This window comes from Gracilibacillus sp. HCP3S3_G5_2, from assembly GCF_052063305.1.
In the GTDB taxonomy this organism is placed as follows: domain Bacteria; phylum Bacillota; class Bacilli; order Bacillales; family Amphibacillaceae; genus Gracilibacillus.
In genome coordinates this window covers 1-57671 of sequence record NZ_JBQHXU010000012.1, presented here as the reverse complement: position 1 = coordinate 57671, position 57671 = coordinate 1, and the positions used below count along the sequence as shown (strand labels likewise).

Sequence of the window (57671 nt, the reverse complement as noted above, 5' to 3'; positions counted from 1 at the left end):
TCCTCACAACCAAAAGTCGAGGATATCTTGAATGGTATATTAGCTGGTTTAGTCTCCGTAACTGCGGGAGTTGCGGTCTTCACTCCACTTATGGCACTCTTATCAGGAGCAATTGGGGGCATTATTGTTGTATTTTCTCTTGTCTTTTTCGAAAGGATTTGTAAATTAGACGACGCTATTGGTGCAATTTCGGTCCATGGTGTCTGTGGTGCATGGGGGACACTTGCTGTAGGTTTATTTGGAACCATATCATTACTCCCAGCAGATACACGCCTAGAACAAATTTTTTCGCAAATGATTGGAATAGTCGTCGCTTTTGTCTGGGGATTCGTACTTGGATATCTTGTTTATAAAGGTATTGGATTTTTTATGAATCTTCGTCCAACGAAAGAAGAAGAACTTGCTGGCCTCAATGTTACGGAACATGGAGCAAGTATTGCGATGGTAGATACGATTCAATCTATGAAAGAAATTGCAAATTCAGCCGGTGATTTAACCCATACAATAAAAGTGGAGCCTGGTGAAGATACGTATGAGTTAAATGTCGCCTTTAACCAAGTAATAAAAAAACTAGATCGATTAGTCAAGCAAGTGAAAGATGCTTCTCTCTATGTAGAACATTCGGCAGAAGATTTACTCAAAGTAACAGAACGGTTACGGGAAGATAGTAAAGAACAAGTAAATACGATTGAAGCTACTCATCAAGTTTTTACCAAATCAGATCAACAGCTGGAATTAGAACTGGAACGAGAAAATGAAGTAATTGCTACGATTCAACAATTCTTCTCATCTATTGAACAAGTTAGTGAACATGTAACGGTACTAACAGAGGAAATGGTATCAGTACAATCGACTGTGAGTGATATTACAGGCATGAATAAAGAGGTAAACAACACAATGCAAAGGTATCAACAACAAAATCAACACGTACAACAGTTTTCTGATCAAAGTACCTCTGTTATGGGTGTAATTAAAGAAATTGCCGATCAAATCAATTTATTAGCATTAAATGCCGAAATTGAGGCTGCTCATGCTGGAGAATATGGGAAAGGATTTGCAGTTGTAGCAGAAGAAATTAGGAAACTGGCAGAGCAATCAAAACAAGCCACAATTGAAATTCAATCGATTATTACAGGTACAGTTAATACTATCCAACAAGGGCAACATGAATTTACTAGTTTTTCTAAAAAGCTACATCATTTATTAGAAGAATTAGCTTATATGCCAGAGAAATTCAATCGAATTAATAATGAGGTCAATGAAATTTATCAAGTCATGGATTATTTTACTAACAATCTAGAAGTAATGAGCAAAGAGACTTCTAAAATGCTGGAAAGTAAGCAAGAACAAAAGGTTAGCTTTCAGGAGATGCGAGATAAATTAGCAATTATTAATGTACAAATGAAAGAAAGTGATGCATCTATTGGTGATATTGCCAAGCGGATTGCTACGATGAAAAACCAAAGCTTGTCACTATCGAATACTGTTAAAAAATTTAAAACAAGCTAAATCATCAAAAGTGGCGGTGTACAACCCGCCACTTCTTTCAAATCAACCAATTTCTTTTAATAAGTTTGCCATCTCGATTGCCGAAATGGCAGCTTCTGCTCCTTTGTTTCCAGCTTTTGTACCTGCACGCTCTATCGCCTGTTCAATAGTGTCCGTTGTTAGGACACCAAAAATAACAGGAATCCCGGCATCCATCGATACACTCGCTACTCCTTTAGAAACCTCATTACTCACATAATCAAAGTGTGGTGTGGATCCACGGATAACCGTCCCTAACGTGATAACCGCATGATATTTACCTGATTCAGCCATTTTTTTCGCAACTAAAGGAATTTCAAAAGCTCCCGGTACCCACGCCACATCTATGTCTTCTTCGTTTACACCGTGACGACGAAGTGCATCCTCCGCACCACTCAACAGTTTACTTGTGATAAATTCATTAAATCTCCCTACAACCATTCCTACTTTTAAATCTGTACCTACCAAGTTTCCTTCAAATGTTTGTGCCATATTAAATTCCTCCTCCATCTTGTTGACTTTCTACATGTAATAAATGATCTAGTTTTTCTACTTTTGTTTGTAAATATTTCTCATTATTTTTATTTGCCGGAATTTCAATTGCTTTTCTTCCTACTAATTCCAGCCCATACTCCTCCACACTGGAAAGCTTACGTGGATTATTAGTTAGCAGATGCAGCTTTCCAACACCCAAATCTCTTAAGATCTGGACACTAATCGCATAATCTCGTAAATCATCTGGGAATCCCAATTGGTGATTGGCTTCAACCGTGTCATAGCCTTCCTCTTGGAGTTTGTAGGCTTTCATCTTATTTATTAAACCGATCCCGCGTCCTTCCTGCCGCATATAGACAAGCACTCCCCGACCAGCTTGTTGGATTTCCTCTAGTGCTTTTTCTAATTGCGGTCCACAATCACAACGCTCTGAACCAAATACATCACCTGTTAAACATTCGGAATGGACACGGACCAATGTAGGTTCATTTGGATTTAATTTACCTTTATATAAAGCAATATGCTCTTGGCCAGTATATTTTTCTGTATAGGCAACCAATTTAAATTCACCATATGCCGTCGGTAAATTGATTTCTGTCTCTTTTTCAATTAATTGGTCATAACGTTTGCGATATTGAATTAATTCTTGGATGGTAATCATCGGCATTTTATGTTTTTCTGCCAACTTTTCTAAATCAGGTTGACGTGCCATTGTACCGTCTTCATTCATAATTTCACAGATTACAGCTACTGGCTTCGAGCCCGCAAGACGAGCTAAATCAATTGCTGCTTCCGTATGACCGGTTCGTTCAAGTACTCCAGCAGTTCTTCCGATTAATGGAAAAACATGACCAGGGCGATTAAAATCCTCTGCTGTCGTCGTATCATCGACTAACTTCTGAATCGTTAATGCCCGCTCTTGCGCACTAATTCCAGTGTGAGTCGTATGATAATCGATACTCACTGTAAAATTAGTACCATAATCATCGGTATTTCTTGTAACCATTTCTCCTAACTGAAAACGGTCAGCATAATGTTTCGTCATCGGTGCACAAATTAACCCACGCCCCTCCGTAGCCATAAAATTGATTACTTCCGGTGTGGTGTGTTCTGCTAAGGCAATAAAATCCCCTTCATTTTCACGGTCTTCGTCATCTACAACGATAACGATTTCTCCTTTTTGTAGTGCTTTTATAGCTACTTCTACAGACTGCTTCATACTTGCACCTCCTTAAAAACCATATTGCTGTAATTGCTCTTCTGTAATGCCTGTTGTTTGATTGGATGCCTGAAGGAGACGTTCCATGTACTTTGCTAGCATATCAAATTCCACATTCACGATGTCACCCTGATTTTTTGCTCCTAGAACCGTTGCTGATTGCGTTTCTGGTATTAATGAAATAGTGAATCCTTTGTCATCCACTCCAAAAACAGTCAGCGATGTACCATCTACCGAGACTGAGCCTTTCAACGTAAGATATCGTGTATCAGATACGGAAATGTAATAATACTTCGCGTTATCTTCCTGCCAAGTTCGTTCAATCGTTCCTACTGCATCCACATGACCAGAGACAAAATGGCCACCAAACCTGCCATTTGCATGCATGGCACGTTCTAAGTTCACGACAGACTGGGCGGATAATTTGGATAATGAGGAGCCTCGGAATGTTTCTGGAATTACGTCGACTGTAAACCAGTCAGCAGCAAAATTAGTTACGGTGAGACAAACACCATTGACGGAAATACTATCACCTATCGAAACATCTTCTGTTACCTTTTTTCCTTGAATCTTTACTTGTAAAGCTTGATTATGTTGTGTAATAGAGATGATTTTTCCCTTTTCCTCTACAATACCAGTAAACATTAAGATTCCTCCTTTGGTTTCGCGCTAAGCTTAATATCCGGGCCAATTTGTGTAAGTTCGATAATTTCTAGTTGCTGGGCCTCCTTCATAGATAAAGGGGATTCGCCACCGATTACCGATCGTGCGTCCTGTCCGCCTAAAAGTTTAGGTGCTATATACCAATGACATTCATCATAAAGTCCTTCCGTTAAGAAAGCTTGATGAATGGTTGCACCACCTTCTACATAAAGGGATTGCACCTTTTCCTCTGCTAAGACTTCCATCAGATCGTTCAAATCAATTTTTTCTGTGGGCAATTGGATCACTTTGATATGTGGATTTTTTTTTGTAAAGCATTCCTTATTTGCTTGCTTACCACATATCATCCAGGTTGGTGAATCAGGCTTCCATATTTGAAAATCACCTTGTAGCGATAAATGAGTATCTAAAATAATACGAATAGGACTTTTTCCACCTTGGGGTAGACGTGTCGTTAAGCTGGGATTATCTTTTTCTACTGTATGTCGTCCTACTAGAATTGCATCATGTTTATGTCGTTCTTTATGGACATCTTCTCTGGCTGCTGTTGATGTAATCCATTTACTGTCACCTGTAGCTGTCGCGGTTTTACCATCCAGGGTGGTCGCTGCTTTCAGGGTGATAAAAGGGCGCTTTTTTTCTATATAGTGAAAAAAATGTTGATTAATTCGTAGAGCACGCTGTTCTTGAATGCCAACTTCTACTTCTATACCAGCATTTTTTAAGATGTCGATACCCTTTCCTGCTACTTTAGGATTGGGATCAAGGCAGGCAATATATACTTTTTTGACCTCACTTTTTACTAAAAGTTCTGCACATGGCGGTGTTTTTCCGTAATGGGCACAAGGCTCGAGCGTAACATAAACATCTGCTCCTTTTGCCTTCTCTCCTGCTTGTGCAATTGCATGAACCTCAGCATGTGCTTCACCCGCTTTTAAATGAGTGCCGACACCAAGTAATTGTCCATCTTTTACAACAACAGCTCCTACAGCAGGGTTGGGACTTGTTTGACCTATGGTTCCTTCAGCCAGGTTGAGGGCAAGATCCATCCATTCTTCATTCGTTTTCACTTGATCATCACCTTTACATGTAAAATCAAAAAACCCTAGGTAATACATACCTAGGGTTAGTGGTTTAATTCATAGTAAAGAGCTTGGTTTTGTGGTCACAATACTATGGGAAGAGGAAAGGAAAGCCAGTTTGCACTTTCTTTCTGGATACTTTTTGTCAACACAAAAAGAACTGCTTTTCCCATAGAAAAGCTACTACGTCACCAATTCCTTTTCCCATCCAGACTATCACTGTCGGCTTTGGATTCTCACCAAATCCACCTTCACATGTTTCCATGATCCAGGTCACGGACTGAAAAAGCATCATTGCTTTTATCACCGTCGGTCGGGAATTACACCCTGCCCCAAAGGAATGTACTTCGTATTATTTTATTATGTAAACAGTATAAAGAATTTTTATCTTGATTGCAAAAAATACGTTTTGTTAGTTGCTGGAAGTATGTGTTAGTATAAGGGTGATCACTTAAAAAAGGAGGATAGCACATGATTACAAAGGTAGAAAAATCGGTAACGGACTGCTCTCTACATGGTGTATGTGGCGGTATTGCCAAGCACTTTGGAATTTCCTCATTCATTGTCCGCCTAATTTTTGTACTTTTTCTTCCTGCAGGACTTATTGCTTATATAGTTCTAGCAAATCTTTCCAGCCCAACCTAAATCTTTGTAGTATAAGGAGAGGTCCAATGATAATAAAAGTGTTGAAAAAACCTTATGAACTGGAAGTCTTTGACGCATTGGATTCAAGAATTACTTTTACCCAAAAGGAAATGGTCTACTATCATAATCTTAAACAAGGATATGAAGGTGAGAAAAACTTCGAACAACTGTTAAGAGACACATTGGTTGGTTCCTTTTTGGTTATAAGTGACATTCGGATGGAGATAGGTACTACTTTTTTCCAAATTGACTCAATTCTATTAACAGGAGACACCCTTTACCTTTTTGATGTGAAAAATTATCCGGGTGATTATATGCATGCCGAAAAAAGATGGTACAAGCTCCCAAAGAAAGAAATCAATAATCCACTTTTGCAATTAAAGCGTAATGAAACATTGATGCGGCAGGTTTTACAAGAACTACAAGTAAATGTGCAAATGGAATGCTATGATGTTTTTATTAATTCCGAGTTCACCCTCTATCAAGCCCCAATCAATAAGCAACTTATTTTCCCGAGCCAAATAGCTAAATTTATAAAAGATCTTCGGTCACAAACTCCTGTAACATCTTCACAACACAAATTAGCGAAACAATTAATAGCTCGAGATACCGGAAACTATCCTTATCCCAGAATTCCTACATATGAATATCAACAATTGAAGAAAGGCTTGCGCTGCGTTAATTGTAATTCAATATCCGTAAATTTAAGAGGTAGAAATTGTTTCTGTTCTACCTGTGGGCACGTCGATGCTATTCACAAAGCTTTTTTGCGAAACATTGATGAATTACGATTACTTTTTTCGGATCAGAAGTTAACTACTAACCTTGTATATGATTGGTGTGGCAAAGAGTATTCTAAGAAAAGTATTCAACGGTTATTAGAGAGGAATTTTCAAAAGAATGGTGTCCGTCAATGGACTTACTATGGCTAAGTATCCTTTAATAAAACATTGCCCATGGATTTAATTTTCTCATGGGCAATGTTTTACTTACTATTGTTGGTTTATGATGGACAATTTTCTTGGATTTCCCGTCCTTTTGTCCTTCATTCCACTTATGATGGACAATTTTCTTGGATTCCCCATTCTTTTGTCCTTCATTCCGCTTATGATGGACACTTTTCTTGGATTCCCCATTCTTTTGTCCTTCATTCCACTTATGATGGACACTTTTCTTGGATTCCCCATTCTTTTGTCCTTCATTCCACTTATGATGGACACTTTTCGGACTTTACTCATTCTATTGTCCTTCATATCTCATCTATGAAAAACCCACTTCAGTCTTCTCCCAATATCCTTACTTCTCGCTCTAATTCCACACCAAATTTTGCTTTGACTTCATGTTGCACCATTTCTATGACAGAAATGTAATCAGTGGCAGTGGCATTGTTTTTGTTGACGATAAATCCAGCGTGTTTGGTGGATACTTCTGCTCCGCCTATGCCTTTTCCTTGCAAGTCGCTATCTTGAATCAGTTTTCCAGCAAAGTAGCCCGGTGGTCGCTTGAATACACTGCCACATGAAGGGTATTCCAAGGGTTGCTTTGACTCTCGCTTATAGGTTAAATCGTCCATTACTGCTTTGATTTCATGATAGTCTCCTTTTTCTAAGTGGAAGGTGGCTTCTAATACGATATAACCTTTTTCGGCGATATTACTTGTACGGTATGCAAGGTCAAAAGCTTCAGCCGGCATGCGATGTACCTCCCCGGCAGCATCAACGACAAGGGCACTTTCCAGGCAGTCTTTCACCTCTCCACCATAGGCACCTGCATTCATGTACAATGCACCTCCTACTGTTCCAGGGATACCACAGGCAAACTCGAGACCTGTTAAATGTTCACTCAAGGCAAAACGAGAGGCATCAATTATCCGAGCACCACTCTCTGCAATCACCTTGTCCCCGTCTCTTCGAATACCTAGAAACTTTTTCAAACTTAAAACTATCCCGCGAATCCCTCCATCTCTAACGATTACATTTGAACCATTTCCTAACAAGGTAAAAGGGACAGCTGTTTTATTGGCAAAACGGATGATTTCCTGCACTTCTTCTATAGTTGATGGTGTCACGAAGAAGTCAGCTTTTCCTCCTAATTTTGTATAAGTATGATTTTTTAGTTCCTCATCTATCAAAATATGTTCTGGATCAATAATTTGTTGTAATTCTTTTAAGATACTCATGTTAGATCAATCCTTTAATTTACTATTGTGTGATTCCACACAATTAATCTTTATTATAGCAATAACAAAATATGAACTGCAACATGAAAAAAAGCTAGACCTCTTAAAAAGAGATCTAGCCCATCAATGCTACCATTAATGCTTTCTGTGCATGTAATCTGTTTTCTGCTTCTTGGAAAACAACTGATTGTGGTCCATCAATAATGTCTGCTGTTACTTCTTCTCCTCTGTGGGCTGGCAAGCAATGCATGAAAATAGCATCTTGCTTGGCATAGGAGAACAGCTCTTGATTCACTTGATAATGTGCAAAAGCTTTTTCCCGTTCTTTTTGTTCCGCTTCTTGCCCCATACTTGCCCACACATCGGAATAAATTACATCTGCATTCCGCACTGCTGCCGTTGCATCTTCCGTTACTAACACCTCATTATCACCCGCAAAAGCCTGCGCTTCCTTCACTATCTCCGCATTAGGCTGATAATCCTTTGGTGCCGCAACCGCAACATCCAATCCCATTTTGGCACAGCCGATCATCAAGGAGTGAGCCATATTATTTCCATCCCCAATATAGGCTAGTTTTAACCCTTCCAGTCCTCCCTTTACCTCTTTAATCGTTTGGAGGTCGGCTAATACTTGGCAAGGGTGATAATCATCGGTTAAGCCGTTAATTACTGGAATAGAAGCATTCTCTGCTAAATCCTCTACATCCTGTTGGGAGAAGGTACGGATCATTATTCCGTCTAGATATCCTGACAAAACTTTTGCGGTATCAGAAATCGGCTCGCCTCTACCTAATTGAATATCATTGGAGCTTAAAAAAAGTCCCATTCCACCTAGCTGATAAATCCCTGTTTCAAAAGAGACACGAGTTCGAGTAGATGACTTTTCAAAGATCATTCCTAATGTTTTTCCTTTTAATGGCTGATATAGCTCACCATTTTTCTGTTTCTGTTTTATCTTTATCGCCAACTCTAAAATATAAGCTATTTCGGCTTTCGAGTATTCTGCAAGTGTAAGGAGGTCTTTCCCCTTTAATTGTTCCTTGATACTCATGGCATTGCACGCTCCTTTTTGTTTAAATCAGGCTTATTGTTTCGATAATTCTGGATAGGTTCAGGTGATTCTAGTTCTACCTGAGTTACTTCGATATAAGCAGATAACGTGTCATTTGCTGTAAAATGCAATGTATCGGAACGTAATGCTGCCTCACGTAATGACATATGCTGATCTCTTTCACCAGTGCGGTGTGTGTCGGCTATAAAGGCATACTTCTCGTCTATACATTTTTGTTCTGCTTCTTCTAAGCTCACGATCGAATTAACCTGGATACCGTGAGCTGATAATACTCCTGCTGTTTTTGGATCTGCTTCAATAGCTACTGTAAGTGACTGTAATTGTTTTTCAAGCTCGCTATCTATTTTAATAAGCGATAAGAAAATGGTATCTTGTTCGACTAATGGTTTCAGGTTATCCTCTTTCCAGCCGAATGCTTTTGCCATCGCCTGTTCTACCGTTGTACCGAGTCCAATCGCTTCACCTGTTGATTTCATTTCCGGGCCAAGAATCGGATCGACTCCTGGTAACTTATTAGTCGAGAAAACAGGCATTTTTACTGCATAATAAGGCACTTCTTCATGGAGACCGAGCTTCCATTCCTGATTGGTTAATGATTCACCCATTTGTACCCTTGTCGCCAGATCGACCATTGGCACACCAGTAACCTTGCTTGCAATTGGCACGGTCCGTGATGCTCGTGGATTTACTTCCAGCACATAAATCGTTTTTCGGTCCTCACTTAGAACAAATTGGATATTCATAATTCCTTTAACATTTAGTTCTTGAGAGATTTTTTGGGCGTATAATTCTATGGTTCTCTTATGTTCTTCCGCTAGCGTAGGAGCTGGAAAGATTGCAACACTATCACCGGAATGAACGCCCGCTTTTTCCACATGTTCAAATATACCAGGAATTAATACGTCTGCCCCATCACATATCGCATCAATTTCCATCTCATATCCTTCAATATAACGGTCAATTAATAAAGGAAATATTCGATTATCATGTGCTTTCGCTTGTAAGTTTACTAAATAGTCAACAAGCTGGTTTTCATTATGCAAAATAACCATTCCTTGACCACCAATAACATAAGACGGGCGTATTAAAATCGGGTAGCCGATTTTGTTTGCAACTGCTTTCGCATCCTCCACAGCCATTACGGTATCGCCAGGAATATGTGGGATATTTAATCGTTGTAAAAGCTGATAAAATAAATCACGATCTTCCACCGCTTCAATGGCTTCGAGGGCAGTACCAGCAATCGTAACACCTGCTTTTTGTAAGCCATCCGCTAGATTTATTGCTGTTTGACCTCCAAATTGGACCAAAACACCTTGGGCATTTTCCTTTTCAATAACGTGTAATACATCTTCAACGGTTAGTGGCTCAAAATAAAGATGATCTGCCGTGTTAAAGTCCGTACTTACCGTCTCCGGGTTATTGTTAATAACAACCGCATCAATACCTTGACCTTGCAGAGACTTAGCTGCATGAACGGAACAATAGTCAAATTCCACCCCTTGACCAATACGAATTGGACCAGAGCCTAATACAACCATTCGCTTCTCTCCGCCCAACGCCTCTACCTCATCCCATTCGTTCCATGAACTATAGAAGTAAGGTGTTTCTGCCGAGAATTCAGCAGCACATGTATCCACCATTTTATATGAAGGTGCGAGCTTTTCTGCTTTTATTTTATGTTGAATGGCTGCTATATCTACGTTTAACAACTTAGCCAAAGTCAGATCGGAAATACCAAAGCCTTTGGCAGCTTTTAAATCCTCTGCTTCTATCTCCTGCCAACCTTTTGCAGCAATTTCTTTTTCTTTAGAAATCATAGCTTCTAACTCATACAAAAAGTAATTATTGATTGCTGTAATCTCATGGATCTCCTCCACGGTCATTCCCCTACGTAAGCCTTCCGCAACCACAAACAACCGCTCATCTGTCGCTTTATCTAGTGCGGTATGTAGCTCCTGTTGAGATAATTGTTCCACGCCAGGTAAATGTAACGAATCTAAGCCAATTTCCAGTGAACGAATCGCCTTATTGATCGCCATCGGGAAGTTACGCGCGAGTGCCATTACTTCTCCTGTTGCTTTCATTTGTGTACCTAATAAACGGTCAGCCCCCGTAAATTTATCGAATGGCCAGCGTGGAATCTTAGCAGCAATGTAATCAATTGCCGGCTCAAAGCTTGCATAGGTGTCACCCGTAATTGGGTTAATCACTTCATCTAAATGGTAGCCTAGCGCAACTTTTGCCGCAATCCGAGCAATGGGATACCCCGTTGCTTTAGAGGCTAATGCACTAGAACGGCTAACTCTTGGGTTTACTTCGATAATGATATAATCATCATTATCCGGATTTAGCGCAAATTGAATATTACATCCACCAATGACTCCTAACTCACGGATAACCTTTACAGAGGAAGTACGAAGCATTTGGTATTGACGATCTGTTAACGTTTGAGACGGTGCAACAACAATACTATCTCCTGTATGGACACCGACTGGATCAAAGTTTTCCATGTTACATACGATAATGCATGTATCGTTTGAATCACGCATTACTTCATATTCAATTTCCTTCCACCCTTTGACACTTTGTTCAATTAATACCTGACTGATTGGGCTATAGTGAAGGCCATTTTTTACGATAGTACGTAATTCTGCTTCATTATTAGCAATCCCGCCACCAGCACCTCCAAGTGTATAAGCCGGACGTACGATCATTGGGTAGCCGACTTCATCTGCAAAATGGACAGCTTCCTCAACAGAAGAAGTGGAGAGACTCTCGGCAATTGGTTCTCCGATATCTTTCATCATTGATTTAAAGATTTCACGGTCTTCCCCTTTTTGAATAGTTTCAAGTGGTGTCCCTAATAACGTGACATTGTATTTCTCCAAAACACCTGCTTCATCTAATAAAACAGCCATATTCAGACCTGTTTGACCGCCTAATGTCGGCAAAATACCATCAGGACGCTCTTTTTCAATAATTTTTGTGATCGAATCACAGGTTAACGGTTCGAGATATACTTTATCTGCTATATTTTCGTCTGTCATGATCGTAGCAGGATTATTGTTAACAAGTATTACTTCTACGCCATCTTCTTTTAAAGCCAGACATGCTTGGGTGCCGGCGTAATCAAATTCGGCTGCCTGCCCAATCACAATTGGACCGGAGCCGATTACAAGTACTTTCTTTATGTTGTCTTTCTTAGGCATGCTGTTTCTCTCCCTTAGTAATGAACTGCTGGATAAAGTCTACGAATAAATGATGTGTATCGATTGGGCCTGGATGTGCCTCAGGATGAAATTGTACGGTCATCAAAGGTTTCGTTTTATGTTTTAAACCTTCCACGGATTGATCATTGACATTAACGTGCGAAACATACCAATTGTTGCGATTCACGGAGTCATAGTCGACTACATAACCATGGTTCTGCGATGTAATCATTACTTTACCAGTTTGCAAGTCTTTCACTGGGTGATTACTTCCTCTGTGACCATATGGTAATCGTTTGGTTGTTGCACCATGTGCCAATGCGATTAACTGATGCCCTAGACAAATGCCCATCGTCGGGAAGTGTTCCGAGATTTGTTTAATGTTTTCCGATAGGTGGGCTAATGCTTTAGGATCACCAGGGCCGTTAGATAATAGCACACCATCCGGATCTAATGATTGAACTTCCATAAAGGTAGTATTATATGGTACAACTGTTACATCACAACCCAATTCTAATAGGGAATGTGCAATGGAATGCTTATAACCAAAGTCGATTACTACTACGTGTGGTGTCGGATGTCCGGCTGGGTTATCTGTTTTATAGTATGTTTTTTCTTTAACAGATACGGTGGAAACAATATTCGGGTTTACAGATGTATTTACAGGCTTTTCTGCAGGATCCTGTGTCATTTTTCCGTATACCTCTCCGTGCTCACGGATGATTCGTGTTAATGCTCTTGTATCAATATGAGATAATGCTGGAATATGATGCTTCTCTAACATTTCCATTAACGTATTTTTAGATTCATAATGTTCTGGGTTATGGCTAGGTGTGGAGACGATAAAGCCTTTTAAAGATGGCTTAATACTTTCATAATCGATCTCGTTCCAACCATAGTTTCCAATTAAGGGATATGTCATGGTAACGATTTGTCCAGCATATGAAGGGTCTGTCATCACTTCCTGATAACCCGTCATCGCTGTATTAAATACGAGTTCTCCCTCTGCTTGCTTATGAGCTCCTATCCATTTTCCTTCTAAAACATCCCCCGTATTTAATACAAGATAACCTGTTGTTTCTGGCATTTTGCTCCTCCTCCAATATCTAGCAATATATAATCTATATTTACATTGGTTTTCATCATTAATTGTTTATAATTATACTATATTATTTATATTTATGCATTATTTTTTTAAAATTTTTGAGGATCCTTTTATCTTGTTAGAAAAAAGGCAACCCCTGCCGGTCCATAATTAAATGCTAATTAGATGTCGATTACTTCAGTAGTAATGATGAAATATTTGAACAGCTAAACCACCACTCCGGCTGCCCACTTCGCTTGAATCATGCTCTACAACGCTAACAAGACGAAACATGGTTGCTTTTATATTAAGTAAATTGCGGACTTATCACTCGATCAATAATAACAATCAACATGCTTCTTCTAACAAAATCCCCAAATTTTCTTAGCTGACATGACATATAGAACATTTTTTCGTTTAACACGGTCATTGCACTGATTTTATACTTTTTTTCATATAAGAAAAAACGCAACTGAAAAGGAATCAGCTACGTTTCTTGTTTTATTTTTTAAGAACGTTGACCTTTTCTGCAAAGGTTTCGATCCATGCTTTCGTTTCTGTGAGACGATTTTCAGTTAATGCGATTTGGTCCTCCACACGATTTTTTGCTGTTCCACCAACGACATTACGGGCGTTCACAACCGCCTCAGGTGATAATACATGATAAATATCTTCATCTATTAGCTTGGAAAATTGTTGGAAATCTTCTAAGCTTAAATCTAATAAATACTTATCTTCCTGTATACAATATAAAACAACCTGACCGACCACCGCATGTGCTTCACGGAATGGTAAATCTTTATTCACCAAATAATCTGCCAAATCTGTTGCATTAGAGAAATCTTCTGCTACAGCAGCATACATCTTCTCCTGCTTCACTTCCATTGTTTCAATCATCGGAGCAAAAAGGGCAAGGGCTCCTTTTAACGTTTCCATCGTATCAAACATACCTTCTTTATCCTCTTGCATATCCTTGTTATATGCGAGAGGCAAGCCCTTCAATGTCGTTAGCATCCCTATTAAATTACCATAAACGCGTCCTGTTTTCCCCCTTACTAATTCAGCTACATCAGGATTTTTCTTTTGTGGCATCATACTGCTACCAGTACAAAAAGCGTCATCCAATTCGATAAAATTGAACTCTGCACTGGACCATTGTACTAATTCTTCACTCAGACGAGATAAGTGCATAATCGTTAAGGATGCATTTGACAAAAATTCAACGACAAAGTCACGGTCACTAACAGCATCTAAACTGTTTTCCACCACACCATCAAAGTTTAGCTTTTCTGCGACGTAATGACGATCGATCGGAAATGTGGTTCCAGCTAATGCGCCTGCACCAAGCGGTGAGCGATTGATCCTTTTAAAACTGTCACATAGCCTTTCTACATCTCGTTCAAACATGGAGACATATGCCATCATATGGTGGGCGAACAACACTGGCTGTGCTCGTTGCAAATGTGTATATCCTGGTAAAATCGTATCCATATTCGCCTTTGCCTGCTTTAATAACGCCTCTTGTAGATTCGTTAGCAATTCAACTAACGTTACAAGCGAATCTCGCAAATATAGACGCATATCTAATGCTACTTGATCATTTCTACTTCTTCCAGTGTGTAATTTACCCCCAACAGCACCGACTTCATCTATCAGCAATTTTTCAACATTCATATGAATATCTTCGTTCGCTTCTGTTAATTCAGCTTCTCCTTCTTCAATTTTTTCTGCTACAACCTGCAATCCATTTTTAATTGTTTCCGCGTCTTCTGCCGGAATTATCTCACATTTCGCCAGCATTTCCACATGTGCAAGACTTCCTTGGATATCATATTGTGCCAACTTTTTATCAAAGCTGATCGATGCTGTATACTCATCGACTAATTCATTTGTTGGTTTTGTAAATCGTCCGCCCCATAATTTCATAGTTTCACTGATTCCTTCACATCAATTTTCGTTTTTTCCATTATTTTCGCTTTATCAGCGTGGACATTATTTACCGTGGAATGCACTTTTGTTGGTAATCCCCACAATTTAATAAAGCCAAGTGCTGCATCATGATCAAACTGATCACCTTTATTGTACGTTGCAAGATCAAGGTCATATAGTGAATTTTCTGATTTACGGCCTACTACAAATGCTTGCCCTTTGTACAGTTGAACCTTTGCAACACCATTTACATATTTTTGGGTTTCAGCAATAAAAGCTTTCAACGCATCTGTTAACTGTGTAAACCAAAGACCATCATAAATTGCTTGCTCTAACTGTTGTTCAACGACAGGCTTGAATTTCGTAACCTCTCTTGGTAGTGTAATTGACTCAATTTCATGATGGGCCTTAATCAGCGTAATTGCTGCCGGCGCCTCATAAATTTCACGTGATTTAATACCAACAAGACGGTTCTCCACGTGATCAATTCTTCCAACACCATGCTTACCAGCAATTTCATTTAACGTCAAAATTAGTTCATGTAGTGGATATTCTTGACCATTTATCGCAACTGGCTTTCCTTGTTGAAATTCAATTTCGATAACTTCTGGCTCATCAGGAGCATCTACAGGATTAACGGTTAATTCGAAGGCATCTTCAGGTGCAACTGCCCATGGATCCTCTAAAATACCGCATTCGTTTGCACGACCCCAAAGGTTCTGATCAACACTATATGGGCTGTCTAAGTCAATCGGAATTGGAATACCATTTTCTTCTGCATATTTGATTTCTTCATCTCGTGTCATTTTCCATTCACGGACAGGGGCAACAATTTTAAGTTCAGGATTTAATGCAGTAAAAGCTACATCGAAACGGACTTGGTCATTCCCCTTACCAGTACAACCGTGTGCCACTGCCACTGCTCCTTCTTTTTCCGCTATATCAACAAGCACTTTAGCAATTAATGGGCGAGACAAGGCTGATACTAATGGATATTTATCTTCATACATCACATTTGCCTGTAATGCAGGTAAAACAAACTCTTCGGCAAAAAGCTGCTTGGCATCAACAGAGTAGGATTTGATTGCACCCACATCAATAGCTTTCTTTTTGACAAATTCTAAGTCTTTCCCCTCACCAACATCCAAGCCAACAGCGATAACATCATAGTCATATTTATCTTGTAACCATTTAATGGCAACAGAAGTATCAAGTCCTCCAGAATATGCTAGAACAATTTTTTCTTTTCCCATGAAATAACCTCTCCTTAAGTATATTATCTAATTCTAGATGTATTTGTATAATTAATTATGTATTATTATGCACCATTCGGTATATTAATTCAATAGTTATGCGAAATTTTTTTTATTTTTTACTAGATAAATAAAAAGTCTCCATTGTTTTTTGCCTTCCTTTTGAACACCTCCTCTACATCATCAGGAAACATATATGTAAATGAATAAATATAAATTGTTATCTTTTTATGTAACCTCTCAGCTTTTGCTACGTCTAATCCAACAAAAGGAGTGGTCAATTTGAAAAAAATAGGATATCTATTAATGCTAATTGTTTTGCTTTCCGCTTGCTCTAATACGGAAGAACACAGCTATGATTCGGCAGGAGAAGAGATAGCGATTAGTGAAGAGACACAAACAAACAGACAATCTGGTATGGATACTGATCAAGTAGAAAACACAGTGGAAATGGAAAATAACGAGGAAAATGTAGTAAGTGAAGATAATCAAGAAAGCTTAGAGAATGTTGAAGACAGAAAAATTATTTATAATGCTTACTTACATCTAGAAACAGAAATTTTTGATAAAACGGTACATTTCATAGAAACAGAAGCAGAGAAGTATGATGGATATATTGTTACTTCTAACTATACGAATCATCGTGAGGATACGGAACGATTCGGCAGAGTGACCGTTCGGATACCAGCTGATAATTTCCATGACTTTATTACATTGGTGGAAAACGGGGATATCCATATCCTGGAAAAAACCGTTAGCGGGGAAGATGTTACAGAACAATATGTAGATTTAACTTCTAGATTGAAATCAAAAAAAATTGTTGAAGAGCGATTACTTTCTTTCTTGAATGAAGCGGAGAAAACGGAGGATTTATTAAAGATCTCCAATGACTTGGCAGAGGTACAAGAAGAAATCGAACAATTAACAGGTAAAATAAATTATTTAGAAAACCAGTCTGACTATGCGACCATTGATATTGATCTAACAGAGCGTACCGTCGAGATGCCATCTGTTCATGATGAATCGTTAAGTACTTGGGAGAAAACAAAGGAGCAATTCACGAAAAGTATCCAGGCTCTTCTATCGATCGCATCCGGGCTTTTTATCTTCTTAATTGGAAACACACCTATTATTATACTGATTCTGATAATCGGACTTGTCATCTATTTTGTTAGTAAAAATAGACTGAAGAGAAAGGAATAGCTGTCCTCAGATAGTACGCTTGTTACTTTCACTACATGCAATGAAAAGATTAATTTATACATGAAAAAAGCATAAATCCGTTTCTAACCAACGAAATGGATTTATGCTCCTTATTTGATTAATATTGTTCCATATTTACTTCTTGTGGTGGTTTACGAACTAGCCCCATGATACCGGCTATAATATAGAAAATTCCGGCAAAGATCGCTACCCCAAACGTAATAAGTGTTGTTCCACCGCCAACTACAAGTAAAATAATACTTGCCACCTTCGGTTTACTGTTTCCTTTAAAGAAAACTATCGCCACAATACCTGCAATAATAGAAATAATCGCCCCTACAATCATTACGGTACCAATCGAACCGATACCATTCAGTACCACTTGAACATCTGCCAGATCACTTTCTGAAATTGTTGGATCTTCCAGCAGGATCTCCTGCATCATATCACTGTCTCCGTCTAACATGCGGAATAATCCACCAAATAATGCTCCCAGCGCATACACAAAAGCTCCAATAATCGATAATACTATTTCTACTGTTCTTTTCATTTTCTATTCTCCCCTTATCTATTTAATTTCCTGCAATATCACGCTTCGAAAACGACAGCCACGAAACGAGCAAAAATAATACAAAGTAAACGACTAACATTGTTATAGAAAAACCTAGTGTCATACTATCAACAACTGGACTTCCATTTCCAAAATATTGACTCAAATTTGTATTAGCAAACAAGATATATTTGGACCAATCGTATTCTGCTACAAAATTAACAATAGTATTTCCAGTAAACATTAAGAAAATTGCGAGCCCTATCGCCATTGCACTATTTTTGAACAAAGCCGAGATCATTAAAGCAAATGTAGCCATCATAACTAAATTTACCATATTCAAGCCATATTGTGTAAGTATTTCTTTAAAAATAGATACTTCTTCAATGCCATCCGCGCCCATTTGGATCAATTCAGGATTCCAACCATTGATACCAAAGAAAATAGCCCCTATTATTAAACTAGCAACAAATAAGAAAACTAGCATGGAAATAGAAAATAGTAAAACAGATGTAAACTTAGCAAACAGGATTTTCGTTCTGGAAATCGGACGAATTAACAATAATTTTATTGTACCCCAGCGATATTCGTTAGCTACAATACCTGCTGCCACAATAATGGTAAACAAACTAATGATCATTGATATACCGGCATTTTCAAGAGTAAATTGCCATGTATCATAAGGAAGTGGTTGGATATCATTCTCTATATGATATTCATTAATGGCTATTTCAGAATCAAAGCCAAAAAAATCTGCTTCTTGTTGAATTTCAAGTAATTCCTCATTTTCTTGTGCAAGCTGTTCCTGCCAGTTATCACCATGTGATTGTTCATCCAGCTCACCGAACAAAAAGACAATCAGCGCTCCCGCCAATATAATGACAAATATTATGATAAACATTGACCAAGTAGCCCAGCGGGAATATAGCTTTATCTGCTCGTTTTTAAGTAATTCTATAAAGTTAAGCAATCGTATTCTCCCCAATCAACTCAAAGAATTTATCTTCTAATCTACTTCGTTCTAATGCTACTTCGTAAATTGCTATGCCCTCTTTGACCAATTGATTCACTACATCTGGCACAGTGCTTTTAGCAATATTTACTTTGAGATAGGATTGTACAGATTGCGTTTCCATGTCAAGTAGGTCACGGAGAATATTCTTCGCTTTATCGATATCATCCACCTCTAGCTTAACAGTGACCTTTTCGTCCTCTGTATTGGTATCCTGCACCTCTTCTACTGTAATTAACTCGCCGTTTTTAATAATACCGATCCGGTCACACATTAACTCTATTTCAGATAATAAATGACTAGATACAATTACTGAAACTTGTTCCTGTTCAGCTAAATTCCTAATATAGCTTCGTATTTCACGTATACCAGCAGGGTCAAGTCCGTTGGTAGGTTCATCTAGTATTAAAATCGAAGGATTATGCAAAAGTGCTTGGGCGATACCTATCCTCTGTCTCATCCCTAAGGAATATCTACCAACTTTTTCATTGATCGCCTTCTCTAACCCCACCAGACGAATCACCTCACGGATCCTTTCATCTGTAATTCCTGGTATCATTCGAGCATAGTGCTTCAGGTTCTTCCACCCTGACAAAAATGGATACATTTCAGGGTTTTCCACAATCGCTCCTATATGGCGAATTGCTTGCTTAAAGTTACTTTTTATACTTATCCCATTTATCTTGATATCACCTGAAGTAATCTTCATTAAGCCTACCATCATGCGAATAGTTGTTGTTTTTCCCGCTCCATTAGGTCCTAAAAAACCAAACACTTCGCCTTGTTTAACCGTAAAATTTAATCCTTTGATAATATGTTTATTTTTTATTGACTTATGTACATCTTGTAATTCCATTGCTGCCGTCATATTGTCCCTCCTTCTCTTATTCCTTATTTATACGTATAAAAGTTGGATTTCGTTTCAAAATCTCTTCATTTTATCTATTATTCTATATAAAATCGAATGTTAATTGATGTAGATGTAACATAAAGAGAAGCAGTTTCATATTACGGACATTTGGTACCATAATAAAAACTACTTCTTTACAGGTTATTTTAGCACGATTCTTTTTTAATTATTATATTACCGCTACTGTAGTGATGGATTGATTATTTTTGCCTAAAGGCTCCATGTCTAACAGACCCTATTCCTCTGCCAAATGAAAGAGCATGTTCAATTGCTGCGTGTACAAACTGTTTACTTGTCCGAATTGCTTGTGTCATTGGTACATTTTTTGCTAATTCTGCTGTTAAACAAGCGGCAAACGTACAACCAGCCCCACTTGTATGGATCGTATCAATCAATGGCAATCGGAATATGGTAAATTCTTGGCCATCATAAAAAATATCCACTGCTTCATCTCCTACTTTACCGGCTTTTAACAAAACGGATTGAGGCTTAAGCTCATATAATGCTTTTGTTGCTTGTTTTAGGTCAGTCCATTCAGACGCAATGTCTCGCTCTAATAATCTTTCTGCTTCTAACCGATTAGGCGTAATGATTGTTGCCTGCGGGATTAGCTGCTCCTTTAATACTTCAATTGCATCATCTGCTAGTAGCTGTGACCCCATTTTGCCTATCATCACTGGATCAATTATTTTATATTGGACAGGGAGATCCTCCAGCATGCTACTGACAGTTTCTATAATGTCCGCCGAAAATAGCATACCTGTTTTAATAGCATCTACACCAACCATTTCTGTTGCAGCGTAAAATTGGGCTTCAATCTCTTCTATCTCTCGGATGAAAATTCCTTGGTTCGTTTTAGAATTATTAGCTACTGTTGCAGTAATAACAGACATTCCATATACATCACGTTCTTGAAACGTCTTTAAATCTGCTTGAATACCAGCACTTCCCTGTGCTGCGGTTCCAGCTATCGTTAATACTCGTTTCATTTGTTAGCACCTCGATGTCTAATCATTTGCTCCCATTAAATGACGATAAAAAACCAAACAATCATGATCAGTTGAATAATAATTTTTGCGAAAGTTCCACTAAGAAAGCCAATTAATGAACCTAGTGCGGCTCTCAGTGCGTCTTTGGGTGTTTTTTTCTGAGTCATTTCCGTTACAACAACTAACAAAAACGGAACAATGATAATACCGAATGGCGGGATGATAAAAGAGCCGATAATTACTCCTAGAGCAGCAATTCGCTCTCCAGCTTTACTTCCACCAAATTTTTTAACAAAATAACTATTTGCAATAATATCAGAAAATATAAGTAGCAAGGTTAAAACACTCATCGCTATCCAGAAGATCCAACCTATATTTTCTGCGGCTAGTGCAATTTGGTATATCAAAAAACCAATCCATATTACTAATACTGACGGTATAATCGGGAAAATAATCCCGGCAAACGCTAATATAAAACATACGACAATCAATATCCACCATATAATATCCATTTACCCTACTCCATTCATGTGTTACTTACCTTTTACCTACTACCTAAGCGCTCTTTATTATAGGAAGATTTGTTGATTAGCTTGTTATTCAACAAATCTTTGCTTGCTCACTGTTGATTTGTTTATTATCTTGGTTTATCAAACAAATCTTTCCCTGCTATCGCATGATTTGTCCATTATCTTGGTTTAACAAAATGCTGCCAGTTTTTTATTCACTACACCTTTTAACTTATAAAAAAATCTTACAGGGAAATCCCTGTAAGATCAAGTTTGTTTATTGATTAGCCAGAATGTCCGCATATGCTTTCATATATGGTGGTAAATCTGGTGGCCTACGGCTGGAAATGATATGGCCATCTGTAACAACCGGCTCATCACTCCATAGTCCACCAGCATTTGTCATATCGTCTTTAATACCTGGTGTGCTAGTTACTTTTTTGCCACGTAAGATACCGGCAGAAATCAACACCCAGCCTGCATGACAAATTTGACCGATCGGCTTTTTCGCCTCATCCATATAACGGACCATTGCTAGCACTTCCGGAAATCTTCTTAATTTGTCAGGCGCCCAGCCACCTGGCACAAGGATACCATCATAATCTTCTGGATTTATATCGGAAAAAGCATAGTCTGATTCGGCAGGAACACCGTATTTTCCAATATATTTTTGATTTGCCTCTTTTCCAACCAGATGTACAGTTGCTCCCTCTTCGCGCAATCGTAAAATAGGGTACCATAGTTCTAAGTCTTCAAAGTCTTCATCAACTAAAGCAATTACTTTTTTGTTTTCAAGACGCACAACATTACCTCCTTCATAGTGATACTGTTAGTGTATCAAACATAAGCATGAAATATCGAATCACAGCTTTTGAGAAAAATAGGTTGCGTGTTTCAAAAACGTTGCTGCTGTGTTCTTTGGATTGGTTGATTGGCTTATTGCTGAAATAACCGATACTCCATCCGCACCAGATCGCATTAGCCTGATCACATGCCCTAATCGGATACCGCCAATCGCCACAATTGGCAGATCACCTACTTTTTCTCTAATTTCTTGTAGGCCTTCTGCCCCGATAGGTTGTTTTGCATCCTCTTTGGTATTCGTGCTGTAGATCGGACCAACCCCAATATAATCTGCACCGTCCTTTTTTGCTTGTACTGCTTCTTGGACATTAGTCGATGATACACCGACAATCCAATCAGCTGGTACTTTTTCCCGTACATTATGGATCGACATATCATCCTGTCCAACATGCACACCATCAGCGTCAATCTCTAACGCTAATTCCACATCATCATTTACTAAAAAAGGTACATGATATTGGTGGCAAAGTTCTTTCATCTGTATGGCTAGTTGTTTTTTTGCCTCTCCCTTAAGTGCACCGTGACCTTTTTCACGAAATTGAAAAAAGGTAACCCCGCCTTGCAGCGCTTCTTCCAGCACGTATAAAGGATTTTCCTTTGTATTATTACTACCGAGTATAAAATAAACTTGCAATAAATCACGTTTCATTTTTTAAAAACCTCTGCTTATCCGTTGTTTCCTGCTAACTTCTTCTCCATCTACTGCAAACAGCTGATCAAGGAATGCTATTTGAAAACTTCCTGGATAAGTATGCATGTCTGCTGCATTTTCGGCTGCCACACCATAAAAACTAATTGCTTCAACCACTGCTTCTACAACGTTATCAGCTACCGCTATGAATGCCGCAATAATGGATGATAACAAGCAGCCTGCACCTGTAACCTTTGTAAGGAGTTGATGTCCATTCGAGATAACTACGTTTGTATCGCTATCCATCACTACATCTTTCTCTCCCGTGATGGCAAGCGGTACCTGTAGTTTATCAAAAGCAAGCTTCGCTAATTGTTGTACATCAAAATCATTTGAACCGTCAACACCGCGAACACGCGCTTCGACTCCTGCCAAGTTGGCAATTTCACCTGCATTCCCTCTAATACAGGCAATCTCTACTTCCTGTAAGATACGTTTACTAGATTCGGTCCGAAATGTTGTAGCACCTGTGCCAACCGGATCTAATACAACAGGTACTCCTGTCTTATTAGCTGCTTTACCTGCTAAGATCATAGCATCTACCTGTTCCACGGTTAGTGTACCAATATTCAATACGAGGGCACTGGCAGCCTGTGCCATTTCTTCTACCTCTTCCTTGGCATTTGCCATTACAGGAGCAGCACCAACAGCATATAAACCGTTCGCTGTAAAGTTCATGACTACTTGATTGGTGATATTATGAATCAGTGGTTGCTGTTGTCGTACTTCTTCAATTAAATGACTCACTTGGAAGCCTCCCTTTTCCCTGGTAAACCTTTTAACCTGTAGCCCCAATGATTGGTCGGACCATAACCATGACCTAATTCCAGCGGGTATTGAATCGCATCTGTTATAAAATCCTTTCCAATCATAACTGCTTCTTGAACTGTTTTACCTTTTGCTAGCTCAGCCGTTATGGCAGCAGAGAAGGTACAACCCGTTCCATGAGTATGTTTCGTCTCAAAACGATCTGCCTCTAGATAGTGAAAATCTTTACCATCATATAAGACATCCACCGCTTCCCCCTCTAAGTGACCGCCTTTTACTACAGCTGCTTTTGCCCCTAAATCAGCGACAATTACTTTCGCTGCTTTTTCTGCGTCTTGATTATTATCAATCTCGAATCCTACCAAAATTTCAGCCTCTGGGACATTTGGTGTTACTACTGTGGCTAGTGGGATCAATGTGTTGCGAATAATCTGTCTTGATGCTTCATCCATTAAGGAGTCACCGCTTTTTGCTACCATTACCGGATCAATCACGTAAGGAATCTCCGTATCTGCTAGTTTTTCAGCTATTAATTTCATCATATCAACAGTAGCTATCATCCCTGTCTTGACTGCTTGCGGTCGAATATCTGTTAACACGGCATCTAATTGTTTTTCAATAAAATCAATACTTAAATGTTGTACATCTTGGACTCCAAGTGTATTTTGCGCTACTACCGAGGTTATAACACTCATTCCATATACTTCACGCTCTTGAAACACTTTCAAATCCGCCTGAATCCCAGCACCACCTGATGGGTCTGTTCCAGCTATTGTAAGTGCTGATGCTATTTTATTCATTTCCGTTCTCCTTTCCAGCTAATGAGAATGGCCATGCCTCTACTTTATAGGCCATCTCCCAAAATAAATATTCCAACTGACAGCTTTTCATAAAAGCTAATTTTGCTTTCTGTTTTTCTTCTTCACCGACTTGTTCTGCCCATTTATCTAGACGTTCACAAAGTTCTGTTGTCACGGAAGCTGTATCTTCTTTTGCATAAAATGTAATCCATTCATAAAATGGATGTTCCTCTGTTGGTTGATACTTATCTTTTAAGTAATGACCGATCTCTAAATATGTCCAAGGGCAAGGTAATAAGGCTGCGATTAATTCACCGATAGTTCCTTGCTGTGCTGTACTTTTCATATGCGCTACATAATGATCAGCTGTCGGTGGCAGCGGATATCCTTGCAATTGATCATAGTCAACTCCGGCCACACGACACAAATTATGGTGTGGATGAATCTCACTATTCAAAACAAAACCGATTTTTTCATAAAAATACGTCATATCTTCTCTTTTACTGCTTTTAGCGATCGCGATACCGTAAATATTCATAAATGCATTAAGGTATTCAAAATCAGCTTTTACATAGTGAATGATCGCTTCTTTGGGCAAGTTCCCCTTTCCAATGCCAACTACAAAAGGGTGGTTGAAAATCCCTTGGTAAACATCCTCTGCCGCTACTCGTAATTCTTGACTAAATCTCATTTCTCCAGCCTCCACTTAAATTTATTTCCATAATAAAAAGCCACTCACAGTAGTGGAGCGGCTTTTTGAAAGTCCATATCAAAAGTAAGGTGCAAGTAGTTCACACCATCCGGCTCCACTTTCCTACGCTGGTGTTAACCAGTTCAGGTTCAAAGGGATCAAGAACTCACTTCTTATCTCAGCCGCTCAAGCAGCACCCCTAGTGGATTTTATTTATGAAGTTATAAACAATTAAACACGGATATAGTAAATTGTCAACTATTTTATAAGACCAAATGACTCAATTGGCCAGATACGCATTTTCACATCTCCGATAACATCCTCTTCATCAATAAAACCAAATTGGCGACTATCTTTACTAACTCTCCGATTATCACCCAGAACAAAAATTTTACCTTCAGGTACACTTTCTCTCCCTGTTAATTCTTGAAGTGTAAAGTCATTTGTCAGCTTCTGTCCTTCCGAAAGCAATGACTTATACTCATCAAGATATGGTTCTTCATAAAGCTCACCATTTATATACAGATGATCATCTCTCACTTCGATTGAGTCACCTGGAAAGCCTATTACTCGCTTTACATAATTATCATTCGAGTCTGGTGCTTTAAAAGCAATCTCGTCAAAGCGATCAATACTACTTATCTTACTCAAGATGATCCGGTCTCCATCTTCTAGATTCGGCATCATTGATTCACCTTTTACCACAGAAGGTGTAATTAAAAAATGCCGACAGAGGAGTACAATGATAACAGCAACTAACAACGCTTTTAACCATGAAAGTAATTCTTTAATGACCTTATTCTCCATTGTAGACCTTCCTTCACCATACTAAAACTAACTTCCACTTGTGTTTAATATATGTTACTCTATTATAATGCAAAATCAATTGCTAGTTACTTACTTATTTTAGCATATTTTAAATGTCAGTTGTTAATTATAACATAGAAACAAGGTGAACAGATGCAAACAAATCAACATTCAACAAAAAGACACTATACTATTCTTTTTATCATAGGAATTATTCTCTTATCTTTCAACTTAAGGCCTGCTATCACCTCTGTGGGGCCGATAATTGGGTTCATCCGTGAAGATCTAGCAATCAGCAATTGGAGTGCCGGCTTTTTAACGAGTCTGCCTCTGATCGCCTTTGCTCTTATGTCACCTATTGCGCCAAGGATAGCCAATCGTACAAGTAATGAAAAAGCATTACTTTATGGCCTTATTACATTATTAATTGGGATTTTGGTTCGCTCCATCACATCCATTATCTTATTATTTGTTGGTACTGTATTAATTGGTATCGGTATTGCAATCATTAACGTGATTTTACCAAGTCTCATTAAAAGTAATTTCCCCGAAAAAATTGGACTGATGACTGGTGTTTATACAACTTCCATGTCTATTTTTGCTGCACTAGCGTCTGGATTAAGTGTACCGTTAACAACTGCTACTGGCCTTGGTTGGACATGGTCACTAGCTAGCTGGGGTATTTTAGTGATTATTGGGATATCTATCTGGCTTATCGCCATGAATAAAGCACCACGTGAAGAAAACCGGCAACTGTATGAACCAAGTACTGTCCAATTATTACGTTCGCCTGTTGCCTGGCAGGTAACACTTTTTATGGGATTACAGTCTTTTTTATTTTATGTAACAATCTCTTGGTTAGCTGAAATACTTATTTCAAATGGGTTTTCAGGGTCAGCTGCAGGGTGGTATGTAGCATACATGCAATTCATTAGTCTTCCGGCTACTTTCTTCACACCTGTTATTGCTGGTAAACTGTCAAATCAGCAGCCGGTCGTGGCCATTTTTGGGTTATCTGGAGTAATTGGATATAGTATGTTATATTTTGAGCCTGGTGTGATCGGAGCTACCATTGCCATTACGCTAATCGGTATGTTGTTAGGAGCTAGCATTAGTTTAGCCTTAGCATTACTAGGCTTAAGAACCTCCAATGCAAGGCAAGCTGCTGAATTATCAGGTATGTCACAATCTTTTGGTTACCTACTAGCGGCAATCGGTCCAATAGCAATTGGACTGAGTTTTGATCTTACAAACAATTGGCAGCCTTCCATTTTAATGATCATCTTTATTACGTTGCTCATGACAGGGTTTGGCTTAGGAGCTAGTAGAAACAAAAAAGTCCTATAATTACTAAAGGATTTTTTAATATAATACATTTACTTGCCTTTACCTAATTGTGTATCAGGAGTATACTTAAATGTATTAGAAATGGAGATGGTTGGTATGAGAAAATTTCTTGTGTTTGTTGTGATGCTGTTAACCATTTCTCCCTTTATTTCACTATCAAGCTATCAATCTCATATATCTTGGATCACTTCAACCATTGATTCAAACGAAAAACTGCATGCAACCTTTCTTTATGATACGGATCATCATGAGTCAAAGGCAGACAATGGCGTTTTACATGCAGACAATGAAATATTAGGGATATTACTGTTATTAATCATTCTTTACACTCTTCATCTAGCTTATGTATCTCGACATTATTTACATGCTGTATTTTTTCAGTCTAATTATCTGATCACATTCCTTCCCCTTTCAAAAACATAATTCAAAGGAGGTATAAAGATGTGGTTCAGATTCTTTATGATTGGCTTGTTTTCTTTTGCAGCAGTCAGTGTTTGGGTTTATCAAGGTATTGAGTTTTTCTTGGCTTTTTCAGATTATTTTAAAAATCGTTCCTAAAGTGGCTATAATCAGCGAGGGTTTTTGGCCCCACTGATCATTAGTGAAACTTATCAAATAATTGACTCGTAGAAAGAGCACGGTGTTTTAATCACCGTGCTCTCTCTTTATTTGTCATCGTGCTAATCGACCGTCCCCCACAAGATAAGTGGAGGATCAGCTGAACTAACACCCTACTATGTATCACTCCCTCAGTGGAGGACGAAAATCCCCTCTAAGGGAAAAGTTTCACTTTATACAGCCTTTGTTTTTAATTCTACGTCAATATTACCTCTAGTTGCTTTGGAGTATGGACAGAAGTCGTGTGCTTGTTTTGCCAATTCTTCTGCTTCTTCCTGTGATACTCCTTTAATTTCTACGTTGAGCACCACACCGATTTTAAATCCACCATCCGCTTCATCTTTTAGTAAACTAACCTCTGCAGTAATAGAAGATTCAATATCTTTCTTTTGTTTGGATGCCATTAAGTTTAATGCACCATCGTAGCATGCAGAATAACCGGCAGCAAATAACTGTTCTGGATTAGAGCCTGTTCCTTCACCGCCACCACCTGGATTTACCAGATCTAAATCAATTAAACCGTCATCTGATTTCACATGACCGTCACGGCCACCTTGTGCAGTTGCTTTGGATGTAAATAATACGTTACTCACTCTATCCACTCCTTTAAATTTAAATTAGAACGTTTACTTGTTCTATATTATTTATTCTACCAATACTATTCCTTTTCCTTCAATTATTAAACATTCTATTTAACTGGAATGGAGAAATTTATTTTTTTGTAAAGCGTTGTTTAATATTTTTTCTGCCTTGAGCACAAGCTCCTGTGATGGTGGCTCTATTCCTTCAAGTGGATAATCTAATCCAAGTTCTTCCCATTTATATATGCCGAGTTTATGGTAAGGTAAGACTTCGATTTTTTCGACATTAGACAATGTCTGGATAAATGCTGATAATCTTTTAAGTGATTCAACATCCTCATTAATCGTTGGCACTAATACATGTCTGATCCATACTGGCACACCTCTTTGATCAAGGTATTGTGCGAATCGTAGAATATGCTGATTGGACATACCTGTTAAGGCTAGATGTTTCGCTAGATCAATATGTTTTAAATCTAATAAAACCAAATCCGTTACTTGTATTAATCTATCGAGCTTTTCCATGTAATATGGTGAGGTGGAAAAGCATGCTCCACAACTATCAATGGTTGTATGAACTCCCAGCTTCTTTAATTCTGTAAAAAGCTCCGTCAAAAAATCGACTTGCAACAAAGGTTCACCACCACTAACCGTTACTCCTCCCCCTGAAGCTTGAAAAAAAGGCAAGTATGATTGAATGTCTGTAACTAATTCTTCTACGCTTATGTTCTTTCCATCGCCTCTCGCCCAAGTATCAGGATTGTGGCAATACTGGCATCTTAATAAGCAGCCTTGCATAAATATGACATACCGTAAACCTGGTCCATCAACCGTACCACAAGTTTCAATAGAATGAATTCTTCCAATCATCATACTCACCTTCTTTGTTTATTTAATCTTACATAGTTTCGTGAAACGTGCGATTAATCACATCAATTTGTTGCTCACGTGTTAGTTTATTAAAATTAACTGCATACCCTGAGACACGAATGGTTAGTTGTGGGTATTTCTCTGGATGCTCCATTGCATCCAATAATGTTTCTCTCTCAAAAACATTGACATTTAGGTGGTGACCTTGTTTCATTGCATAGCCGTCTAACATTCCTGCTAAATTACTGATTCTAGTCTGTTCTTCTTTGCCAAGTGCTTTTGGCACAATGGAGAAAGTATTGGATATACCATCTAATGCAAATTCATATGGTAATTTTGCTACAGAGCTGAGAGATGCCAATGATCCTCTTGTATCCCTTCCATGCAATGGATTTGCTCCAGGTGCGAACGGTTCTCCTGCTTTTCTGCCGTCTGGAGTATTTCCGGTTTTCTTACCATATACAACATTAGAGGTAATCGTAAGAATCGACTGCGTTGGTGTTGCTCCACGATAGGTTTTGTGCTTCTCTATTTTTTTCATAAATCTCTTCACAAGATCTTTAGCAATCTCGTCTACTCGATCATCATTATTTCCGTACTTCGGAAAATCACCTTTGATTTCATAGTCAACTACTAAGCCACTCTCATCTCGGAGCGTTCTTACTTTGGCATACTTAATTGCACTCAATGAATCGGCTACTACCGATAACCCTGCAATTCCACAAGCCATGGTTCGGAATACTTCTCTGTCATGAAGTGCCATTTCTATTCGTTCATAGCTATATTTATCATGCATATAGTGAATGATATTTAACGCATTAACATAAAGACCTGCAAGCCATTCTAGCATTTGATCATATTTCTCCACCACCTCATCATAATCTAAATATTCTGAAGTAATCGGAGCATACACCGGCCCTACTTGGATTTTTAATTTTTCATCTATCCCGCCATTAATCGCATATAACAGCGCCTTAGCTAGATTAGCTCTTGCACCAAAGAATTGCATTTGTTTACCGATACGCATCGCTGAAACGCAACATGCAATGCCATAATCATCCCCATATTGTTCGCGCATGAGGTCATCATTCTCATATTGAATAGCGCTTGTCACAATGGACATTTTTGCACAATATTTTTTGAATGCTTCAGGCAAGCGAGTTGACCATAGAACGGTTAAGTTTGGTTCAGGTGCAGGTCCCAAATTTGTTAATGTGTGTAAAAAGCGAAATGAGCTTTTTGTCACTAATGGTCGGCCATCTAATGCTATACCGCCAATTGATTCTGTTACCCAAGTTGGGTCACCACTAAATAATTCATTGTACTCTGGTGTCCTTGCAAATTTTACAAGACGAAGCTTCATGACAAATTGATCAATCAATTCTTGTGCTTCTTGCTCTGTTAAATAACCTTCCGCTAAATCCCTTTCAATGAACACATCCAAAAAAGTAGATACTCTACCGAGACTCATCGCAGCACCATTCTGTTCCTTGATAGCTGCTAAATAGGCTAAATACAGCCATTGCACTGCTTCTTGTGCATCATTCGCTGGACGAGATAAATCGAAACCATAAATTTCTCCTAATTGCTTCAACTCCTGTAACGCTCTTATTTGTTCTGTGATTTCCTCTCGGTCCCTAATCACTTCTTCTGTCATTTGTCCGTTTCCACCAATAATGTCTAATTGCTCTTGTTTATCTGTTATTAATCGATCCACCCCGTATAAGGCAACTCGTCGATAATCACCGATAATTCTTCCACGTCCATACGCATCAGGAAGTCCAGTTATAATCCCTGCTTTTCGGGCTAACAGCATTTCTTTCGTATATGCATCAAATACTCCCTGGTTATGTGTTTTGCGATATTCTGTGAATGTTTTCACAATGTTGCCGTCAATTTGATACCCATAGGATTGTGCGGCCGCCACTGCCATACGGATTCCACCAAATGGTTGTAAGGAACGCTTAAAGGGCTGATCTGTCTGTACACCTACTATCTTCTCTTTCGTTTTATCTAAATACCCTGCTCCATGTGAAGTAATAGTGGATATAACCTCTGTATCTAAGTCGTACACACCTCCATTCTCCTGTTCTTTTTTCGTCAATTCCATCACTTGTTCCCACAATTTCTTCGTATCTTCAGTTGCTTCTGCTAAAAATAATTCATCGCCATCATACAATGTGAAGTTCTTCATAATAAAGTCTCGTACATCAATCTCTTCCTGCCAACGACCTGGTGTAAAGCCTTGCCAAGCTACCTTGTTTTGGTCCATTCTTTCTTCTGTTTTCATTTTATTCCTCCTCTTCATATTGTTCAATGGTGAGCATGTTTCTATTATTAGTATATTATGTGAATCGACTTTTGTCATGTGAATTAATGAACAAAATTACTCTATTTTTATGAACTTTCAGAATTTGTTCACAAATTGCCTCTGATAAACATAAAGCATAATTCTTTACACATACTGAAATTATTGCCATATTAAAAGTGGATGTTCTACCAATCGAAGGAGGTAAAAATATGCAAAATTTCATTTTTCACAACCCAACGAAACTATATTTCGGTCAAGGACAATTAGAGAATTTACAAACAGAATTACAACATTACGGTGATAACATTCTGCTTGTCTACGGAGGCGGAAGCATTAAACGTAATGGATTATATGATCAGGTAATCGATATATTGAAGAAAAATAATAAAAATATATTTGAATTAAGTGGCGTTGAACCGAACCCTCGTGTAACTACTGCACGTAAAGGTATTACAATTTGCAAAGAAAAAGAAATAGATTTCATCCTTGCTGTGGGTGGTGGCAGTACGATTGACTGTACAAAAGCGATTGCTGCAGGCGCTAAAACAGAGGAAGATATTTGGGATATTGTAACAAAGAAAGCAAATGCTACTGGTGCACTTCCATTTGGAACAGTTCTGACACTTGCAGCAACAGGTTCAGAAATGAACGCTGGCTCTGTTATCACTAATTGGGAGACTAACGAAAAACATGGCTGGGGAAGCCCATATACCTACCCTGTTTTCTCAATTTTAGATCCTGTTTTTACTAAAACAGTACCGAAAGATCAAACAATTTATGGTATGGTGGATATAATGTCGCATGCACTAGAACACTATTTCCATCATGAAGAGAATACATTGTTACAAGATCGTATGGTAGAAGGCATTCTGCAAACGATGGTAGAAACAGCGCCAAAATTACTAGAAGATCTTGAAAATGAAGAACTTCGTGCTACAGTCTTATATAATGGTACGATGGCATTAAACGGTATGGTAAACATGGGTTATCATGGTGACTGGGCTACACACAACTTGGAACATGCTGTTTCAGCAGTACATGACATTCCACATGGCGGTGGCCTTGCAATCCTTTTCCCGAATTGGATGGAATATGCAATCGATGAAAATGTAAGTCGTTTTAAACAATTGGCTGTACGCGTATTTAATGTCGATCCAAGTGGTAAATCAGATAAAGAAGTTGGTTTGGAAGGAATTGCTAAACTTCGTGCATTCTGGAATAGTATCGATGCACCTTCTCGCCTATCTGATTATAACATTGGGGCAGACAGTATCGAGGAAATGGCAGACAAAACAGTGATCGCAAGGCCAGAATTCGGTAATTTCAAGAAGCTAAACCGTGAGGATGCAATTGCCATCTATCAAGCTTCTTTATAATAAAAGCTTAGTGCGTTCACTCAATATCCTATAGAATAAAACAGTGACCGATGGCTTGTTATCGGTCACTGTTCATATTGCTCGACGTTTCATTAAGTCCTTCTTCACTTTTCTCCTGCTCACCTGGTAATGGATCAACAGTATGTTTATATCCATACCCTTTATTTAACGTCATAATCGACAACCATAAGACAGCGATCACTACAATAATACACACAATAATGACAACCCACATATCCCGTATCCTTCCCTTTCTATTGAAATAAGCCCATTATAACACAAAATAAATTTGTGAAATATTTCACATAATAGTCAAAAACATTTTCATTTTCTTATGCTATAATCTAATCAGAACAAATAAAGGAGGTTACCATAATGATTTATTACGAATGGATTGATTTTAAAACAGACACCGATTACTACAGTCAAGAAACATTTGAAGAAAAAGTTGATGATCCGTTCGAGGCTCTTCTCTTAGAGGATAACAAAATATATCCTACTATGATTTGGACAAAACACTACGCTATTTTATTAAAAAACACAACACGAATGTATCAAGACCTAACCTTTATGAAAATTCCACGTAATCCCAGCAAGAATTATTAGAAGTTTTTTTTTAATCACTCATGCTCAATACTTCACAAACTTTTTTTTAAGGAGGAATCATGATGAGTACATCTGCTCCAAAGCTACAACCTACTATTAAACAAACCATTGATCAAAAAGTGAAGCTAGGTAAAGTAGCTTTATCAGCGTTAAAACAATTAAACCAAGCGGAAATTAACGATATCGTCAAGGCGATGGCCCTTGCAGGTTTGGATGCACATATGAAGCTTGCAAAAATGGCAGTAGATGAAACAAAAAGAGGTTTATACGAAGATAAAATTATTAAAAATATATTTGCCACTGAATATATCTATCATAACCTTAAATATGATAAAACGGTTGGAATCATTAATGAAAATCACCATGATGGTGTTATCGAAATAGCCGAACCTATTGGTGTTATTGCAGGAGTTACACCTGTTACTAATCCAACATCTACTACCATGTTCAAAACGTTGATAGCAATAAAAACTGGTAATCCTATTATTTTTGCTTTTCATCCTTCAGCCCAGAAAAGCAGTACAGAAGCAGCAAACATATTATATCAGGCTGCCGTTCAAGCGGGTGCACCAAAACATTGCATCCAATGGATAGAGAAACCTAGTATTGAAGCCACACAAGAATTAATGACACACGATGATATCGCACTTATCCTCGCAACAGGTGGAGCTGGAATGGTTAAAGCAGCATATAGCTCTGGAAAGCCGGCACTTGGTGTAGGACCAGGTAATGTGCCTTGCTACTTTGAAAAAACAACAGATATAAAACGAGCTGTCAATGACTTAATTCTTTCTAAAACTTTTGATAACGGAATGATTTGTGCTTCTGAACAGGCAGTCATCATCGACCAATCTATCTATCAAAAGGTTCAAAAGGAAATGGTTAACAATTATTGCTATTTCTTAAACAAAGAGGAAAAGAAAAAGCTGGAGAAACTAGCGATTAATGAAAGAACATGTGCCGTCAATGCCGATATCGTTGGAAAAAGCCCTGTAGAAATTGCTAAACAAGCTGGAATAAAGGTCCCTGTCAACACTAAAATTCTTGTTGCCGAATTAGATACAGTTGGACCAGACGAACCACTTTCTCGTGAGAAATTAAGTCCTATTCTGGCATGCTATCAAGTAAAAAACGAGGAAGAAGGTTTCCGACGTTGTGAAGAAATGCTTGAGTTCGGCGGTCTTGGCCACTCCGCTGTCATCCATTCTAATGATCAGGAAATAATTGAAGCATTCGGTAAACGAATGAAAGCAGGTCGAATCATTGTTAATGCTCCTTCTTCTCAAGGAGCGATCGGTGATATTTACAATGCCTACCTACCATCCTTAACTTTGGGATGTGGATCCTATGGCGGTAACTCTGTTTCAACTAACGTTGGGGCAATACACCTTATTAATACCAAAAAAATTGCTAAACGGAACGTCAATATGCAATGGTTTAAACTTCCACCAAAAGTCTATTTTGAAAAAAACGCCGTGCAATATTTAGCGAAAATGCCTAAAATAGCAAAAGCCTTTATCGTCACTGATCCAACCATGAAACAGCTAGGTTATGTAGATAAAATACTCTATTATTTACGTAAACGAGCTGACTATGTGCATTGCGAAATCTTTTCAGAAGTGGAACCCGATCCGTCTATAGAAACCGTCATGCGCGGTGCCGAAGCAATGAAAAAATTCGAACCTGATGTCATTATCGCCTTTGGGGGTGGTTCAGCAATGGACGCTGCTAAAGGTATGTGGTTATTCTATGAACATCCTGACACGGACTTTAACGGTATCAAGCAAAAATTCTTAGACATTCGTAAGCGCGTCTATCAATATCCAGAACTAGGGAAACAAGCAAAATTTGTTGCCATTCCAACGACTTCTGGAACTGGTTCTGAAGTAACACCATTCTCCGTTATTACGGATAAAGAAAACAACATTAAATATCCATTAGCTGATTATACATTAACACCGGACATCGCGATCATTGATCCACAATTTGTTATGACTGTACCTCCTGTAGTTACAGCCGATACAGGGATGGACGTACTGACACATGCGATCGAGGCTTATGTATCCAACATGGCAAATGACTATACAGATGGGCTTGCGATAAAAGCAATACAATTAGTCTTTAAGTATCTACCTGTTGTTTATAAAGATGGAAATAATGAAAAAGCAAGAGAAAAAATGCACAATGCATCTACTATCGCAGGAATGGCTTTTGCTAATGCATTTCTTGGAATTAATCACAGCTTGGCACATAAGCTTGGAGCAGCATTTCAAATTGCACATGGGCGAGCAAATGCGATTCTCATGCCCCATGTCATTCGTTACAATGCTAAAAAGCCAACCAAATTCGTTTCCTTTCCAAAATATGAGCATTTTGTTGCAGATCAGCGATATGCAGAAATAGCAAAGATATTGGGACTACCTGCTCGTACAACCGAAGAAGGGGTGGAAAGTTTAGTAAAAGCAGTGTGTGATCTTGCCAAGCAATTAGATATTCCGATGAGTATAAAAGCAAACGGTGTAGAAGAAAAAGCCTTTATGAAACAAGTCGATTATTTAGCCGACAAGGCTTTCGAAGATCAATGCACTACCGCAAACCCGAAATTACCATTAGTTACTGAATTAAAGCAAATCTATTTAGAAGCGTTTAAGGGTATATAACTTGTTAAAAACGGAGTGCTAATATAAAGGCTGGGACAAAATTAAAATAGCCAATGTAAAAATAGAAGCTATTAACGCAAATAGGAAGCGAACTATTTTGACGGAGCGGTGATATATTATATTGAGGATTTTTCTTTACCTTCCACTCTTTTGTCCCAGCTCATCAACTATTTATCGTGTAAGAAAGTTAAGCAAATTTAGACTCCTTCACCGTTTTCATTGTACTCCCGAACGCTTTTACAGCGATCACATAGAATAATGTAGGAATGTATTATAATCTTGAATGATGAAGGAGATTGATTATGTCGAACATTGCGCAAAAATCTGTCAGCAAGCGGAAAAAAAGTCGAAAAAGAAAATCATGTAGCTGTAGTGGCTACAGGAAAAATAAGCAATAATTAGCTATCGATTTATATAAAGTAAGAAATGATCACTTCGATAATCGACGCTACACCAGCTACCGCTAGAACAATAATAATTGGAATAAATATTGTAGAGTAAAAATGAAAGCCTAAAAATAAAAACAAGGAAGACCAAATGCCCGTACACCAGTGACATCGTAATAATTCACCAATCCACCTTTTAAAGCCATTCCCCTTAAACGTCACTGTTTCTTCTACAGTACCATCGGGTAGCCATTTTTCATCAACCTCAAAAAAAGGTGCTCGGAGAAAACCTGTGATCTTATCATAGACAATCAATCTTGTTAAGCGAAAAGTCGCTAAAGATAATAAAACAAAAGATAACCATGTAATCAAATGGGCACCTTCTCTCTTTTCTTCTTTACTTTCATATTATTAAGAAGACCCACAATTAATGATAAGAAAAGCCACTAAAAACTATTTGACTTATTCGCCCTGTTTGATTAAATGTACGGAGAAAAAATTGTTTTCAATGCTACCGGCATTTTTTATACTTTTCAAATGTGCAAAAAAAAGATCTGATAAGTGTGGCTTCCCTTAGTAAGGTTCTTGTCCCTACTAAGAATGAGCGAAATTTATCAGATCAGGAGTGCATTATTTATTTAATTGTTGTTCTACCATATCACCAATCCATGGTAACTTGAAATACTGACCTTGGTAAGCTTTAACCATTAAGACAATCCATAAAGCAAGTTCTAATGGATATAGCAATAGTCCCAATAACCACCCTATAAAAGGAATCCAACCTACCACTGTGTTTAATACGATCGCTACAATAGTAATAAAAATCGATTGTAATGCATGAAAACGAACAAAGCGATTTTCTTTTTCTAATAATAAAAAGACTACTCCGGTAATAATACCTGCAACATATGATAATAATCCTGCAACATTCTGATCTAATCCTGTTGATGTCTTGGTCTGTTGATCAGACTTTTGTTCTTCTGTCTCATTTGGTAATTGCTCCTCCGACATTTTCCTCCTCCTCTCCTTTTATATACTTCAATAATTAATTGTAGCATTTTCCAATTGTTCTTCCTATCGATATTTACTTTTTTGGAGAAATTTACTGTATAAAGAAGCTAAAACTTGCTGGAATAGCATACCAATTACAACAGGTACTGCTACAGGTCCGGGAAAATACTGAACAGCTATCACTGCCCCGGCACTAATATTTCTCATCCCACTGCTAAATGTCAAGGAAATGATATCTTGGCTTTCTCTTTTTAACCACTTAGCTAGCATCCATGCCATATAGTACCCGCTGGCAGCAACAATAAACATGGTAACGGCTACTTTAATAAGGTGAGAATCGATATTGATTAAATAATCTGCTACTTCAGAGCTATTGATCATAATCACTAATGCTAACGCTATCTTTGAAAAAGGGGCTAAACGTGGACTCCACTTCTCATGGATCTGTCCATGACTGATTTCATGCAACACCATGCCTAATATAGACGGAAGCACAATCATAATAAATAATCCTTTCATCATCGCCCATACTTCTAAATCAACAGATGCGCCAACAAATAATGATAAAGACAATGGTACAATAAAAGGTGATAAAATCGTATCAATCAAAATGACAGACAATGTTAGCGCAACATTCCCTTTATTCATAGATACCCAAATAAAGCTGGTAATCCCTGTAGGAATAATCATCGCTAATACAAAGCCAATGACAGTTAAATGATCATCACTAAAGGTGATACTCCCTATTAGAAAAGCCCATAATGGCATTAAAATATGTAAGATGACAAGTGCTATCAATATCGATAAAGGATGAGCGACAACTCGATATAACGCAACAAAATTTAAGCTAAGGCTACCTGCAAAGGTCATAAATGCAAAAATCCAGATCACCCAATTATCAAATTGAATAAAAAAGTCTGCAAATAACACACCAATGATGACACTTGATGGTGCAATAAAGGGCATAATTCTTTGAAGTAGTTGATTTAAACGATTTAACATTTCTGTTTACTCCTATGGTGTTATTTCTTCTTTAACCTCGGACGTCTTTCTGTCCAATCTACTTCGACTGGCACTCCAAAAAATTGTGTTAAATTTTCTGATTGGATCATTGCTTTTGTCGAACCTTGATTAAAGACACGGCCATTTTTTAACAACAATGTTTTAGTAAAGGTTGGTAAAATTTCCTCCACATGATGTGTGACATATATAATCGAGGGAGCTTCTTCCCCTCTACTTATATTCTCAATGGATTCTAATAGCTGCTCTCTTGCAATGAAATCTAATCCATTGGTCGGTTCGTCTAATATTAATAATTTGGGATTATTCATCAGAGCTCGTCCAATTAATACACGTTGCTGTTCCCCTTGTGATAAAGTTCGATATGCTCGATTAGCATAAGAAAAACAATCAAGGTCCTTCAATATTTGCTGTGCTTTGGCACGCATCTCATCTGTTGGTGATTCATATAAACCGATCGAAGCAAATGCACCACTTAATACGACTTGATACGCACTATCTGTTCCATATATTCGTTGCTTTAAAGTTGATGATACAATGCCAATTTGTTGTCTTAATTGTTCACCAAGGATATCCTTCCCAAATTGTTTTCCGATCACATTAACTTTTCCCTCGGTAGGAAAGTAGTAGGCACACAGCATATGCAACAGTGCTGTTTTCCCCGCACCGTTTAACCCTAATAAAGTCCAGTGTTCTCCTTTCTCCATTTTCCAATCAATCTCTTTTAGTATCCAATTTCCGTCTTTTTTTAATCCTACTTTTTCTAGATTTAATACCATATTGATCACTTCCTTCTACTATTAAGTATACATCTGAATAGTGAAAATTTCCTTTGTTTGGTTTTCACAAAAAAAGAACAAGAATTAGTAGTTTTTCATTGAAAATGATTCTCATTATCGGTATAATATAGGTAATCACATTTAGTGATGAAACATTCCCTTTACCCATTTCTTTTGTTACCCCCAAACAACAAAAGTTCAAGGATGTTTCCCAATCCATCGAAGCAACTATCTATTGAAGATAGCTTGCTTCTCTTTTTACATTCTCTTATTTAAAATTATTTTAAATAAATATTGATTTTTATAAAACTTGTATTATAATAAGAAGTGTAAAATTTTTATGGGAGAGGTGTTAATTATATGAGTCAAGAAAAAAAATACTTAACAACTGCCTCTGGTGCACCAGTTGGAGATAACCAAAACTCCATTACTGCCGGCCATAGAGGACCAACATTAATCCAAGACGTTCATTTACTAGAGAAACTAGCTCATTTTAACCGTGAAAGAGTTCCAGAAAGAGTTGTGCACGCAAAAGGTGCAGGAGCACACGGTTATTTTGAGGTAACAAATGACGTTTCTAAATACACAAAAGCTGACTTTTTATCTGAAGTTGGGAAGAAAACCCCGATGTTCATCCGTTTCTCAACTGTTGCTGGTGAATTAGGCTCTGCCGATACAGTACGTGACCCTCGTGGTTTTGCTGTAAAATTCTACACAGATGAAGGTAATTATGACTTAGTTGGGAATAATACACCTGTTTTCTTTATTCGTGATGCGATTAAATTCCCAGACTTTATCCATACACAAAAGCGTAATCCACAAACACATTTAAAAGATCCAAATGCTGTTTGGGATTTCTGGTCACTATCACCTGAGTCTTTACACCAAATTACTATTTTACATTCTGATCGTGGTATCCCGGCGACTCTTCGTCACATGGATGGTTTCGGAAGCCATACATTCAAATGGGTGAATAAAGATGGAGAAGCATTCTTTATTAAATATCACTTCAAAACAGATCAAGGAATTAAAAATCTTGATGTAGACTTGGCAGCTAAATTAGCTGGTGAAAATCCTGATTACCATATTGCGGATCTCTTTACTGCTATTGCAGAAGGTAATTATCCTTCTTGGACATTAAAAGTTCAAATTATGCCTGAAGCAGAGGCGCAAAACTATCGTTATGATCCATTTGATGTAACGAAAGTATGGCCACACAAAGATTATCCATTAATCGAAGTTGGTAAAATGGTATTAAACCGTAATCCAGAAAACTACTTTGCAGAAGTAGAGCAATCTGCTTTCTCTCCTGGACACTTTGTTCCTGGAATTGAAGCATCTCCAGATAAAATGCTTCAAGGTCGTTTGTTTGCATATTCTGATGCACATCGCTACCGTATTGGAGCAAATCATGAATCACTACCAATCAACCGTGCTAAGTCACCGGTAAACAATTACCAACGTGACGGTTTCATGAGCCATGACGGTAATGGTGGCAGTGCACCTAACTATGAACCAAATAGCTTTAGTGTTGCACCAAAAGAAACACCTGAACATAAAATTAGTCCTTTTGAAGTTTCTGGATTTGCAGATAGTGTTCCATATGATAGTGATGATCATTACTCTCAACCTCGTGCATTATTCCGTGATGTAATGAATGATGAAGAGCGCGAGCGTTTAATCCAAAACTTTGCGGATCATTTGAGCGGTGTAACTCGTGAAGGTATTGTTGAGCGTCAATTAGAAAACTTCTATAAAGTAGCTCCTGAATTAGCAGAAGGTATTGCTGCTAAACTAGGAGTAGACGTACCAGCACACGTAAAAGAATAAGGAATAAACAAAAAGAGACCATGTACGGTCTCTTTTTTTTATTATTGAAATACTAAAGAGGGAAAAGAAAATATCTCCAAATATAATCCTGATTAAAGTTTGGTTAAGGTACTTTGTCTATGATAATGAATAATATCAATATACAGTGAATAACCTGTTTCGGTTAATCCTGCCCCTGCACCTGTTAACATAATGGGACCAGATAAGTCACATTCGTAGACAATTGCATTTGTCGAGCCATAAATACCAGCTAGTGGGTCATTATCATCCATCAATTCTGGCTTAACAGAAGCTTCGATCGAACCATCTTCCCTTTTGGTTAAGCGTGAGAGCAGACGCCATTTTTGATTATTATCTTGCGCTTCTTTCACCATCTCTAACGTTAAATCGCTAATTCCCTTACAGTAAATATCTTCTGGTGCTATTTTTTCACCCATTAAATAGTTCGCTAAAATCGCTGTTTTATACCTTGCATCATAACCTTCTACATCACTAGTTGGATCCGCTTCTGCGAACCCGAGGCTTTGTGCTTTTTTTAAGGCTTCCTTGTATGTCTTTCCTTTCTCCATTTCGGTTATCATATAGTTAGTCGTCCCATTTAAGATACCTTTGATTTCCGTTATTTCATTACCTGCTAATGTCTCGACGGGCATTCTGAGAGCTGGTGTTCCGCTCATTACCGTTCCTTCAAATCCCCAGAATACGCCATTTTCCTTAGCTAATGCGGATAATTCGTCATAAGCTAAAGCCACAGGTCCTTTATTAGTCGTTACCACACTTTTTTGATGTTCAAAAGCTGTTCGACAATGATCAATGGCTGGTTGACCTGTCTTCACATCTGTGAACGTTACCTCTACAATCAGCTCTGCATTCGTATTCTTGATTGTTTCCATGCTATCCCAACCTCTAATTAATCCTGCTTGTTCTGGGTAAGCATCTAAACTCCCAGAATCTCTCACGGCAGAAACTAACTTTTCAAGGTTTAAACCTTGCGGATCATACACAGATCCTTTCATGATATCGGATACAGCGACAACCTCGGGTTTAAAACCATACGACGGCATTTCACCCTTTTGTTGTTTTAAAAAAATTTCTGCCAAAGCCTGCCCAACACCGCCAAATCCAATAAAAGCGATCTTCATAGTTAATCTCCTCAACTCCATCATTTTTAGCGTACACGGCTACAACAGAGTACGCTTTATTGGTTCATAAATAGACTTTCTGGCAAAGATTGAAAAGCTTGCTCTAAATCAGCAATTAAGTCATCCTTATCTTCCAGTCCTGCTGAATAGCGAATTAATCCTTCTGGTATCCCCATTGCTGCTCTTTCCTCTGGTGTACATTCTACGTGACTTGTTGTCCGGGAAGGACCAACAATTGTTTCAACAGAGCCAAGATGCGCTGCACGGTTCACATACTTTAGCTTTGGAAGTAGATATCTGAGTGTATCCACCCCACCTTTTACCGAGAAACTTAACATACTGCCAAATCCACTCATTTGTTTCTTCGCGATTTCATGACCTGGATGGTCCTCTAATCCTGGATAAAATACCGATTCAACGGTATCAACAGTTCTCAAATAGCGTGCAACTGCCATTGCATTTTCACTTTGTTTTTCTATTCTTAATTGGAGCGTTTTCATCCCTCTTAATAATAAATAGGCTGACATTGGGTCAAGTGTTGCTCCATTAATTTCTCGATAATGATAAATACTTTCTACTAATTGTTTAGATCCACAAACAGAGCCACCTAATGCATCTGCATGCCCTCCTAAAAATTTAGTGGCACTATGAATCACTAAGTCTGCTCCCAATTCTAGTGGATTTTGGTTAACTGGAGTGGCAAACGTGTTATCAACAATGACAATAGCGCCTGCTTTTTTTCCGATCTTCGCCATTCGTTCAATATCTGTGATTTTTACCGTTGGGTTTGTCGGGCTTTCTAAATAAAGCACTTTACAGCCTTTTGCTACCTCTGCTTCAATCGCTTCATGATCCCCCGTATCACATAAAATGACGTCTACTTTTTGCTTGGGGAGAAATTCGGTGAATATTTTATTGGTTCCGCCGTATGTGTCTTTAATCGAGACAATTCGATCCCCTGGAAACAATAGCGTTCCGAGTGTATTACTAATAGCTGCCATTCCGGTGGAAAAGCTAGTAGCAGCTTCTGCTCCTTCTAATATTCTTATTTTTTCTTCAAAGGCATTAACAGTTGGATTGGTATTGCGACCATAAATATGACCTTCTTTATTTCCGATTGCGACTTCATACCATTCATCCATATCGTCATACCCAAAAGATACACTGTGTACAACTGGAACTTGAGTGGCTCCGAAGGCTAATTGATCTTTTTCCCCTGCCCATACTGCCTTTGTACTCATTTTTACATCTCTCATACTATTCCCTCCTCGTCTAGTATTTATCTATTTATCTTGAAAACTAGCTGATAATTCCACCTTGTTCTTGAAATGGAAACGGATCTTGCACAATTAAATCTCTTTGGATATTGGTGAACGTTTCACCACCATTTTTTGTTACTCGAAATGATTCACTGATCTCAATTCCATAGTTGTCAAACCACAAGGCTGGTATAAGGTGGAATGTCATGTTTGGTTGTAGAACAGTTGCATCCTCTGATCGGATACTTGCTGTATGCTCTCCCCAATCTGGCGGGTAACCTAAACCTACGGAATATCCTAATCTTGCCTCTTTTTCAATTCCATATTTTTTGAGACAGTTATACCAATGCCTTTCCAATTCTCCACAAGTAACTCCTGGCTTTACCGCATCTAAAACGGTATTCAGACCTTCTACAACAATCGGAGCAATTTTCTCAAGCTGCATGGATGGTTTACCGATCGATACCGTTCGAGCTACTGGTACATGATACCTCTTGTAGCAGCCCGCTAGTTCAATAACAACAGACTCTCCTTCTTTATACTTTCTTTCCGACCAGGTTAAATGTGGTGCACCAGTCTTATCTCCAGACGGAAGTAATGGAACAATAGCTGGATAATCCCCTCCATAATCATCCGTGCCAGAAATCATTTGGTGATATATCGCTGCGGCAGTATCACACTCTCTATTCCCTACCCGTACACTTTCTACTGCTTTATCCATCGCTTGATCAGCAATTTCTGCTGCCCGCTTCATATATTCAATCTCTTTTTCAGATTTGATAATTCTTACATAGTTCACTAATAAATCCGCATTTTTAAATGAAGCATTTGGAAGTCCATCCTTTAACCTTTCGTAAGCTTTGGCAGTAAAATAATAGTTATCCATCTCGACACCAATTTTTCTATTGCCTTGCCCTATCTGTTTTAGGATTTCTGCAATGAAATCCATTGGGTGGTAAATCGATGATTGGACATAATAGTCCGGGAATGGAATAATATTTTCGTTGTAAATCCATGTGGTAATTTTGGCGCCATTTGCATCTTGATAACGACCAATCCAAATTGGTTGAGGTTCATCAATGATGATGATTAGCATTTGGTGAACATAGAATGACCATGCATCATAGCCTGATAAATAATTCATATTAGCTGGGTCCGATACAAGTAACACTTCAATCCCGTTTTCAGCCATCCGTTGTTTTGTCTTCGTTAAACGTTTTTGATATTCTAAAATATCAAAGGCCAACATCGTATTTCCCCCCTAAAAAATCTTTTTATTTCTTACTTTTATCCTATTAAATAGCTGGTTAACATGTAATGTTCAGATTGTATGAAGTTTTTCCTTTTCTGTCATACAACATGAATAAATATCCGAATTTAAGATATATTGTTCAATTCCACATATAAAAGTAGCCTGTGGCAAAGTCTGTTTGATAAAGTGAAACTATCATTAGTGGTTTTTACCCACTGATTATTAGCGAAACTTATCAGGGTGGAAATGTCTGTTATACCCATTTAGCTTCCTTGTATAATTTAAAGCTTGAAATGAGGATTTTCCAGACGTTTAACACCGGGATAAAACAAATTCCGAACGATAACCAATTCTGCTCACAGAAAAAGTAATCCGTTCGGAATTTTTATTTACATTGATTAAGAGAAACGCTTACTGAAATGACCGAGCTTCCTTCTAAAGTTACTCATTTAATGTCTCGGTCTCATCATCCCTATCATTTTATTTTATTCAGCATCCATAAGCGGACACTCAGCTCTAATAAAAAAGAATCATCAGCATCAATCAAGGATAAATGCGTCAGAGACTCTATTTTTCTCAACCGATACAATAACGATTGACGATGTAAGTTTAATTCTCTTGCGGTTTGACTAACATTTCCTTTGTATTTATTGTACGTCTTAAAAGTAAAAACCAAGTCTGCCTGCCTCTTTTTATCGTATTCTATCAATGGTTTCAAGGTATCTTTTACAATCTCATGAATATCCTCTTCTTGAGATATTGCCATTAACAGCCGATTAATTCTTGTATCGCTATAAAAAGTTCTATTGCCAGTATCAGCATGATGCAGTCCAATTTCAAGAGCCGTTTTTGCCTTTTCATAGCTTTCATAAAATGGATAGGTACTTTCTTTTTGAAGTGCAATTCCCCAAAAGATATCAATATCTGAAAGCAATTGGCTTAAACGTCGTTCAATCGTATCTAAAAATTGGTTTGCTATATCTTGATAAGTGGGGGACTCTACTTGCAAATAAAGAATCACTTCCCCCTTCTCAAAGCTAGTCATCGTTTTTCGATCAAATAGTCGACCAGCGTAAGTGATTTCCTTTTGGATATAATAATTAAGGCTTCTCAATGATGAATGATAAGGGTTATCTAAAGTATCATGCTTATTTAACCCTAGATCTTTATGTTTAATTTCTCCGACAATACAAGCATATGGGAGATTTAGGTTATATCTTAATAACTGTGCTTTTGTTAATAGTTGATGATCTACTTTCATTTTATTTTTTGCTAAATTTAACACAAAATTATCCTTTAATCGAATCTCGGTTAACTCAATGGCATTCTCTTTCACAAAGTATAACGCACAGGCAGTCAGTGCATGTTCTAACACATTCATCACAAACCAAGTCAACTCTTTATTATCACTCGGTTGAAATACAATATATCCCTGTACTTTGTGGTTGTTGAGAATTTGCAGCTGGAAAAAACGATCTTTATAAAATCTGTATTCCTTCATATGATAATACAACGGATGTTCTTGAAATTTTATATCCGATAATGGTATCGGTTGTAAGTGACTTTCTTGGACTTCGAGAGAATAACTTTCTAATATATCTTTATTAAAAAACTTAAATGCCCTCCATCTTTTTTCAGCATCTGTGATCGCAACAGGAATTTTAATATGCTTATATAAAGTGTGTGCGATATCTTCCAATCCTTTATCTTTTAGGACACAATTAATTAATTCTTGTCTAGCATCTTCTACTTTTTGATGTTCTTTCTGTTTTACTTCTGTAATTTTATCCATCACAGACTGCCAAATATCCGTAAAACGAACATCCCAAGGAACGTCAACGATGATTAAATCATTTTGGGTAGCCTTTTTCAAAATTCGATCAGGGATATTATAAATATACCGTCCTGTGGCAAACCCTAAAGCAGATGCTCCCGATTGAATGATATCTTGCACAAAAGCTTCTAATAAGTTGGGATTATCTTCGCATCCTACGCCGGTACTTAAAACAAGCTCATTCTTTCTGACAAAATTTTCAACAGGAAGCTCCATAACAGAAACCCATTCAATCGACTTTCGTTCTAGCAAATGTTCTCCTGTCTTTACTTCACAATCTTTCATCACCGGCAATTGCATTATAGTACTTACAGTTAACCCCATATCCCTCACCTCACTTTGCTACGAAAATTCTTCATCACCTGAACATAAATGCTTGAAAAATGAAGCCAGTCACTACAGAGCAAGAATTCGAAACTCGGTTTACTTTATTAGATTAACAATTCCGAAGGGAACTTTGTGGGATGTAACATATATATCAAAAGAAGCTAGAAAATCGCAGAGCGCCCGTTTAGAAACGTAGCGATTTCAAAGTCAACTAAGATTAGGATATCATGGTGAATTTTGCGAACTGAAGATGACTTGTGCCCACGGCATAAGGACAATGGATGAAGTAGCCTAGTTTCTAGACGCTCGAAGCTAGTAAAAATACCTCTCTTTTATCTTCTCTTTATCACTTAAGATGCATGAAGCAAATAATTTTCCTGTAATTTAATTTTTACGCTTAAACACCATTCAATATGCCTTGTCATGCACTATTCTCAAGGTATATAAAGCGAAAATTATGACTTTTCTTTTGGAAAAGATTACATCAGATATATATTTAGAATATTCTAAATTTTCAATCAAAACAACTGATAAATTATCAATTCTCTTTTTTTATTCAAAAAATAATGTTTGTTTTGAGAAAAAGCGGGAATAAAAATGCTGTATACTTTGATGCTTTGCTCAAATCTTGCTCATTTGTAAGGATAGATGACAATATTGGAGGATTTATAAATTTATTCCAATTGGATGTAGCTCAAGATAATAAAAGAAGATTTATTAAGTGTAATCGAGTTATAAGCGATTTGCGGAATATTTCAAGTCCTTTTATTATATTTAGTGTACTAATTGTTCAAATAATTAATTGCCTAATAAGAAAGGAGTCAATTGTGATTAATAACGTACAGATTCAAGCTCCAACTCTAGACGTTGTGTTCTCTAAACCAACAAAGAATGATGGAGCGGCCATGTGGGAATTAGTTACAAATTCATCATTAGACACAAACTCTCCATATAAATACCTTTTAATGAGTGAGTATTTCCGTGATACTTGTGTCGTAGCAAAAGAAAATAACCAAGTAGTTGGCTTTATTACCGCATTTATCCCTCCAAAAAAACCAGATGTTTTATTTGTATGGCAAGTTGGTGTTGATGCATCTCAGCGAGGTAAAGGTATTGCATCGAGAATGTTGCATTATCTATTAACAAGCAAAGCATGTCAAACCATCAAGTTTGTCGAAGCAACTATTACACCAGATAACAAGGCATCGCAATCTCTATTCCAGAAACTAGCTCGTGACTTTAATACTGCTATTACTTCTACCAAGTTTTTTACCAAGGATGTATTTCCTGGTGATGAACACGAAGAAGAATTAAAGTTTGTTATCGGGCCAATTAATAACTAATATTGTCGTAATATTTCGTATTTTCTGAATTAGTAAGTACGAAATATTCGATAGATAAAAACAATTTAGGAGGAACCTAAAAGATGAATAAAAATATTGATATTATTAATCATCATGAATCCGTCGTACGTAGTTATATTCGTAACTTCCCGACTGTGTTTACAAAAGCGAAGAAACATAAAATGTGGGACGAGGATGGCAAAGAATACTTAGATTTCTTCTCTGGTGCTGGAGCACTTAATTATGGACATAATGATGATCATATGAAACAAAAATTAATAGATTATATTACCAGTGATGGGATCACTCACTCTTTAGATATGGCATCTACAGCGAAAGCAAAGTTTTTACAGAAGTTTGATGATGTCATTTTGAAACCACGAAATCTTGACTATAAGGTAATGTTTCCAGGACCAACCGGCACAAACACAGTAGAAAGCGCACTGAAATTGGCTCGTAAAGTAACTGGACGGACTGATATCATCAGTTTCACTGGTGGTTTCCACGGTATGACGATTGGATCTTTGTCAGTAACAGGTAACTCGATGAAACGTAAGGGTGCTGGTATTCCATTACAAAATACGGTAACGATGGCTTATGACAATTATGTTGATCATGATACGATCGTTTATTTAGAAAGATTCTTGGAGGATAACGGTAGTGGAGTTGCCATTCCTGCTGCAATGATCGTAGAAACGGTTCAAGGTGAAGGTGGAATTAACGCTGCCCGCTTTGAATGGTTAAAACAAATTGAAGAGCTTTGCCGTCGTTGGGGAATTCTACTCATCATTGACGATGTGCAAGCAGGTATCGGCCGAACTGGTACATTCTTCAGTTTCGAAGCGGCAGGTATTAAACCAGATATTGTCTGCTTATCTAAATCTTTAAGCGGTTATGGCTTACCACTTGCGGTAACATTAATTAAGCCTGAACTAGATATTTGGAAGCCAGGTGAACATAATGGTACTTTCCGTGGTAATAACCATGCATTCGTAACTGCAACAGCAGCACTTGACTACTGGAAAGATGACACATTTGAAAATGAAATCCACGAAAAATCTCAAATTATTTATAGCTTCCTCGAACAAATAGTGGCCGATTACCCTGAAATCAAGGGAGAAGTTCGTGGACGAGGATTTATGGTAGGTATCGCTTCAGAAGTAGAAGGGCTTGCCGAAAAAGTAACAGCCCGTTGCTTTGAATTAGGGTTAATAATGGAAACAGCAGGACCGAACGATGAGGTATTCAAGCTATTCCCTCCATTAAATATTCCGAAAGATGAACTGCAAAAAGGGCTTGATATTATTGAGCAAAGTGTTAAGGACTTAGTTAGGGATCCCGTTACCAGTTAAGTTGCGGGTTTCAAATAAACAATAAACAGACCAACAGGAGGATTTTAATTTATGAAAGTAGTAAAACTAGAAGACATAATAGGAACTGAATATGATGTGGACGGAGGTAACTGGGTTAGCCGTCGTCTCATTACCAAAAAAGACGGGATGGGCTATTCTGTTAATGAAACTACTATTAAAGCAGGTACAGAAACTCATATTTGGTACCAAAACCATCTTGAATCTGTGTACTGTATTGAAGGTGAAGGTGAAGTTGTAACATTAAGTGATAATAAAGTATGGCCTATTTCAAAAGATACGCTTTATGCCCTTGATCAACATGACGAACACTTACTTCGTGCAAAAACAGATATGCGCATGGTTTGTGTATTTAATCCACCTCTATCTGGTAAAGAAGTACATGACGAAAATGGCGTATATCCAGTAGACGAAGACTAACATTTTTGAAAGAACTATCCCTTTAAAACATCCCTTTAACAATTTTTTTTAAAATTTTCTTATCTAATGCTCCCTTTTTATTGGGGAGCTTTTATTTTTTTGTATATACTAAAGGTGAGGTGTTAAAAATGGGCAAAAAAGAAATAGAAGATTATTTACAAGAAGGAATTTACGGTGCAAAGGAAATAAAGCCTGATGAAAAAAGAACGTATTTAGGGACTTATCGAGAGCGGGTCTTATTAGCCTTATCAAAGGCTCAGGTCCGTGGTGAAAAAGGGGTACCCGAGCTGGAAAACCTGATGCGCCAATTTTCTGATACAACGATATTAATGAATGGTAACATGGGTTTACATTTCTTTAAACCATATCGTGAACTTGCTGAAGAACATCATGTTTCCCATACGTATGTATCGAATCGGGAAGCTGACAGTGAGTACGGTCTTATCCTGACAGCCAAGACAGCTGTTGATAGGGAAGATATTTTGTTAAGCGAAGATGAAGAACAAATCGTGGAAGAAGCTGAAAAAAAATCTTGGTGGCAGAAGCTATTAGGATTATGAAATGGTGATATCTTATCCCGTTTTAGTAAGCTTTTGACGCAGAGGGCAGATACGTACTTTTCCTCTGCGTCCTATCTATTTCTTCAAACATGCATGTTGGTTGTTTCCAGTACTTTCACAAACCGGTTCATACCTTCTTCGATAAGTGCTGGCTCGGAGTTGGTAAAGTTTAATCTTAGTGTACTTTGTTTTGGATTGGATACATAAAACGGTGCTCCAGGTACAAAGGCTACACCTTCTTTAACAGCTTCATTTAATAGCTCTGTTGAGTTCACTTGCTTTGGCAGTTCCACCCAGAAGAACATTCCACCCTTGGGAACAATATATTCCAATCCTTTCATATCAATTGTCTCTAATAAACGCTTCATCACAAGCATTCGTTCATAATATGTTTTTCTAATGGTTTGAATATGGCCATCTATATCAAAGTCTTTTAATAAATGTACTAATGCGTGCTGTCCAATCGAATTCGTATGAAGATCTGTTGCCTGCTTCGCTTGTGCCATAATCCGAATAATCTGATGAGGACCAACAATCCAACCAATACGAACGGCAGGTACTACCGTTTTGGAGAAGGTGCTCGTGTATAATACAAGATCATTTGTATCTAAAGACGCAATCGATGGCGGGGCCTCGGCCTCCTCAAATTGTAATTCCCCATACGGATCATCTTCAAAAATAACAACGTGATATTTGTTTGCCAATTCCAGTAATCTTTCTCGTCTTTCCAATGACCATACCTTTCCAGTCGGATTAGAAAAGGTTGGTACTACATAGATACACTTTGGCTTATACCGTACTATTTTCTCTTCTAAATCAGCTAAAACCATACCTTCCTCATCAGAATCTACTGCTATGACCTTCGTTTCATAGGACTCAAAAACCTGTAATGCGGCTAAATAAGTAGGGTTTTCTGTCAGGATAATATCTCCCTTATTAAACATTACTCTCGAAAATAGATCAATCGCCTGCTGGCTACCTGATGTCACTAAAATATTATCAGCCGAACGGTGTAAACCTTTTTGCTTCATGCGCTCAGCTAACAATTGTTTTAGTTCGGGCACCCCTTCTGTTTCTCCATATTGCAATGCTTTTTTGTTCGTTGTAATAGCTTTATGGAAAGCATTGTCTACCGCTTCTACAGGAAATAAATCCTCCTCCGGCAACCCACCGGCAAAGGAGATAATATTGCCTTGATTGATTACTTTTAAAATATCTCGTACTGCTGATGATTTTAAATATTTTACCCGTTCTGAAAAACCATATTTCATTGCAATCCCCTCTTTCTATCATGTAAAGAAAATGTATATTAATCAAAAAGTGTCATCATAAAAAGGCCACTCGTTCACTTCCATTCATGTAGATGGTTTAGAAAGGACAGATACTCTCTACGAAAGTAACTGTCCTTTCTTTAGCCTAATATAGCACGGTCATTCTCCATTTGTTTTCCTCGAATTCGTTGGAATTCATGGAGTAACTTTTCAATTGTGAGTTGTTGTTTTTCTTGACCAGATACTTCTAAAATAATTTCCCCCTTATCCATCATAATGAGTCGATTACCTAAATCTAGAGCTTGTTGCATATTATGCGTAACCATTAACGTTGTTAAACCAAATTGTTCTACTACTTCACCAGTCAAATTGGTAATTAATTCAGCACGTGAAGGGTCTAAAGCGGCTGTATGCTCATCTAACAGTAGTATATTCGGCTCTGTAAAAGTCGCCATTAATAGTGACAGTGCCTGACGCTCTCCACCAGAAAGCAATCCGACTTTGGCATTCAGTCTGTTTTCCAGTCCTAAATGAAGGGTTTCTAAATGCTCTTTAAACAAAGCCTTACGTTTTTTACTAACTCCGATCTTTAAAGTCCGCTTTTTGTTTCTGGCATATGCCATCGCAAGATTTTCTTCGATCGTCATCGTAGGTGCGGTTCCTGCCATTGGGTCCTGAAAAACCCGTCCAATAAATTGGGAACGTTTATATTCAGGCAGCATGGTTACATTTTGCTCATTAATCGTGACCGTTCCGATATCTGGTTTTAACGATCCGGAAATCATATTCATTAAGGTTGATTTTCCGGCACCATTACTACCAATTACAGTGACAAAATCACCTTTTTTCATTTCGAGATTGATACGTTCCAATGCTTTCTTTTCATCCAGCGTTCCTTCGTTAAAGGTGACTGAAATATCTTGCATGCTAAGCATTATTAGCTCCCTCCTCACTTGAGAGCATAGCCCTTTTTCTTCTCTTTCTCTGAGCTTCTTTTTGGCTGGCTATTATTTTCGGTGTGACTAGGGCAAAAATAACGATAATTGCTGTAATTAATTTTGCATCACCAGTTTCTAGAAATTTAACTTTTAATGCAAGGGTTAACACGATTCGATAAGCAATTGCCCCACCAATAACAGCTAATGTTGTACGTGCAATTGTTTTGGTCCCAAATATTGCTTCCCCGATAATTACAGAAGCAAGACCAATAACGATCATCCCAATCCCCATATTAACATCCGAAAAACCTCCATATTGCGCGATAAAAGCACCGGATAACGCAACTAATGCATTAGAGATACCTAAGCCGACAATTGTTAGAATATCGGTGTTAGCAGAAAAACTTCTAATCATTTTTTCATTATCACCGGTTGCGCGCAAAGCCAATCCTACCTCTGTTTTGAGGAAATAATCCATCATAAACTTAATAGCAAGTGTAACAATAATCATGATAATGAGAACAGCCCATGTACCTGGAACTCGTTCAGCACCTATAGTTGTCAAAATACCATTTAAAAAGTTATCAATACCTAAAGATGCCCAAAAGCCTTCTACTTGATTAAACATTGTTGGCTCATTTAATAAAGCTACATTTGGCTTACCCATAATTCGAAGATTGATAGAATACAAGGCAATCATCATTAAAATACCAGATAATAAAGGATTAATCTTCCCTTTCGTATTTAAAATTCCTGTGATAACTCCTGCCAAAAACCCAGCAATAGTCGCATAAAATGTTGCTAATACGGGCGGTACACCATTCACAATCGAAATTGCTGCAACCGCTCCACCTGTTACAAAACTACCATCCACAGTTAAATCCGGGAAATCTAAAATACGAAATGAAAGATAAACCCCTAATGCCATCAGTGCATAGATCATCCCAGATTCTACTGCACTGAATAAGGAAATTATGAAGCCATCCATACTACTCTTCCTTTCTGTCCTGCCACCATGCTTGATAGAAAATCCTCGACACCTGTCATTCTAGCAAATGTCGAGGGTTCTGCCAGATATTTATCATTCTAGCGGGACTGAACCCACTAATGATAGTCTACTTTATTCCTCTTCCGCTGTTTCTAAAAATTCTGCATCTTGATCCCAGTCTTCATTCCACTCCACACCTTGTGCTTCCGCTGCTTCTTTGTTAATAAACAGTTGCATGCTTGGTGGAACTTCCACAGGTATATCTGCTGTTGTTTTTTCACCGGTTAAGATTTCTACAGCCATTTCACCTGTACGATAGCCAATAGTATGGTAATCAATCCCAAATGTTGCAAAACCACCTCGCTCTACTGAGTCAGGTTCGCCTACAAGCAATGGAATAGCTTGTTCTTCTGCTACTGCTACAACGGTTTCTAATGCCGAAACAACTGTGTTATCAGTGATGATAAAGAAAACATCTGCATCACCGACTAATGAAGTAGTTGCTTGCTGTACTTCAGAAGAGTTACCTACAGTAGCCTCTGCTGTTGATAAGCTTGTTCCTTCTACGGCTTCATTTACTGCCTCAATCTGGGCAACGGAGTTTGCTTCTCCCGCACTATAAATCAAACCAACCGTGGCTCCTTCAAAATATTGATCAATAAATTCTATCGTTCTTTGAATAGAATCAGGATGTAAATCAAGCACACCTGTGATGTTATCTCCAGGTTGATCTAATGCTTCCACGAGACCAGCTTCTATCGCATCTGTTACTGACGTAAATAAAATGGGGATATCGCTTGTCGCTTGCAATGCACTTTGTGCACTTGGTGTAGAATTCGCAAAAATTAAATCCACACCATCCGCGACAAAGTTATTAGCAATTGTCGTCGCATTATTTTGATCATTTTGTGCTGATTGAAAATCATACTCTACCTCAAGACCTGCATCTGCTAATGCTTCTTGAAATCCCTCATATGCAGCATCTAATGAAGGATGTTCTACAATTTGTGTTGCACCAATCTGATATACTTCACCATCAGAAGCTGCCTCTTCTTCCTCTGTAGTTTCTTCTGCTGTTTCTTCCACATCTGATCCATCATTTGTATCCTCTGTATCATCGTCACTTGTACCGCATGCCGCTAACACAAGCATACTAAGAAAAGCAATAATTAATAATAATAGCAACTTTTTTTTCATGATCCCCTTTTCCCCCATTTTCTTATAATTTTAAATTTTCAAACTTTTAAGATACATTATAGCATAAGTTCAACTTCTTCGGTATAACTTAATTGCAATTATTCTATTGCTTACATCGCGTTTGTGTTTTATGTGTAAGTGAGTCTATTAGCTACTATTTTTTGTCCTTGATAATGACGTATACTATATAAAGGATGAGGTACCCTAGTAAGATCGTGATGAAATTGCTAATGACTTGAGAAAGCAATATGTAATGCGGAGAATTGAGAATGGGCTTATGAGGAGTTTGGAGGTTTCCGTAAGAATAGGGCTATAATATCCCCAAAGGTCGTAAGTATATAAATTTGATCAACATAAGAAATTCTGCAATAAATGTTTGGGGAACGATATGGCACCGTTGAAAAATCAGATTAATAGGAAAAATTGATTCTCCTGTAGATCGAACATATATTAGTATATTCACAGGAGAACCCTATAGATTCACAGTTGTTTGAATATCAGCATAAATATTATTCAGTGGGGTTACAATTGATTTCATTTAAATCAGGATTCAATAATGTCTCATTGTAGTGGTCAATTTTATAATCAATAATTCTTTGTGTCTCCAATAATTGAGAGATGTCGTTCTTAATTCTTTTCCTTTGCTCCTCTAGAATGGAAATTCTTTCTTGGATTGATGCTGATCCTTCTTCAGAAAGCTGAAGATAACGTTTTATTTCTTCTAACTTCATTCCTGTTGTTTTCAACCTCGTCAAGAATACCATTCCCTTTATCTGCTCTTCACTGTACATCCTATGGCCATTTGCTTTACGATCGGCATATGGAATCAAACCGATTTTTTCGTAATAACGAATCGTAGCTTCTGATAGGCCAGAGAATTCAGATGCCTGTTTTATATTGAAAGTCTCAGAAACATTCTTCATTATTAACCTCCTCTTGTCCTTCTACAAGAACCGACGCCATTTCACTAATCAATTCTTGAGTGTTACCAGTGTGGCAAGTTTCACCACAATGGTAACACCCCCGTTCAATTGAACAGAACCTCTACTGTATGAAAATTAAAATCGGAGAACTCGTAGTTTCGATTTTTTTAAGGTAAGGGAACCCACACCACTTGATTGACAAATCTACAATTCTCCCAGAAAGTCGGCTTTTAAGCAGTCGCCTCAACACCACTGGCCTTCAGACTGACTATTATTAATTGTTTGCACTTCATTATACCTTCGTAATATAAGGAAAAAGGGGATCATTTAATCCAAATTGGTTAGTCTCTCCATCTACTAGTCCTACTACTTTATCACTATCATATAGATCAAGTAAAAATTGTGCCACTTCTGCTGCTGTATGGACTTCACCAAAGTCCTCCCTGTAATTAATTTCCTCAACCTCCATTGCTCTATTGGCAAATTCCGTTTCCGTTACAGCTGGAGCCAACACTTTCGCTTTCATAGGCTTTCCTTCATCCTGTAGCTCTTGTGCCAGACCCTCTGTAAATGCACTTACGTAGAATTTTGTAGCACAATAAGTGACAAAGTTGGACACAATTGTGTATCCTCCATCTGAGGAAACGTTAATCAATTGGGTCCCTTCATTGGAGGAATAATCTCTTACAAACAAAGATGATAGAATGGTCAGTGCTAAATTATTTACGTTTAGCATATTTTCAATTTTTGACAGGTCATGTTTGACAATTGGGGCAAAATCTCCAAATCCCGCATTATTAATCCAGGTTTCTAAATCATATTCTTTTGTACGTTCATACAAACTATAGACTTGTTCACTTTTAGATAAATCTGCAGTTAGCACAACTACATCAATTTCAGGGTTGATTTTAGATATAGATGATTTTAATTCTTCTAGTTTCTGTTCCCTCCTTGCGATAAGAATAAGATCTTTGTCTCTTTTGGCAAAAGCTAAAGCAGATTCATAGCCAATTCCAGAACTTGCTCCTGTAATTACTACATATGACATACTACAACCTCCTTAGGTTTGATAATGTAACGATAAAAGCATAACACTTCGAGTATACTTTAACACAATAGGTTTAATGAAAAATGTTAATAAAATTAATGAAATAACAAATTCACATTAAAAAGTCACCAAGGAGATTGGTGGTTACCCCTAAAAGTTAGAGTTTTATTATGAAGCTGATTGGCTGGATTGAGTTCGGTATTCAACTGGACTCAATCCAGCTAATTTTTTCTTTGATCGTTCATGGTTG

The 57671-nt window shown here is 37.9% G+C and carries 55 protein-coding genes and 2 riboswitches (1 of these 57 running past the window's edge); of the genes, 14 read left to right on the top strand and 41 right to left on the bottom strand.

Annotated elements, in window-relative coordinates:
- Positions 1–1509 carry the 3' portion of an ammonium transporter gene (gene amt / locus ACTNEP_RS16710; protein ID WP_441163130.1) on the top strand. It extends 771 nt beyond the left edge of the window, so 1509 of the gene's 2280 nt are visible here — the last part of the coding sequence; its start codon lies beyond the left edge, outside the window; the stop codon is at positions 1507–1509.
- Positions 1510–1551: 42 nt separating this feature from the next.
- Here amt and ribH read toward each other — a convergent pair whose 3' ends face one another.
- Genes ribH through ribD form a run of 4 tightly spaced genes read right to left on the bottom strand, consistent with a single transcriptional unit; the run spans position 1552 to position 5022 of the window.
- Complete coding sequence (gene ribH / locus ACTNEP_RS16705) at positions 1552–2019, bottom strand: 6,7-dimethyl-8-ribityllumazine synthase (RefSeq protein WP_441163129.1); 468 nt, start codon at positions 2017–2019, stop codon at positions 1552–1554.
- A gap of 1 nt (position 2020) precedes the next feature.
- The gene (locus ACTNEP_RS16700; RefSeq protein ID WP_441163128.1) at positions 2021–3241 is read right to left on the bottom strand and encodes a bifunctional 3,4-dihydroxy-2-butanone-4-phosphate synthase/GTP cyclohydrolase II; all 1221 of its coding nucleotides are present in this window, start codon (positions 3239–3241) and stop codon (positions 2021–2023) included.
- 12 nt (positions 3242–3253) lie between these two features.
- Positions 3254–3886 (bottom strand): riboflavin synthase, encoded by a 633-nt coding sequence (ribE, locus tag ACTNEP_RS16695; RefSeq protein WP_441163127.1) that lies wholly within the window; start codon positions 3884–3886, stop codon positions 3254–3256.
- Positions 3886–5022 (bottom strand): bifunctional diaminohydroxyphosphoribosylaminopyrimidine deaminase/5-amino-6-(5-phosphoribosylamino)uracil reductase RibD, encoded by a 1137-nt coding sequence (gene ribD / locus ACTNEP_RS16690; protein ID WP_441163126.1) that lies wholly within the window; start codon positions 5020–5022, stop codon positions 3886–3888. The genes ribE and ribD overlap by 1 nt, the downstream gene beginning before the upstream one ends.
- Positions 5023–5178: 156 nt before the next feature.
- Positions 5179–5330: riboswitch (FMN riboswitch) on the bottom strand.
- 127 nt (positions 5331–5457) lie between these two features.
- On the opposite strand from ribD, the gene ACTNEP_RS16685 reads away from it, so the two are divergent.
- Both ACTNEP_RS16685 and ACTNEP_RS16680 read left to right on the top strand, forming a co-directional pair.
- Entirely contained in the window at positions 5458–5631 is a 174-nt protein-coding gene (locus tag ACTNEP_RS16685; protein ID WP_441163125.1) for a PspC domain-containing protein, read from the top strand.
- A gap of 26 nt (positions 5632–5657) precedes the next feature.
- A complete protein-coding gene (locus tag ACTNEP_RS16680) occupies positions 5658–6563 on the top strand; it encodes a nuclease-related domain-containing protein (protein ID WP_441163124.1) in 906 nt (301 codons plus the stop codon).
- A 60-nt stretch (positions 6564–6623) separates the two neighbouring features.
- Here ACTNEP_RS16680 and ACTNEP_RS16675 read toward each other — a convergent pair whose 3' ends face one another.
- The 7 genes from ACTNEP_RS16675 to ACTNEP_RS16645 all read right to left on the bottom strand — a co-directional run bounded on the left by ACTNEP_RS16675 (position 6624) and on the right by ACTNEP_RS16645 (position 16360).
- On the bottom strand, positions 6624–6869 hold the full coding sequence (locus ACTNEP_RS16675) for a hypothetical protein (protein ID WP_441163123.1): 246 nt from the start codon (positions 6867–6869) through the stop codon (positions 6624–6626).
- A gap of 38 nt (positions 6870–6907) precedes the next feature.
- A complete protein-coding gene (murB, locus tag ACTNEP_RS16670) occupies positions 6908–7810 on the bottom strand; it encodes a UDP-N-acetylmuramate dehydrogenase (RefSeq protein ID WP_441163122.1) in 903 nt (300 codons plus the stop codon).
- Positions 7811–7925: 115 nt separating this feature from the next.
- Entirely contained in the window at positions 7926–8861 is a 936-nt protein-coding gene (gene argF, locus ACTNEP_RS16665; RefSeq protein WP_441163121.1) for an ornithine carbamoyltransferase, read from the bottom strand.
- The gene (gene carB / locus ACTNEP_RS16660; protein WP_441163120.1) at positions 8858–12094 is read right to left on the bottom strand and encodes a carbamoyl-phosphate synthase (glutamine-hydrolyzing) large subunit; all 3237 of its coding nucleotides are present in this window, start codon (positions 12092–12094) and stop codon (positions 8858–8860) included. Before carB ends, argF begins: the two co-directional genes overlap by 4 nt.
- Positions 12087–13181: a carbamoyl phosphate synthase small subunit gene (locus tag ACTNEP_RS16655; protein WP_441163119.1), complete on the bottom strand. Its 1095-nt coding sequence runs from the start codon at positions 13179–13181 to the stop codon at positions 12087–12089. Before ACTNEP_RS16655 ends, carB begins: the two co-directional genes overlap by 8 nt.
- A 498-nt stretch (positions 13182–13679) precedes the next feature.
- On the bottom strand, positions 13680–15104 hold the full coding sequence (argH, locus tag ACTNEP_RS16650; protein WP_441163118.1) for an argininosuccinate lyase: 1425 nt from the start codon (positions 15102–15104) through the stop codon (positions 13680–13682).
- Positions 15101–16360, bottom strand: a complete 1260-nt coding sequence (locus ACTNEP_RS16645) for an argininosuccinate synthase (protein ID WP_441163117.1) — start codon at positions 16358–16360, stop codon at positions 15101–15103. Before ACTNEP_RS16645 ends, argH begins: the two co-directional genes overlap by 4 nt.
- A gap of 282 nt (positions 16361–16642) precedes the next feature.
- On the opposite strand from ACTNEP_RS16645, the gene ACTNEP_RS16640 reads away from it, so the two are divergent.
- On the top strand, positions 16643–17563 hold the full coding sequence (locus tag ACTNEP_RS16640; RefSeq protein ID WP_441163116.1) for a DUF4349 domain-containing protein: 921 nt from the start codon (positions 16643–16645) through the stop codon (positions 17561–17563).
- A gap of 118 nt (positions 17564–17681) precedes the next feature.
- On the opposite strand, the gene ACTNEP_RS16635 is transcribed toward ACTNEP_RS16640, so the two are convergent.
- From ACTNEP_RS16635 to lepB, 11 genes are all read right to left on the bottom strand, one after another.
- Positions 17682–18113, bottom strand: coding sequence for a DUF4064 domain-containing protein (locus ACTNEP_RS16635; protein WP_441163115.1), 432 nt, complete (start codon positions 18111–18113; stop codon positions 17682–17684).
- Between the two features lie 22 nt (positions 18114–18135).
- A complete protein-coding gene (locus ACTNEP_RS16630; protein WP_441163114.1) occupies positions 18136–19083 on the bottom strand; it encodes an ABC transporter permease in 948 nt (315 codons plus the stop codon).
- Positions 19076–19993 carry an ABC transporter ATP-binding protein gene (locus ACTNEP_RS16625; protein WP_441163113.1) on the bottom strand — a complete coding sequence of 306 codons (918 nt, stop codon included), beginning with the start codon at positions 19991–19993 and terminating at the stop codon, positions 19076–19078. The genes ACTNEP_RS16630 and ACTNEP_RS16625 overlap by 8 nt, the downstream gene beginning before the upstream one ends.
- 242 nt (positions 19994–20235) lie before the next feature.
- A complete protein-coding gene (thiD, locus tag ACTNEP_RS16620) occupies positions 20236–21024 on the bottom strand; it encodes a bifunctional hydroxymethylpyrimidine kinase/phosphomethylpyrimidine kinase (RefSeq protein WP_441163112.1) in 789 nt (262 codons plus the stop codon).
- A 35-nt stretch (positions 21025–21059) separates the two neighbouring features.
- Positions 21060–21536: a DUF456 domain-containing protein gene (locus tag ACTNEP_RS16615; RefSeq protein ID WP_441163111.1), complete on the bottom strand. Its 477-nt coding sequence runs from the start codon at positions 21534–21536 to the stop codon at positions 21060–21062.
- 274 nt (positions 21537–21810) lie between these two features.
- Positions 21811–22335, bottom strand: coding sequence for a type 1 glutamine amidotransferase domain-containing protein (locus tag ACTNEP_RS16610; protein ID WP_441163110.1), 525 nt, complete (start codon positions 22333–22335; stop codon positions 21811–21813).
- A 60-nt stretch (positions 22336–22395) separates the two neighbouring features.
- Complete coding sequence (thiE, locus tag ACTNEP_RS16605) at positions 22396–23046, bottom strand: thiamine phosphate synthase (protein ID WP_441163109.1); 651 nt, start codon at positions 23044–23046, stop codon at positions 22396–22398.
- 3 nt (positions 23047–23049) lie between these two features.
- A complete protein-coding gene (gene thiM / locus ACTNEP_RS16600; protein WP_441163108.1) occupies positions 23050–23835 on the bottom strand; it encodes a hydroxyethylthiazole kinase in 786 nt (261 codons plus the stop codon).
- Positions 23832–24656 carry a bifunctional hydroxymethylpyrimidine kinase/phosphomethylpyrimidine kinase gene (thiD, locus tag ACTNEP_RS16595; protein ID WP_441163107.1) on the bottom strand — a complete coding sequence of 275 codons (825 nt, stop codon included), beginning with the start codon at positions 24654–24656 and terminating at the stop codon, positions 23832–23834. The genes thiM and thiD (ACTNEP_RS16595) overlap by 4 nt, the downstream gene beginning before the upstream one ends.
- Positions 24649–25347, bottom strand: coding sequence for a thiaminase II (gene tenA, locus ACTNEP_RS16590; RefSeq protein WP_441163106.1), 699 nt, complete (start codon positions 25345–25347; stop codon positions 24649–24651). The genes thiD (ACTNEP_RS16595) and tenA overlap by 8 nt, the downstream gene beginning before the upstream one ends.
- Before the next feature lie 103 nt (positions 25348–25450).
- Positions 25451–25558, bottom strand: a riboswitch (TPP riboswitch).
- A 47-nt stretch (positions 25559–25605) separates the two neighbouring features.
- Entirely contained in the window at positions 25606–26154 is a 549-nt protein-coding gene (lepB, locus tag ACTNEP_RS16585; RefSeq protein ID WP_441163105.1) for a signal peptidase I, read from the bottom strand.
- A 153-nt stretch (positions 26155–26307) separates the two neighbouring features.
- Here lepB and ACTNEP_RS16580 point away from each other — a divergent pair, with 153 nt between their 5' ends.
- Both ACTNEP_RS16580 and ACTNEP_RS16575 read left to right on the top strand, forming a co-directional pair.
- Complete coding sequence (locus ACTNEP_RS16580; RefSeq protein WP_441163104.1) at positions 26308–27501, top strand: CynX/NimT family MFS transporter; 1194 nt, start codon at positions 26308–26310, stop codon at positions 27499–27501.
- A 96-nt stretch (positions 27502–27597) separates the two neighbouring features.
- Positions 27598–27924 carry a hypothetical protein gene (locus ACTNEP_RS16575; protein ID WP_441163103.1) on the top strand — a complete coding sequence of 109 codons (327 nt, stop codon included), beginning with the start codon at positions 27598–27600 and terminating at the stop codon, positions 27922–27924.
- Positions 27925–28292: 368 nt separating this feature from the next.
- Here the strand turns inward: ACTNEP_RS16575 and ACTNEP_RS16570 are convergent, their stop codons facing one another.
- The 3 genes from ACTNEP_RS16570 to pflB all read right to left on the bottom strand — a co-directional run bounded on the left by ACTNEP_RS16570 (position 28293) and on the right by pflB (position 31842).
- Positions 28293–28712: an organic hydroperoxide resistance protein gene (locus ACTNEP_RS16570; RefSeq protein WP_441163102.1), complete on the bottom strand. Its 420-nt coding sequence runs from the start codon at positions 28710–28712 to the stop codon at positions 28293–28295.
- Between the two features lie 99 nt (positions 28713–28811).
- On the bottom strand, positions 28812–29570 hold the full coding sequence (pflA, locus tag ACTNEP_RS16565) for a pyruvate formate-lyase-activating protein (protein WP_441163101.1): 759 nt from the start codon (positions 29568–29570) through the stop codon (positions 28812–28814).
- A gap of 28 nt (positions 29571–29598) precedes the next feature.
- Positions 29599–31842, bottom strand: coding sequence for a formate C-acetyltransferase (gene pflB / locus ACTNEP_RS16560; RefSeq protein ID WP_441163169.1), 2244 nt, complete (start codon positions 31840–31842; stop codon positions 29599–29601).
- Between the two features lie 248 nt (positions 31843–32090).
- Between pflB and ACTNEP_RS16555 the strand changes: the two genes are divergently transcribed.
- Positions 32091–33257: an iron-containing alcohol dehydrogenase gene (locus ACTNEP_RS16555; protein WP_441163100.1), complete on the top strand. Its 1167-nt coding sequence runs from the start codon at positions 32091–32093 to the stop codon at positions 33255–33257.
- A gap of 58 nt (positions 33258–33315) precedes the next feature.
- On the opposite strand, the gene ytzI is transcribed toward ACTNEP_RS16555, so the two are convergent.
- On the bottom strand, positions 33316–33492 hold the full coding sequence (gene ytzI / locus ACTNEP_RS16550) for a YtzI protein (protein ID WP_441163099.1): 177 nt from the start codon (positions 33490–33492) through the stop codon (positions 33316–33318).
- 140 nt (positions 33493–33632) lie between these two features.
- Between ytzI and ACTNEP_RS16545 the strand changes: the two genes are divergently transcribed.
- Both ACTNEP_RS16545 and adhE read left to right on the top strand, forming a co-directional pair.
- Entirely contained in the window at positions 33633–33863 is a 231-nt protein-coding gene (locus ACTNEP_RS16545) for a hypothetical protein (protein ID WP_441163098.1), read from the top strand.
- A gap of 62 nt (positions 33864–33925) precedes the next feature.
- Positions 33926–36523, top strand: coding sequence for a bifunctional acetaldehyde-CoA/alcohol dehydrogenase (gene adhE / locus ACTNEP_RS16540; protein WP_441163097.1), 2598 nt, complete (start codon positions 33926–33928; stop codon positions 36521–36523).
- A 410-nt stretch (positions 36524–36933) separates the two neighbouring features.
- Here adhE and ACTNEP_RS16535 read toward each other — a convergent pair whose 3' ends face one another.
- The 4 genes from ACTNEP_RS16535 to ACTNEP_RS16520 all read right to left on the bottom strand — a co-directional run bounded on the left by ACTNEP_RS16535 (position 36934) and on the right by ACTNEP_RS16520 (position 39719).
- A complete protein-coding gene (locus tag ACTNEP_RS16535; protein ID WP_441163096.1) occupies positions 36934–37281 on the bottom strand; it encodes a DUF1360 domain-containing protein in 348 nt (115 codons plus the stop codon).
- Positions 37282–37539: 258 nt separating this feature from the next.
- Positions 37540–37920 (bottom strand): DUF4870 domain-containing protein, encoded by a 381-nt coding sequence (locus tag ACTNEP_RS16530; protein WP_441163095.1) that lies wholly within the window; start codon positions 37918–37920, stop codon positions 37540–37542.
- A 63-nt stretch (positions 37921–37983) separates the two neighbouring features.
- On the bottom strand, positions 37984–38922 hold the full coding sequence (locus ACTNEP_RS16525; protein ID WP_441163094.1) for a bile acid:sodium symporter family protein: 939 nt from the start codon (positions 38920–38922) through the stop codon (positions 37984–37986).
- Positions 38923–38942: 20 nt separating this feature from the next.
- Positions 38943–39719, bottom strand: coding sequence for an ABC transporter ATP-binding protein (locus tag ACTNEP_RS16520; protein ID WP_441163093.1), 777 nt, complete (start codon positions 39717–39719; stop codon positions 38943–38945).
- A 360-nt stretch (positions 39720–40079) separates the two neighbouring features.
- Here ACTNEP_RS16520 and ACTNEP_RS16515 point away from each other — a divergent pair, with 360 nt between their 5' ends.
- Positions 40080–41549 carry a catalase gene (locus ACTNEP_RS16515; protein ID WP_441163092.1) on the top strand — a complete coding sequence of 490 codons (1470 nt, stop codon included), beginning with the start codon at positions 40080–40082 and terminating at the stop codon, positions 41547–41549.
- Between the two features lie 92 nt (positions 41550–41641).
- Here the strand turns inward: ACTNEP_RS16515 and ACTNEP_RS16510 are convergent, their stop codons facing one another.
- The 4 genes from ACTNEP_RS16510 to ACTNEP_RS16495 all read right to left on the bottom strand — a co-directional run bounded on the left by ACTNEP_RS16510 (position 41642) and on the right by ACTNEP_RS16495 (position 47360).
- The gene (locus tag ACTNEP_RS16510) at positions 41642–42691 is read right to left on the bottom strand and encodes a homoserine dehydrogenase (protein ID WP_441163091.1); all 1050 of its coding nucleotides are present in this window, start codon (positions 42689–42691) and stop codon (positions 41642–41644) included.
- A gap of 56 nt (positions 42692–42747) precedes the next feature.
- The gene (locus ACTNEP_RS16505) at positions 42748–43947 is read right to left on the bottom strand and encodes a cystathionine gamma-synthase family protein (RefSeq protein ID WP_441163090.1); all 1200 of its coding nucleotides are present in this window, start codon (positions 43945–43947) and stop codon (positions 42748–42750) included.
- A 43-nt stretch (positions 43948–43990) separates the two neighbouring features.
- Positions 43991–45199, bottom strand: a complete 1209-nt coding sequence (locus ACTNEP_RS16500; RefSeq protein WP_441163089.1) for a M24 family metallopeptidase — start codon at positions 45197–45199, stop codon at positions 43991–43993.
- Positions 45200–45677: 478 nt separating this feature from the next.
- On the bottom strand, positions 45678–47360 hold the full coding sequence (locus ACTNEP_RS16495; protein ID WP_441163088.1) for a PucR family transcriptional regulator: 1683 nt from the start codon (positions 47358–47360) through the stop codon (positions 45678–45680).
- A gap of 830 nt (positions 47361–48190) precedes the next feature.
- On the opposite strand from ACTNEP_RS16495, the gene ectA reads away from it, so the two are divergent.
- From ectA to ACTNEP_RS16475, 4 genes are all read left to right on the top strand, one after another.
- Entirely contained in the window at positions 48191–48706 is a 516-nt protein-coding gene (ectA, locus tag ACTNEP_RS16490; protein ID WP_441163087.1) for a diaminobutyrate acetyltransferase, read from the top strand.
- Between the two features lie 83 nt (positions 48707–48789).
- Positions 48790–50058 carry a diaminobutyrate--2-oxoglutarate transaminase gene (gene ectB, locus ACTNEP_RS16485; RefSeq protein WP_441163086.1) on the top strand — a complete coding sequence of 423 codons (1269 nt, stop codon included), beginning with the start codon at positions 48790–48792 and terminating at the stop codon, positions 50056–50058.
- A gap of 51 nt (positions 50059–50109) precedes the next feature.
- Positions 50110–50496, top strand: coding sequence for an ectoine synthase (locus tag ACTNEP_RS16480; RefSeq protein ID WP_441163085.1), 387 nt, complete (start codon positions 50110–50112; stop codon positions 50494–50496).
- Positions 50497–50624: 128 nt separating this feature from the next.
- On the top strand, positions 50625–51056 hold the full coding sequence (locus ACTNEP_RS16475; RefSeq protein WP_441163084.1) for a YueI family protein: 432 nt from the start codon (positions 50625–50627) through the stop codon (positions 51054–51056).
- Between the two features lie 83 nt (positions 51057–51139).
- Here ACTNEP_RS16475 and ACTNEP_RS16470 read toward each other — a convergent pair whose 3' ends face one another.
- The 7 genes from ACTNEP_RS16470 to ACTNEP_RS16440 form a co-directional block, all read right to left on the bottom strand.
- A complete protein-coding gene (locus ACTNEP_RS16470; protein WP_441163083.1) occupies positions 51140–52327 on the bottom strand; it encodes a PLP-dependent aminotransferase family protein in 1188 nt (395 codons plus the stop codon).
- A 140-nt stretch (positions 52328–52467) separates the two neighbouring features.
- Positions 52468–53262 carry an ABC transporter ATP-binding protein gene (locus tag ACTNEP_RS16465; protein WP_441163082.1) on the bottom strand — a complete coding sequence of 265 codons (795 nt, stop codon included), beginning with the start codon at positions 53260–53262 and terminating at the stop codon, positions 52468–52470.
- The gene (locus ACTNEP_RS16460; RefSeq protein ID WP_441163081.1) at positions 53255–54253 is read right to left on the bottom strand and encodes an ABC transporter permease; all 999 of its coding nucleotides are present in this window, start codon (positions 54251–54253) and stop codon (positions 53255–53257) included. Before ACTNEP_RS16460 ends, ACTNEP_RS16465 begins: the two co-directional genes overlap by 8 nt.
- Positions 54254–54385: 132 nt before the next feature.
- Positions 54386–55450 (bottom strand): ABC transporter substrate-binding protein, encoded by a 1065-nt coding sequence (locus ACTNEP_RS16455; protein WP_441163080.1) that lies wholly within the window; start codon positions 55448–55450, stop codon positions 54386–54388.
- A gap of 509 nt (positions 55451–55959) precedes the next feature.
- Positions 55960–56373, bottom strand: a complete 414-nt coding sequence (locus ACTNEP_RS16450) for a MerR family transcriptional regulator (RefSeq protein ID WP_441163079.1) — start codon at positions 56371–56373, stop codon at positions 55960–55962.
- Positions 56374–56665: 292 nt separating this feature from the next.
- On the bottom strand, positions 56666–57421 hold the full coding sequence (locus ACTNEP_RS16445) for an SDR family NAD(P)-dependent oxidoreductase (RefSeq protein ID WP_441163078.1): 756 nt from the start codon (positions 57419–57421) through the stop codon (positions 56666–56668).
- 168 nt (positions 57422–57589) lie between these two features.
- A partial coding sequence (locus tag ACTNEP_RS16440) for an IS3 family transposase (protein WP_441160601.1) occupies positions 57590–57671 on the bottom strand: 82 nt, incomplete at its 5' end.

What these genes read in the sequence shown, in the direction of transcription:
- ACTNEP_RS16635 (WP_441163115.1), bottom strand. Translation starts at nt 18,113, where the DNA reads ATGAAAAGAACAGTAGAAATAGTATTATCGATTATTGGAGCTTTTGTG.
- ACTNEP_RS16465 (WP_441163082.1), bottom strand. Translation starts at nt 53,262, where the DNA reads ATGCTTAGCATGCAAGATATTTCAGTCACCTTTAACGAAGGAACGCTG.
- ACTNEP_RS16700 (WP_441163128.1), bottom strand. Translation starts at nt 3,241, where the DNA reads ATGAAGCAGTCTGTAGAAGTAGCTATAAAAGCACTACAAAAAGGAGAA.
- ACTNEP_RS16680 (WP_441163124.1), top strand. Translation starts at nt 5,658, where the DNA reads ATGATAATAAAAGTGTTGAAAAAACCTTATGAACTGGAAGTCTTTGAC.
- thiD (WP_441163107.1), bottom strand. Translation starts at nt 24,656, where the DNA reads ATGAATAAAATAGCATCAGCACTTACAATAGCTGGAACAGACCCATCA.
- ribE (WP_441163127.1), bottom strand. Translation starts at nt 3,886, where the DNA reads ATGTTTACTGGTATTGTAGAGGAAAAGGGAAAAATCATCTCTATTACA.
- ACTNEP_RS16475 (WP_441163084.1), top strand. Translation starts at nt 50,625, where the DNA reads ATGGGCAAAAAAGAAATAGAAGATTATTTACAAGAAGGAATTTACGGT.
- ACTNEP_RS16500 (WP_441163089.1), bottom strand. Translation starts at nt 45,199, where the DNA reads ATGTTGGCCTTTGATATTTTAGAATATCAAAAACGTTTAACGAAGACA.
- ectB (WP_441163086.1), top strand. Translation starts at nt 48,790, where the DNA reads ATGAATAAAAATATTGATATTATTAATCATCATGAATCCGTCGTACGT.
- thiE (WP_441163109.1), bottom strand. Translation starts at nt 23,046, where the DNA reads ATGAAACGTGATTTATTGCAAGTTTATTTTATACTCGGTAGTAATAAT.
- ACTNEP_RS16460 (WP_441163081.1), bottom strand. Translation starts at nt 54,253, where the DNA reads ATGGATGGCTTCATAATTTCCTTATTCAGTGCAGTAGAATCTGGGATG.
- ACTNEP_RS16575 (WP_441163103.1), top strand. Translation starts at nt 27,598, where the DNA reads ATGAGAAAATTTCTTGTGTTTGTTGTGATGCTGTTAACCATTTCTCCC.
- ACTNEP_RS16580 (WP_441163104.1), top strand. Translation starts at nt 26,308, where the DNA reads ATGCAAACAAATCAACATTCAACAAAAAGACACTATACTATTCTTTTT.
- ACTNEP_RS16625 (WP_441163113.1), bottom strand. Translation starts at nt 19,993, where the DNA reads ATGACGGCAGCAATGGAATTACAAGATGTACATAAGTCAATAAAAAAT.
- ACTNEP_RS16470 (WP_441163083.1), bottom strand. Translation starts at nt 52,327, where the DNA reads ATGAAATATGGTTTTTCAGAACGGGTAAAATATTTAAAATCATCAGCA.
- ytzI (WP_441163099.1), bottom strand. Translation starts at nt 33,492, where the DNA reads ATGTGGGTTGTCATTATTGTGTGTATTATTGTAGTGATCGCTGTCTTA.
- ACTNEP_RS16685 (WP_441163125.1), top strand. Translation starts at nt 5,458, where the DNA reads ATGATTACAAAGGTAGAAAAATCGGTAACGGACTGCTCTCTACATGGT.
- ACTNEP_RS16515 (WP_441163092.1), top strand. Translation starts at nt 40,080, where the DNA reads ATGAGTCAAGAAAAAAAATACTTAACAACTGCCTCTGGTGCACCAGTT.
- ACTNEP_RS16450 (WP_441163079.1), bottom strand. Translation starts at nt 56,373, where the DNA reads ATGAAGAATGTTTCTGAGACTTTCAATATAAAACAGGCATCTGAATTC.
- ACTNEP_RS16615 (WP_441163111.1), bottom strand. Translation starts at nt 21,536, where the DNA reads ATGGATATTATATGGTGGATATTGATTGTCGTATGTTTTATATTAGCG.
- ACTNEP_RS16645 (WP_441163117.1), bottom strand. Translation starts at nt 16,360, where the DNA reads ATGGGAAAAGAAAAAATTGTTCTAGCATATTCTGGAGGACTTGATACT.
- murB (WP_441163122.1), bottom strand. Translation starts at nt 7,810, where the DNA reads ATGAGTATCTTAAAAGAATTACAACAAATTATTGATCCAGAACATATT.
- lepB (WP_441163105.1), bottom strand. Translation starts at nt 26,154, where the DNA reads ATGGAGAATAAGGTCATTAAAGAATTACTTTCATGGTTAAAAGCGTTG.
- ACTNEP_RS16445 (WP_441163078.1), bottom strand. Translation starts at nt 57,421, where the DNA reads ATGTCATATGTAGTAATTACAGGAGCAAGTTCTGGAATTGGCTATGAA.
- pflB (WP_441163169.1), bottom strand. Translation starts at nt 31,842, where the DNA reads ATGGACCAAAACAAGGTAGCTTGGCAAGGCTTTACACCAGGTCGTTGG.
- tenA (WP_441163106.1), bottom strand. Translation starts at nt 25,347, where the DNA reads ATGAGATTTAGTCAAGAATTACGAGTAGCGGCAGAGGATGTTTACCAA.
- ACTNEP_RS16480 (WP_441163085.1), top strand. Translation starts at nt 50,110, where the DNA reads ATGAAAGTAGTAAAACTAGAAGACATAATAGGAACTGAATATGATGTG.
- pflA (WP_441163101.1), bottom strand. Translation starts at nt 29,570, where the DNA reads ATGATTGGAAGAATTCATTCTATTGAAACTTGTGGTACGGTTGATGGA.
- ACTNEP_RS16520 (WP_441163093.1), bottom strand. Translation starts at nt 39,719, where the DNA reads ATGGTATTAAATCTAGAAAAAGTAGGATTAAAAAAAGACGGAAATTGG.
- carB (WP_441163120.1), bottom strand. Translation starts at nt 12,094, where the DNA reads ATGCCTAAGAAAGACAACATAAAGAAAGTACTTGTAATCGGCTCCGGT.
- ACTNEP_RS16455 (WP_441163080.1), bottom strand. Translation starts at nt 55,450, where the DNA reads ATGAAAAAAAAGTTGCTATTATTATTAATTATTGCTTTTCTTAGTATG.
- ACTNEP_RS16495 (WP_441163088.1), bottom strand. Translation starts at nt 47,360, where the DNA reads ATGGGGTTAACTGTAAGTACTATAATGCAATTGCCGGTGATGAAAGAT.
- ACTNEP_RS16505 (WP_441163090.1), bottom strand. Translation starts at nt 43,947, where the DNA reads ATGAGAGATGTAAAAATGAGTACAAAGGCAGTATGGGCAGGGGAAAAA.
- ACTNEP_RS16545 (WP_441163098.1), top strand. Translation starts at nt 33,633, where the DNA reads ATGATTTATTACGAATGGATTGATTTTAAAACAGACACCGATTACTAC.
- ribH (WP_441163129.1), bottom strand. Translation starts at nt 2,019, where the DNA reads ATGGCACAAACATTTGAAGGAAACTTGGTAGGTACAGATTTAAAAGTA.
- ACTNEP_RS16525 (WP_441163094.1), bottom strand. Translation starts at nt 38,922, where the DNA reads ATGTTAAATCGTTTAAATCAACTACTTCAAAGAATTATGCCCTTTATT.
- ACTNEP_RS16675 (WP_441163123.1), bottom strand. Translation starts at nt 6,869, where the DNA reads ATGAGTAAAGTCCGAAAAGTGTCCATCATAAGTGGAATGAAGGACAAA.
- thiD (WP_441163112.1), bottom strand. Translation starts at nt 21,024, where the DNA reads ATGAAACGAGTATTAACGATAGCTGGAACCGCAGCACAGGGAAGTGCT.
- argH (WP_441163118.1), bottom strand. Translation starts at nt 15,104, where the DNA reads ATGAAATTATGGGGCGGACGATTTACAAAACCAACAAATGAATTAGTC.
- ribD (WP_441163126.1), bottom strand. Translation starts at nt 5,022, where the DNA reads ATGTATTACCTAGGGTTTTTTGATTTTACATGTAAAGGTGATGATCAA.
- ACTNEP_RS16655 (WP_441163119.1), bottom strand. Translation starts at nt 13,181, where the DNA reads ATGCCAGAAACAACAGGTTATCTTGTATTAAATACGGGGGATGTTTTA.
- adhE (WP_441163097.1), top strand. Translation starts at nt 33,926, where the DNA reads ATGAGTACATCTGCTCCAAAGCTACAACCTACTATTAAACAAACCATT.
- ACTNEP_RS16530 (WP_441163095.1), bottom strand. Translation starts at nt 37,920, where the DNA reads ATGTCGGAGGAGCAATTACCAAATGAGACAGAAGAACAAAAGTCTGAT.
- ACTNEP_RS16510 (WP_441163091.1), bottom strand. Translation starts at nt 42,691, where the DNA reads ATGAAGATCGCTTTTATTGGATTTGGCGGTGTTGGGCAGGCTTTGGCA.
- argF (WP_441163121.1), bottom strand. Translation starts at nt 8,861, where the DNA reads ATGAGTATCAAGGAACAATTAAAGGGGAAAGACCTCCTTACACTTGCA.
- ACTNEP_RS16555 (WP_441163100.1), top strand. Translation starts at nt 32,091, where the DNA reads ATGCAAAATTTCATTTTTCACAACCCAACGAAACTATATTTCGGTCAA.